At 72.5% G+C, this 55881-nt stretch carries 52 protein-coding genes and 2 tRNA genes (2 of these 54 only partly in view); 19 read left to right on the top strand and 35 right to left on the bottom strand.

The window, feature by feature from the left end; genetic code table 11:
* From ACFYSC_RS11845 to ACFYSC_RS11835, 3 genes are all read right to left on the bottom strand, one after another.
* Nucleotides 1-80, bottom strand: partial view of a hypothetical protein gene (locus ACFYSC_RS11845; RefSeq protein ID WP_389960122.1) — the 5' end (the start) only. Its footprint begins 1534 nt before the window's first position; only the first 80 of its 1614 coding nucleotides appear in the window; the start codon lies at nt 78-80; the stop codon falls past the left edge of the window.
* 109 nt (nt 81-189) lie between these two features.
* Nucleotides 190-1941 (bottom strand): protein kinase, encoded by a 1752-nt coding sequence (locus tag ACFYSC_RS11840; protein ID WP_389960120.1) that lies wholly within the window; start codon nt 1939-1941, stop codon nt 190-192.
* Nucleotides 1942-2263: 322 nt separating this feature from the next.
* A complete protein-coding gene (locus tag ACFYSC_RS11835; RefSeq protein ID WP_389960118.1) occupies nt 2264-3454 on the bottom strand; it encodes an ROK family protein in 1191 nt (396 codons plus the stop codon).
* A 71-nt stretch (nt 3455-3525) separates the two neighbouring features.
* Between ACFYSC_RS11835 and ACFYSC_RS11830 the strand changes: the two genes are divergently transcribed.
* Entirely contained in the window at nt 3526-4692 is a 1167-nt protein-coding gene (locus tag ACFYSC_RS11830; protein ID WP_389960116.1) for an MFS transporter, read from the top strand.
* Nucleotides 4693-4832: 140 nt separating this feature from the next.
* On the top strand, nt 4833-5924 hold the full coding sequence (locus ACFYSC_RS11825) for a YncE family protein (protein ID WP_389960114.1): 1092 nt from the start codon (nt 4833-4835) through the stop codon (nt 5922-5924).
* Nucleotides 5925-6068: 144 nt separating this feature from the next.
* Here ACFYSC_RS11825 and ACFYSC_RS11820 read toward each other — a convergent pair whose 3' ends face one another.
* A complete protein-coding gene (locus ACFYSC_RS11820; RefSeq protein WP_389960112.1) occupies nt 6069-6776 on the bottom strand; it encodes a class I SAM-dependent methyltransferase in 708 nt (235 codons plus the stop codon).
* A gap of 381 nt (nt 6777-7157) precedes the next feature.
* Here ACFYSC_RS11820 and ACFYSC_RS11815 point away from each other — a divergent pair, with 381 nt between their 5' ends.
* On the top strand, nt 7158-7853 hold the full coding sequence (locus ACFYSC_RS11815; RefSeq protein WP_389960110.1) for a B3/4 domain-containing protein: 696 nt from the start codon (nt 7158-7160) through the stop codon (nt 7851-7853).
* On the opposite strand, the gene ACFYSC_RS11810 is transcribed toward ACFYSC_RS11815, so the two are convergent.
* From ACFYSC_RS11810 to ACFYSC_RS11785, 6 genes are all read right to left on the bottom strand, one after another.
* Complete coding sequence (locus ACFYSC_RS11810) at nt 7850-9862, bottom strand: hypothetical protein (RefSeq protein ID WP_389960108.1); 2013 nt, start codon at nt 9860-9862, stop codon at nt 7850-7852. The two genes, ACFYSC_RS11815 and ACFYSC_RS11810, sit on opposite strands and share 4 nt — an antisense overlap.
* Nucleotides 9859-11028, bottom strand: a complete 1170-nt coding sequence (locus ACFYSC_RS11805; protein ID WP_389960106.1) for a Gfo/Idh/MocA family protein — start codon at nt 11026-11028, stop codon at nt 9859-9861. The genes ACFYSC_RS11810 and ACFYSC_RS11805 overlap by 4 nt, the downstream gene beginning before the upstream one ends.
* 107 nt (nt 11029-11135) lie before the next feature.
* Nucleotides 11136-12761, bottom strand: coding sequence for a hypothetical protein (locus ACFYSC_RS11800; RefSeq protein ID WP_389960104.1), 1626 nt, complete (start codon nt 12759-12761; stop codon nt 11136-11138).
* Nucleotides 12762-12784: 23 nt separating this feature from the next.
* A complete protein-coding gene (locus tag ACFYSC_RS11795) occupies nt 12785-13651 on the bottom strand; it encodes a carbohydrate ABC transporter permease (RefSeq protein ID WP_389960102.1) in 867 nt (288 codons plus the stop codon).
* 65 nt (nt 13652-13716) lie between these two features.
* Complete coding sequence (locus tag ACFYSC_RS11790; protein WP_389960100.1) at nt 13717-14679, bottom strand: ABC transporter permease; 963 nt, start codon at nt 14677-14679, stop codon at nt 13717-13719.
* 228 nt (nt 14680-14907) lie between these two features.
* A complete protein-coding gene (locus ACFYSC_RS11785) occupies nt 14908-16053 on the bottom strand; it encodes an ROK family protein (protein WP_389960097.1) in 1146 nt (381 codons plus the stop codon).
* Between the two features lie 390 nt (nt 16054-16443).
* On the opposite strand from ACFYSC_RS11785, the gene ACFYSC_RS11780 reads away from it, so the two are divergent.
* The 3 genes from ACFYSC_RS11780 to ACFYSC_RS11770 all read left to right on the top strand — a co-directional run bounded on the left by ACFYSC_RS11780 (nt 16444) and on the right by ACFYSC_RS11770 (nt 18996).
* Nucleotides 16444-16872 carry an ATP-binding protein gene (locus ACFYSC_RS11780; RefSeq protein ID WP_389960095.1) on the top strand — a complete coding sequence of 143 codons (429 nt, stop codon included), beginning with the start codon at nt 16444-16446 and terminating at the stop codon, nt 16870-16872.
* A gap of 58 nt (nt 16873-16930) precedes the next feature.
* Nucleotides 16931-17905 carry a D-isomer specific 2-hydroxyacid dehydrogenase family protein gene (locus ACFYSC_RS11775; RefSeq protein ID WP_389960092.1) on the top strand — a complete coding sequence of 325 codons (975 nt, stop codon included), beginning with the start codon at nt 16931-16933 and terminating at the stop codon, nt 17903-17905.
* Between the two features lie 188 nt (nt 17906-18093).
* Nucleotides 18094-18996: a phosphotransferase family protein gene (locus ACFYSC_RS11770; RefSeq protein WP_389960089.1), complete on the top strand. Its 903-nt coding sequence runs from the start codon at nt 18094-18096 to the stop codon at nt 18994-18996.
* A 30-nt stretch (nt 18997-19026) separates the two neighbouring features.
* Here ACFYSC_RS11770 and ACFYSC_RS11765 read toward each other — a convergent pair whose 3' ends face one another.
* Nucleotides 19027-19881 carry a PHP domain-containing protein gene (locus ACFYSC_RS11765; protein ID WP_389960086.1) on the bottom strand — a complete coding sequence of 285 codons (855 nt, stop codon included), beginning with the start codon at nt 19879-19881 and terminating at the stop codon, nt 19027-19029.
* A 92-nt stretch (nt 19882-19973) separates the two neighbouring features.
* Between ACFYSC_RS11765 and ACFYSC_RS11760 the strand changes: the two genes are divergently transcribed.
* A complete protein-coding gene (locus ACFYSC_RS11760) occupies nt 19974-22487 on the top strand; it encodes a protein kinase (RefSeq protein ID WP_389960083.1) in 2514 nt (837 codons plus the stop codon).
* Nucleotides 22488-22654: 167 nt separating this feature from the next.
* Here ACFYSC_RS11760 and ACFYSC_RS11755 read toward each other — a convergent pair whose 3' ends face one another.
* The 3 genes from ACFYSC_RS11755 to ACFYSC_RS11745 form a co-directional block, all read right to left on the bottom strand.
* A complete protein-coding gene (locus ACFYSC_RS11755; RefSeq protein ID WP_389960080.1) occupies nt 22655-23836 on the bottom strand; it encodes a M20 family metallopeptidase in 1182 nt (393 codons plus the stop codon).
* A 176-nt stretch (nt 23837-24012) separates the two neighbouring features.
* Nucleotides 24013-25314, bottom strand: coding sequence for an amidohydrolase family protein (locus ACFYSC_RS11750; protein WP_389960077.1), 1302 nt, complete (start codon nt 25312-25314; stop codon nt 24013-24015).
* Between the two features lie 19 nt (nt 25315-25333).
* Nucleotides 25334-26524: an FAD-dependent oxidoreductase gene (locus ACFYSC_RS11745; RefSeq protein WP_389960075.1), complete on the bottom strand. Its 1191-nt coding sequence runs from the start codon at nt 26522-26524 to the stop codon at nt 25334-25336.
* A 62-nt stretch (nt 26525-26586) separates the two neighbouring features.
* Between ACFYSC_RS11745 and ACFYSC_RS11740 the strand changes: the two genes are divergently transcribed.
* Entirely contained in the window at nt 26587-27159 is a 573-nt protein-coding gene (locus ACFYSC_RS11740) for a PadR family transcriptional regulator (protein WP_389960072.1), read from the top strand.
* 194 nt (nt 27160-27353) lie between these two features.
* On the opposite strand, the gene ACFYSC_RS11735 is transcribed toward ACFYSC_RS11740, so the two are convergent.
* From ACFYSC_RS11735 to ACFYSC_RS11725, 3 genes are all read right to left on the bottom strand, one after another.
* Nucleotides 27354-27812 (bottom strand): DNA-binding protein, encoded by a 459-nt coding sequence (locus ACFYSC_RS11735; protein WP_389960070.1) that lies wholly within the window; start codon nt 27810-27812, stop codon nt 27354-27356.
* A gap of 231 nt (nt 27813-28043) precedes the next feature.
* On the bottom strand, nt 28044-28625 hold the full coding sequence (locus tag ACFYSC_RS11730; RefSeq protein ID WP_389960067.1) for an ATP-binding protein: 582 nt from the start codon (nt 28623-28625) through the stop codon (nt 28044-28046).
* A 278-nt stretch (nt 28626-28903) separates the two neighbouring features.
* Nucleotides 28904-29860, bottom strand: a complete 957-nt coding sequence (locus ACFYSC_RS11725) for a TIGR03885 family FMN-dependent LLM class oxidoreductase (RefSeq protein WP_389960064.1) — start codon at nt 29858-29860, stop codon at nt 28904-28906.
* Between the two features lie 109 nt (nt 29861-29969).
* Here ACFYSC_RS11725 and ACFYSC_RS11720 point away from each other — a divergent pair, with 109 nt between their 5' ends.
* Complete coding sequence (locus ACFYSC_RS11720; RefSeq protein WP_389960061.1) at nt 29970-30959, top strand: hypothetical protein; 990 nt, start codon at nt 29970-29972, stop codon at nt 30957-30959.
* A gap of 101 nt (nt 30960-31060) precedes the next feature.
* Here the strand turns inward: ACFYSC_RS11720 and ACFYSC_RS11715 are convergent, their stop codons facing one another.
* From ACFYSC_RS11715 to ACFYSC_RS11705, 3 genes are all read right to left on the bottom strand, one after another.
* Complete coding sequence (locus tag ACFYSC_RS11715; RefSeq protein ID WP_389960058.1) at nt 31061-31429, bottom strand: STAS domain-containing protein; 369 nt, start codon at nt 31427-31429, stop codon at nt 31061-31063.
* 153 nt (nt 31430-31582) lie between these two features.
* The gene (locus ACFYSC_RS11710) at nt 31583-33502 is read right to left on the bottom strand and encodes an amino acid transporter (RefSeq protein WP_389960056.1); all 1920 of its coding nucleotides are present in this window, start codon (nt 33500-33502) and stop codon (nt 31583-31585) included.
* 244 nt (nt 33503-33746) lie between these two features.
* Nucleotides 33747-36728, bottom strand: a complete 2982-nt coding sequence (locus ACFYSC_RS11705; protein WP_389960053.1) for a glycosyl hydrolase — start codon at nt 36726-36728, stop codon at nt 33747-33749.
* Nucleotides 36729-37142: 414 nt separating this feature from the next.
* On the opposite strand from ACFYSC_RS11705, the gene ACFYSC_RS11700 reads away from it, so the two are divergent.
* Complete coding sequence (locus ACFYSC_RS11700) at nt 37143-37508, top strand: hypothetical protein (RefSeq protein ID WP_362932417.1); 366 nt, start codon at nt 37143-37145, stop codon at nt 37506-37508.
* Nucleotides 37509-37604: 96 nt separating this feature from the next.
* Here ACFYSC_RS11700 and ACFYSC_RS11695 read toward each other — a convergent pair whose 3' ends face one another.
* Nucleotides 37605-38618 (bottom strand): cytochrome d ubiquinol oxidase subunit II, encoded by a 1014-nt coding sequence (locus ACFYSC_RS11695; RefSeq protein ID WP_389960049.1) that lies wholly within the window; start codon nt 38616-38618, stop codon nt 37605-37607.
* A gap of 4 nt (nt 38619-38622) precedes the next feature.
* A complete protein-coding gene (locus ACFYSC_RS11690; protein WP_389960047.1) occupies nt 38623-40077 on the bottom strand; it encodes a cytochrome ubiquinol oxidase subunit I in 1455 nt (484 codons plus the stop codon).
* Nucleotides 40078-40361: 284 nt separating this feature from the next.
* Between ACFYSC_RS11690 and ACFYSC_RS11685 the strand changes: the two genes are divergently transcribed.
* A complete protein-coding gene (locus ACFYSC_RS11685; protein WP_389960045.1) occupies nt 40362-40919 on the top strand; it encodes a dihydrofolate reductase family protein in 558 nt (185 codons plus the stop codon).
* Nucleotides 40920-41023: 104 nt separating this feature from the next.
* Nucleotides 41024-41872: an NAD(P)H-binding protein gene (locus ACFYSC_RS11680; protein WP_389960042.1), complete on the top strand. Its 849-nt coding sequence runs from the start codon at nt 41024-41026 to the stop codon at nt 41870-41872.
* A gap of 119 nt (nt 41873-41991) precedes the next feature.
* Here the strand turns inward: ACFYSC_RS11680 and ACFYSC_RS11675 are convergent.
* A tRNA-Lys gene (locus tag ACFYSC_RS11675) sits at nt 41992-42065 on the bottom strand.
* A gap of 328 nt (nt 42066-42393) precedes the next feature.
* Between ACFYSC_RS11675 and ACFYSC_RS11670 the strand changes: the two genes are divergently transcribed.
* Complete coding sequence (locus ACFYSC_RS11670) at nt 42394-42762, top strand: PRC-barrel domain containing protein (RefSeq protein ID WP_389960039.1); 369 nt, start codon at nt 42394-42396, stop codon at nt 42760-42762.
* A gap of 85 nt (nt 42763-42847) precedes the next feature.
* Here ACFYSC_RS11670 and ACFYSC_RS11665 read toward each other — a convergent pair whose 3' ends face one another.
* Complete coding sequence (locus ACFYSC_RS11665) at nt 42848-43399, bottom strand: nucleotidyltransferase family protein (RefSeq protein ID WP_389960037.1); 552 nt, start codon at nt 43397-43399, stop codon at nt 42848-42850.
* Between the two features lie 111 nt (nt 43400-43510).
* Between ACFYSC_RS11665 and ACFYSC_RS11660 the strand changes: the two genes are divergently transcribed.
* Together ACFYSC_RS11660 and ACFYSC_RS11655 are read left to right on the top strand one after the other, a co-directional pair.
* On the top strand, nt 43511-44026 hold the full coding sequence (locus tag ACFYSC_RS11660) for a DUF6328 family protein (protein ID WP_389960034.1): 516 nt from the start codon (nt 43511-43513) through the stop codon (nt 44024-44026).
* Nucleotides 44027-44048: 22 nt separating this feature from the next.
* Nucleotides 44049-44198: a GPGG-motif small membrane protein gene (locus tag ACFYSC_RS11655; RefSeq protein ID WP_175593845.1), complete on the top strand. Its 150-nt coding sequence runs from the start codon at nt 44049-44051 to the stop codon at nt 44196-44198.
* A gap of 283 nt (nt 44199-44481) precedes the next feature.
* Here ACFYSC_RS11655 and ACFYSC_RS11650 read toward each other — a convergent pair whose 3' ends face one another.
* Both ACFYSC_RS11650 and ACFYSC_RS11645 read right to left on the bottom strand, forming a co-directional pair.
* A complete protein-coding gene (locus ACFYSC_RS11650; RefSeq protein ID WP_389960031.1) occupies nt 44482-45195 on the bottom strand; it encodes a metallophosphoesterase in 714 nt (237 codons plus the stop codon).
* On the bottom strand, nt 45192-45437 hold the full coding sequence (locus tag ACFYSC_RS11645; protein WP_389960029.1) for a BON domain-containing protein: 246 nt from the start codon (nt 45435-45437) through the stop codon (nt 45192-45194). The genes ACFYSC_RS11650 and ACFYSC_RS11645 overlap by 4 nt, the downstream gene beginning before the upstream one ends.
* Nucleotides 45438-45589: 152 nt before the next feature.
* Between ACFYSC_RS11645 and ACFYSC_RS11640 the strand changes: the two genes are divergently transcribed.
* The gene (locus tag ACFYSC_RS11640) at nt 45590-46819 is read left to right on the top strand and encodes a glycosyltransferase (protein WP_389960026.1); all 1230 of its coding nucleotides are present in this window, start codon (nt 45590-45592) and stop codon (nt 46817-46819) included.
* Between the two features lie 201 nt (nt 46820-47020).
* Here the strand turns inward: ACFYSC_RS11640 and ACFYSC_RS11635 are convergent, their stop codons facing one another.
* Together ACFYSC_RS11635 and ACFYSC_RS11630 are read right to left on the bottom strand one after the other, a co-directional pair.
* Entirely contained in the window at nt 47021-47272 is a 252-nt protein-coding gene (locus ACFYSC_RS11635; RefSeq protein WP_362932439.1) for a DUF4235 domain-containing protein, read from the bottom strand.
* A 121-nt stretch (nt 47273-47393) separates the two neighbouring features.
* Entirely contained in the window at nt 47394-47657 is a 264-nt protein-coding gene (locus ACFYSC_RS11630; RefSeq protein WP_389960023.1) for a DUF6458 family protein, read from the bottom strand.
* 76 nt (nt 47658-47733) lie between these two features.
* Between ACFYSC_RS11630 and ACFYSC_RS11625 the strand changes: the two genes are divergently transcribed.
* Nucleotides 47734-48252, top strand: coding sequence for a shikimate kinase (locus ACFYSC_RS11625; RefSeq protein WP_389960021.1), 519 nt, complete (start codon nt 47734-47736; stop codon nt 48250-48252).
* 133 nt (nt 48253-48385) lie between these two features.
* On the opposite strand, the gene ACFYSC_RS11620 is transcribed toward ACFYSC_RS11625, so the two are convergent.
* Both ACFYSC_RS11620 and ACFYSC_RS11615 read right to left on the bottom strand, forming a co-directional pair.
* On the bottom strand, nt 48386-49045 hold the full coding sequence (locus ACFYSC_RS11620) for a DUF305 domain-containing protein (RefSeq protein WP_389960018.1): 660 nt from the start codon (nt 49043-49045) through the stop codon (nt 48386-48388).
* A gap of 65 nt (nt 49046-49110) precedes the next feature.
* Nucleotides 49111-49992, bottom strand: a complete 882-nt coding sequence (locus ACFYSC_RS11615) for a lytic polysaccharide monooxygenase (protein WP_389960015.1) — start codon at nt 49990-49992, stop codon at nt 49111-49113.
* A 233-nt stretch (nt 49993-50225) separates the two neighbouring features.
* Between ACFYSC_RS11615 and ACFYSC_RS11610 the strand changes: the two genes are divergently transcribed.
* Nucleotides 50226-51647, top strand: a complete 1422-nt coding sequence (locus ACFYSC_RS11610; protein WP_389960012.1) for an ATP-binding protein — start codon at nt 50226-50228, stop codon at nt 51645-51647.
* A gap of 423 nt (nt 51648-52070) precedes the next feature.
* On the opposite strand, the gene ACFYSC_RS11605 is transcribed toward ACFYSC_RS11610, so the two are convergent.
* The 4 genes from ACFYSC_RS11605 to ACFYSC_RS11590 form a co-directional block, all read right to left on the bottom strand.
* Nucleotides 52071-52144: transfer RNA gene (locus ACFYSC_RS11605), tRNA-Lys, on the bottom strand.
* A gap of 707 nt (nt 52145-52851) precedes the next feature.
* Nucleotides 52852-53250, bottom strand: a complete 399-nt coding sequence (locus ACFYSC_RS11600) for an OsmC family protein (protein WP_389960009.1) — start codon at nt 53248-53250, stop codon at nt 52852-52854.
* Nucleotides 53251-53402: 152 nt separating this feature from the next.
* Nucleotides 53403-53687, bottom strand: a complete 285-nt coding sequence (locus ACFYSC_RS11595) for a hypothetical protein (RefSeq protein WP_362941347.1) — start codon at nt 53685-53687, stop codon at nt 53403-53405.
* 36 nt (nt 53688-53723) lie between these two features.
* Nucleotides 53724-54782 (bottom strand): NADP-dependent oxidoreductase, encoded by a 1059-nt coding sequence (locus tag ACFYSC_RS11590; RefSeq protein ID WP_389960006.1) that lies wholly within the window; start codon nt 54780-54782, stop codon nt 53724-53726.
* A gap of 262 nt (nt 54783-55044) precedes the next feature.
* Here ACFYSC_RS11590 and ACFYSC_RS11585 point away from each other — a divergent pair, with 262 nt between their 5' ends.
* Nucleotides 55045-55413 carry a phage holin family protein gene (locus ACFYSC_RS11585; RefSeq protein WP_362941353.1) on the top strand — a complete coding sequence of 123 codons (369 nt, stop codon included), beginning with the start codon at nt 55045-55047 and terminating at the stop codon, nt 55411-55413.
* 21 nt (nt 55414-55434) lie between these two features.
* Here the strand turns inward: ACFYSC_RS11585 and ACFYSC_RS11580 are convergent, their stop codons facing one another.
* A protein-coding gene (locus tag ACFYSC_RS11580; protein WP_389960003.1) for a LacI family DNA-binding transcriptional regulator crosses the window boundary here: on the bottom strand, nt 55435-55881 show its final stretch. It continues 507 nt past the right edge of the window; only the last 447 of its 954 coding nucleotides appear in the window; the start codon falls outside the window, past its right edge — the gene reads right to left on this strand; its stop codon occupies nt 55435-55437.

Genomic DNA, 55881 nt, shown 5'->3' with positions numbered 1-55881 from the left:
CCCGCGTCGTGGGAGGGGCCGGCGCCTTCGGAGGAGGTGCCGCTGGAACGGTCGCGGTGACCGGGACGGAAGCGGTGCACGAGTACTTCTCTGGGGGGTGAGGGGACGGAAAAGGAGGACGGATGGGATGGGCGGGACGCCGGGTTGCGGCGAGCCGCTCCGGGAACGCCGATCTTCATCGGCTCCGTGTCAGCGGTCGCCGAGGTTCGCGAGGATGGCGCGAACCTTCCTGGCGTTGGCGTGGTGCGGGCCGTACCTGCGTTCCAGGTCGGGCAGCAGGCGGCCGAGCGTGTGCCCGGCCCGCGCCGTACGGCCCGCGCCGAGTTCCACCAGGCCGATCTGGCAGCGGAGTTCGAGGATGCGGTCCTCCTCGGCGCCGAGCCGCCTCTCGTCGTCGAGGAGCCGGCGGAGATCGGACAACGCGAGGTCGGTCTCGCCCACGGCCGCGTGGCAGTTCGCCTCCATCAGCCGGCAGCGCAGGGCGAGGTTGCTGCCCGGCCCCTCCACGGCGGTGGCGTCGGCGGCCAGCCTGCGGAACTCCGGCGCCGCCCTGCGGTAGTCCCCGCCGAGGAAGAGGAGCTCGGCGAGCTCGATCCGCAGGCCGATGACCTCGGAGCTGGTCGGGCCGAACGACCCGGCCGCGGGGCCCACCATCTCCGCCAGCGCGTCGGCCGCCTGGCCGAAACGGGACGACGCCTTGAGCGCCTCGGCCTCCCGGCGGGCCCGCTCGATGTCCTCGTGCCCGATCTGCACCGACCCGGCGGCGAACCGGAACCGCGGCCGCACCGGGTGGGCGAGGCCCCGCCGTTCGCGGTGCTGCTGCCGTTCGGCGTGCGGGGCCCGGCCGGAGTGCGGGGTCCGTTCGGGGTGCGCGGCCCGGCCGGCCTGGGGGATCCGTTCGGCCTGCGGGGTCTGTTCGGCCTGCGGGGCCCGGTCTGTGTGCGCGGCCCGGTCGGCGTGCGGGACCCGTTCGGCGTGCGGGACCCGTTCGGCGTGCGGCGGGGCGGTGATGCGGCCCACGACCGTGGCGTACATCCGTGCCGGATGGGGCGTTTCCAGGTCGACGTAGCCGGGGAAGGGCGGCAGCTCGCGGCAGAAGTCCAGCAGCCGGTCGTAGACGACGTCCGCGGCGTCCGGCCGGTCGTCCGGATCCTTGGCCAGCAGCCACAGGACGAGGCGTTCCAGCTCCTCGGGGACGTCCGGCCGCCTGGCGCGCAGCGGCCTGGGCGGGACGTCGGTGTGGTTGCGCATCGTGGCCAGCGCCGTGGGGGCCGCGAACTGGTTGTCCCCGGCGAGCATCTCGTCGAGGATCACTCCGAGGGCGTACAGGTCGCTCCGCGGGCTGACGGCCCCGGTCATGGCCTGCTCGGGCGCCATGTACGCGGGAGTGCCGAGCACCTCGCCCGTCCCGGTGAGGCGGATCCCCCCGTCGGCGTCCGCCCCGGCGGAGGCGAGGGCGGCGGCGATGCCGAAGTCGAGGACCTTGACCGTGCCGTCGGGGCAGAGCATCAGGTTCCCGGGTTTGAGGTCCCGGTGCACCAGCGCGTCGGCGTGGGCCACGGTCAGCACGGAGCACACCTGCGCGGCGATCGCCGCGGCCCAGGCCACGGGGATCGCGGTCTCGTCGAGCAGCGCCGAGACCGGGATCCCCCTGATGAGCTGCATGACCATGTAGAGGTCGTCGCCATGCGGGCCGCAGTCATAAACGGTGGGAACGCCGGGATGTTCCAGTCTGGCCGTAATTCGCGATTCGCGCACGAAACGCCGGGCCAGTTCCTTGTCTGGGCGGCCATCGGGAAACCGAGCTGTTTTGATGAATTTGACGGCGATCCGCCGGTCCAGGCGGTTGTCGTAGCCGAACCAGACCTCCCCCATTCCGCCGGAACGGCGGGACGCGGGATCCAGCTCGTAACGTCCGCCGATGACGGTTCCTCTGCCCAAAACCCCGCCTCCAGGAAAGGCGTCAACTTGTCGGATAAATCCGGAGAACCTTACGACGGAAAAATACAGGTTCGCATGCCGCGTCGCCGAGGCGTCTCAGCAATCGGCCGGTCCCGGCCTCCGTCGCCCCGTCGGCGGGGCGTTTTCCGATCGCACGGCCCCGACCCCTCTCGCCGCCTTGACGGACGTTTTCCGGTGGAACGGCCACAGTTCCCGCCGTCACCTCGATGAGCGTTTTCCGCCGGGCCCGTCAGGCTCCGCCTGCCCTGCCGGGGGCGTTTTCCCGGCGGTTTCCGGTTCCGGTTTCCGCCGGCGGCGGGGATCAGCCGAAGACCCTGTCGCGCGTGAGGTCCAGGGCGGTCAGGACCGCGCCCTGCAGGACGGCGTTGCCCGCCACCGTGCTCGCGCGGACCTCCGTCGGAGCCGGGGACAGGTCGCGCAGCCGCACGGCGACCGGCTCGGCGAGGCCGGCGCCGCCCTCGCGGCCGATGCTCCCGCCGAGGATGACCAGACCGGGGTCGAGGATGGTGACGAGGGCGGCGGCGCAGGCGGCGATCCGCCCCGCCGTCTCGTCCCTGTCGAGACCGCGCAGGACGTCGGGCCCCACGAGGTCGCAGAAGAACCCGCCGTCCGTCCGTAGCATGCCGATCTCGCCCGCGCCGCCCGACGCGCCACGCCGTATCCGGCCGTCCAGCACGAGCGCGGCGCCCACGCCCTCGTCGAGCCAGAGCAGCACGAAGTCGTCGCGCCCGGTGGCGGCTCCCGTGCGGTGCTCGGCGACGGCGGCGAGGTTGACCTCGTTCTCCAGCGTCACCGGGACGCCCAGGCCACGCCGTACCGTCTGGAGCAGGCCGGGCTCCCAGCCCGGTACGTCGTTCGGGGCCACCAGGTCGCCGCGCCGCGGGTCCACGAGGCCGGGCGCGCCGAGCACGACGGCGTCCAGGGCCCGGCCCGCGGCGGCCTCGGCGACGACGCTTTCGATGAGCGCGGACAGGCCGGACGTCCCGTCGGCGCCGGAGGACGCGGAAGCGGCGCCGGCCTCGTCCGGCCCCGCCGTACCGGAAGTGCCGGAAGTGCCGGACGAGACGGAGGGATCAGAGGAGCCCAGGGGACCGGAGGGCCCGCCCGGGACCGCGCCCCCTCCGAAGCAGGGAGTGGAACCGCGACCGGTCCAGGGAAAGTCGCGTACGGCGGAGCCGACCGTCCGGCCGGTGATGTCCGCGACCGTCACGTCGACCGCGGTGCGCCGCACGTCCACCCCGGCCACGTGGGCGCGGCCGGCCACGATCCCGAACAGCCGGGCGTTCGGTCCCCGCCGGTTCTCACCGCACTCGCCGGCCACCTCGATCAGGCCGCCGTCCCGCAGCCGCTCGATCAGGTCGGACACGGTGGGCCTGGACAGGCCGGTGAGCTCGCGGAGCTGCGGGGCGGTCAGCGGACCGCGTTCGAGCAGCAGATCGAGGACGAGCCGATCGTTGATCGCCCGGGCCGTCGCCGGGGTCGCGGTCTTCATCCCGCCATATTAGTCAGGGATCCTGCCTGTTCATCTTTTCATCAGGAAGCCTGCCTGTTAGATTCTCCGGCATGAGCCCCCACCGTGCCATCGCCGCCGTCTTCGCCCTCCACGGCGCCGTCGCGGGCAGCCTGGCCACCCGCGTCCCCTGGATCCAGGACCACCTCGGCCTCAGCCCGGCCGTCCTCGGCTTCGTTCTGTTCTGCCCCTCGATCGGGGCCTTCGTGGGGATGCCGATGGCAGCCCGGCTGGCCCACCGCCTCGGCGGGACCGTCGCCACCCGCCTCCTGATCGCGCTGTGGTGCGCGGGCCTCGCTCTGCCCGCCCTCATGCCCGCGCCCGCCTGGCTGTTCCCCACGTTCCTGCTGTACGGCGCGGCCGCCGGCATGAGCGACGTGGTGATGAACTCCCACGCCGTGGTGGTCGAGCGGCACCTCGGGCGGTCCATCATGTCGGGGCTGCACGGCATGTGGAGTGTGGGCAGCCTGGTCGCCGCCGGAGCCGGGACCCTGGCCGCCCAGGCGGAGATCGACGCCCGCCTGCACCTCGGGGTGACCGCGCTCGTACTGGTCGCCCTCGCCGCCGTCGCCGGGCGCGGCCTGCTGGCCGACACCACCTCCGCCGGCGCCCCGGCGCCGCGCCGCTTCGCCCTGCCCTCGCGGGCCATCGCGGTCGTCGGCCTGCTCGGGTTCTGCGCCACCTTCGCCGAGGGGTCGAGCACGAACTGGTCCGCTCTCTACCTGACCGAGGTGACCGATGCCGGGCCGGGCGTCGCCGCCGCCGGCTACACGGTCTTCATGTTCTTCATGGCGGGCACCCGTCTCATCGGGGACCGGTTCGTCCGGCGCTTCGGGGCGGTGGCGACCGTCAGGGCAGGCGGCGCCGTGGCCGTGATCGGCGGTGTGATCGTGGTCGCCTCCCGCGCGCCCGTCCCGGGCATCGCCGGGTTCGCCCTGCTCGGGCTCGGAATCGCGGTGATCGTGCCGCTGGTGTTCGTCACGGCGGGCAACATCGGTCCGACGCCGGGGGACGGCGTGGCGGGCGTCGCGACCATCACGTACCTGTCGGGGTTGCTCGCCCCCGCCGTCACCGGCTGGATCGCCGACGGCCTGTCCTATCCGGCGGCGTTCGGAGTGATCATCGGTGTGATCGCGCTGGTGCCGTTCCTGGCCGTGGCCCTGCGCCCGCGTGCCGCGGCCTCCGCCCCGGAACCGGCGGTCCCGGCGGGCCGCGGGTGACGGCGGTCCGTGCCGTCCCCGGTGCGGGAAGCGTGGGAAAATCCTCCTGAACCGGGATCGATCCCATCGAACTTCTCCCCGGATCCGGCGGTCCAACCGGGTGAAGTCCACACGGGGGACTCATCGACTCGGGAGGTCCGATGAGAACGAAGGTCGCAGCGGTCACGGCGGCGATCCTGACCGCCACGGCGCTCGGGGGGATCGGGACCGCGAACGCGGCACCGGCGTCGCAGACGAAGGCGGTGTCGCCGACGGGGACGGCACTCCACGCCGGCGCGGCACCGTACGGCGGGACCGCGCGTCATGCGGACGCTGGACATCACGCGGACGCGGCACCGCACTCGGAGGCGATCCGGTACGCCTCGGTGCGGGGCTGCACCGACAAGCACGAGGTGCGGTACCCCTGCGGGAGGTGGCGCCTGGTCACCCACGGCGGCGAGCGGCGGGAACTGCCGGACGCCCGCACCACGCCGGTGGACGGGAAGGGCAGGCCGCGGAAGTACTCCGTCGCGCCGATCGAGGTCAGCGGCGACGGCCTGCACGTCGCCTACTTCAGGAAGTCCGACGGCCGGCTGGTCGTCCGGGAGATCGGCGGGCAGGTCCGCGCCATGGCCGGCGTGCTGCCCGCCCGCGTCGGGATGGACGATGTCACGCTGATCCTGTCCCAGGACGGCGCCCGCCTGGCGGTCGTCCTGCCGGAGGCCCGGAAGCTGCACTCCCGGGTGTACGACACCGCGAATGGCGCGCTGCTCTGGACCGTGCCGTGGAACCGGGTGCTCCTCGGGTTCAGCGCCGACGACGACGAACTCCTGACGCACAGCGAGACGACCGACACGGTCCTGCGCGTCCTCGGGCCGTCCGGGGAACGGCTGCGCGGCCGGACCCTGGACGTCGACGAGGGCGTCTACGCCCCCTACGGCCTCGCCGCGGACGGCACGACCGTGGTGACGGCGCAGGAGAAGCACGGCCGGTGGGACGTCGTCGTCCACGACCTCGCGTCGGGCAGGGTCCTGACCCGGGTGCCGGTCGGCAAGAACCCGCCCGAGACACTGGCCTGGACGGGTCCGGAGGAGGTCACCGCCCACTTCGTCACGTACGGCGGGAACGTCAACGGCATCCGGCCGACCCGGGTGCGCGTCGTGCGGATCGACACGGCCACGGGGAAGAGCAGGGTCCGGGAGTCCTACAAGGTCCTGTCCGACACGATGTCGTTCGCCGGCTGCGGCGGCTGATCCCGCCTGCCCGTGAAACGGGCTCCGCTCCCCCACGCCCGTGGCCGTCCTCGCCGGTCCCCGCGCCGCGGGGACCGCGGCGACTTCCGGGGCCCGCACCGTGGGGACCGGTTCTCCGGGCTCGGCCCGGCGGATACCGCGGCCTCAGGCGGAGGGCTCGCGGGCGGAGGATTCATGAGCGGAGGGTTCGTGAGCGGAGGGCTTGCGGGCGGCGAACCGTTCGATGACGCCGCGCGTGAGGCGTTCGTGGCGCTCGATCCCGAACCCCATCGCCCGCACCCGCGGCAACGGCCGGCGGCGGTAGTGCTCGCCCTGCAACGGCACGGAGACGGCGTCGGCCAGCGTCTGCAGCACCCGGACCGGCCAGGAGGTCGAGACCACGTGGTCGGCCAGGAGCAGCAGGCCGCCCGGCCGCAGGACCCGGGCCATCTCGGCGAGCGCCGCCTCCTCGTCGGGGATGGCGCACAGCGAGAACGTGCAGACGACCGTGTCGAAGCGCGCGTCGGGGAACTCCAGCGCCCGCGCGTCGCCCTGGCGCAGATCGGCCGCCAGGCCGAGGTCACGGGCCCGGCGGCGGGCGATCACGAGCATGGGGTCGCTCCACTCCACCCCGGTCAGCCGGATGCCGGGCGGGTAGTGGGGAAGGTTCAGGCCGGTGCCCGCGGCCACCTCCAGCACGTCGCCGGCCGCCTGCCCGCACAGCCAGCGGCGGGTGTCACCGAAGAACCTGCGTTCCGCGAACGCCATCCGACGGTCGTAGGAGTCGGCCTGCCGGTCCCAGTACCGGCGCAGCCGCCTCTCCCGGCCGCCTTCTTCCGCCCGTCCGTGTTCCCTCGCCGCAGAGTTCGCCATCGCTTCACCCTAACCAGGCGTTTCCGGTCACGGCGCGGTCCCGCCTCCCGGAACCGGACACCGGACGCGCGGTGGACCGTATGGACCTGTCTGACGCGACGCCATTGGACCTGTCCGTTGGACCGATGTGGCGGCAGGGTGAACTCGCGAGCCTGGGATCCGCCAGGCGCGGACGCTGGAGCTGAGCGCGGTCTTCATGCTGATCACCTTCGCCGTCTTCGCCGTCTACGGGCTCTTCGCCGCCTCGGTGCGCGACCGGGCCGTCTCCCGGCCGCGGGTGACGACGTGGCCGGGGAGGGTCTTCGCCGTCTCCTTCGTGGCGCTCGGCGTCCGGCTCGCCCTCACCGACCGTCAGCCCGATCCACGACAGAGGTCCATCCCATGCATCTGCAGCACTCGCCCGAGGTCCGGGCGGAACATCCGGAGCTCGTGGCCGGCGCCGTGTTCGCCACCGGGATCACCGCGGACGTCTCCGCCGAGTCCCGGATCGCGGTGTACACCGCGATCGCCGAGTCCCGGCTCGCGGCCGGCCCGGAGACCGGGTTCCCCGAGATCCAGGCCTGGCGGCGGGCGTTCTCCAGGATGGGGCTCAAGCCGACCCAGTACCGGTGTGCCTCGGAGGCGCTGCTGCGGCGCTTCAGGAAGGAGGGGGTGCTCCCGCGGATCCACCCCCTGATCGACCTGTGCAACGCGATCTCGCTGGCGTTCGCGATCCCGGTGGCGGCGCTCGACCTCTCCCGGGTCTCCAAGGGGCTCGACGTACGGCACGCGGACGGCGACGAGGTCTACCGGACCTTCTCCGGGGAGACGGAGCACCCCGACCCGGGCGAGGTGATCTTCGCCGACGCCGCGGGACGGTCGCACGCCCGGCGCTGGACCAACCGGCAGAGCGGCCACTCGGCCGTCCGGGACACGACGGCCACCGTGCTGATCGTCACGGAGGCCGTGCACGGCACCGCGTCCGCGGACATCCCGGAACTGGTGTCCGTGGTCACCGGCGAACTGCACCGCGTGTGGGGAATCACATCGCAGAGCGCGGTCCTGACCCCCTCCGCCCCCCGCTTCGAGTTCCCCTAGCTTTCCAAAATCAGGTAGCCGCGGTGTGGCACCTCCGCGTCGACCGTCACCCGGTCGCCGTCCCGCCGCACCGGGACCTCCCGCGGCTCGGTGAGCGGTTCCAGCAGGGTGGCGCGGAGCCCCTCACCCGCGGGGAAGCCGGTGACGACGGGCACGGCGGGGTCGGCCGAGCCGTTGACGACGGCCAGCCGCCGGTGGCCGCCCACCCGCGCGTACTGCGGCATCAGGTACGGCCCGCCCGAGACCATCGGCGACCCGCCGTCCGACGCCGGCGACCATGCGCCGTCCGGTCCGCCCGGGGCCGGCGGCGACCCGCCGTCCGACGCCGATGACCGTCCGCCGTCCGCTCCGCCCGTGACCGCCGGTGACCCGCCGAGCCAGCGGACCGCCGCCTGCGCCAGGCGCAGCCCGTCGTCGCACCGGCCCAGCCGCTCCGGCGCGCACGCCGCCATGGTGAGGACGCGCCCGCCGAGGGCGTTGACGTGCGCCACCCGTCCCGCGCCCCAGTGTTCGCCGCGCGGGGTGAGCACGTCCGTCCACACCTCGGCGTCCCGCGCGGCCGTCAGCCGCGCCACCGCCGCCTGGACGTTGACGCTGAGCAGCGCGCCGCCGTCCCGGACGCGCTCCACGGCGTACGGCCGCGGCGACGTCGTCTCGCGGGCGACGACCTCGGACACCGACGCCCCGAGCAGTTCGCCGTATCCGCGTTCGGTGAGGATCGCCGCGGCGGCGCCGTCCAGCAGCACCCCGCCGCGCAGCAGCTCCGCCGGGTCCGGCACCGCCCAGGCCGTCGCGCCGAACACCGCGGTGACCGGTGCGACGCCCGCCCGGATCGGGATGCCGTACGGGAGCAGGTACTCCGCGGCCCGCAGCGGGTCCGCCACGAGGCCGCCGAGCGTTCCGTCGCCGTGGACGCGGGCGGCGGTGTCCTCCCACCACGGGACTCCGACGCCGAGGGTCTCCGGCTCACCGGTGACCGTGGCGTCCAGCGCCGGGCGGGACCGGGTGAGCATCCGCCCGACCCGGGGGTAACGGCCGGGGTCGCCGGTGACGAACGGGAACACGTCGAGCAGCAGCGCGTCCGCGCCCGACAGGTGGGCGGTCACCATCTCCGACCACGTCTGGGTGTCGGACTTGCTCCACTCGGTGTGGGTCCAGTTCTCCACCTCGGGCGCCACCTCGACGCCGGCGGGGCGTGACGGCCGTTGCAGTTCCAGCATCGCGACGGAGTAGGCGAGCCGCCGGCCGGGGGCGTCGCCGTACGGGGCGAAGTGCGGGCGGTGCGCCTCCACCAGGTCGAAGAGCGCGCCCCACGACCTGCCCTCGGCCGAGGCGACGCCGAGGCCCGAGCTCATCAGGCCGAGCCGCGCCCGGCCGGCGACGGCCCGCCGTACCAGGGTGACGACCTCGACCTGCGCCTCGCGCCAGGTCCGCTGGAGCAGCGCCCGCCACGGGTGCGGCTCACCGGGCGCGGTGATCGCGGCGACGAGCTCCTCGCGGGTGGGCTCCGCCCCGGCGAGGCGGTGGAAACGCGCCAGCATCCCGGGTTCGAACCCGCCGCCCCAGGTCAGCGGTGCGTGGTTGTGGAAGCGGAAGTCGTCCTCCAGCCACATGACGCGGAAGCCGATGCCGGCGAAGCGCCCGTAGTGCGCCGCCAGCCAGTCGCGCCAGACGGGGCAGGCGAGCGACGCGGCGGCCGTGGACGTCTCGCCCGCGGGTGAGACCAGCGGCGCGAAGCCGAGGTCCTGGATCCGCCCGCGGTCGGCGTGGCCGACGGTGACCCACGGGTTGAGGCTGACGGAGACGCCCCGGGCGGACAGGGCGTCCCGGGCCGTGCGGACCGTCTCGAACCACAGGTCCTCGCCGCCGCCGGCGGGGTGCCCGGCGTGCAGTTCCTCCGCGCCGGTCATCAGCACGACCTCCTCCACCCCGTGCGCGGCGCAGAAGTCCGCCAGCGGGCCGGGGTCGCGTCCGGGGAGGACCTGGTAGCGCAGGTGGTAACGGGTCATCGCTGGCCGCGCTCGAAGTAGGCGGCCAGTTCCGGGTCCAGCGGCGGCACGTCGTACGGCGTGCCGCCGTCGCGCAGCGACATCGTGGCCATGTACCCGGCGGCGACGCTCATCCGGGCCGACACCGGTGAGGTGTCGGTGGCCCCGCCCTCGCGCACGAACCGGTTGAACTCCGCGATGATCCCGGTGTCGGCGCCGCCGTGCGAGCCGACCGCCGCGGGCACCCGGTAGGCGATGTCGCAGTCGTCGCGGTAGCCGCTCGGCCCGGTGTTCCAGACCTTGACCGTGTCGCCGGGTCCGTCGCCGAAGTTCTCCAGCCGCCCCTCGGTGCCGATGACCGTGTAGTTGCGCACGTAGTCGGGGCTGAAGTGACACTGCTGGTAGGCGGCGATGACGCCGTTGTCCAGGCGCATGTTCATCACCGAGACGTCCTCGACGTCCACGACGTGGTTGAGGCCGCCGCGCCGGGCGGGCGGCCACTCGAACTCCTTGAGCCAGTTCTCCGGCCGGGGGGTGCCGGGCGCGCGGCGCGGCAGGTCGCCGTAGAGCATCAGGTCGCCGAAGGCGTTGACGCGCGTGGTGTAGCCGCCGGCCAGCCAGTGGACGACGTCGAGGTCGTGGGCGGCCTTCTGCAGGAGCAGGCCCGTGGTGCGGGTGCGGTCGGCGTGCCAGTCCTTGAAGTAGTAGTCGCCGCCGTAGGAGACGAAGTGGCGCACCCAGACGGTCTTCGGCTCGCCGATGACGCCCTTGCGGATGATGTCGCGCATGGTCCGCACCACGCCCATGTGCCGCATGTTGTGCCCCACGTAGAGGCGGGTGCCGGTCTCCCTGGCGGTGCGCAGGATTTCGTCGCAGCCCTCCACGGTGATGTGCAGGGGTTTTTCCAGGTAGACGGCCTTTCCGGCGCGCAGGCAGTCGATCGCGACGCGCTCGTGGGTGTCGTCGGGGGTCATGACGATGACCGCGTCGAGGTCGGGGCGGCCGAGCAGTTCGCGGTAGTCCTCGGTGAGGACGTCGGCGTCGAACCGCGCGGACTGCCGTTTGAGCACCGCAGGATCGGAGTCGCACAGCGCCGCGACCACCGACCCCCGGCCCGGCCGGTGGGCCGAGAGCGCCAGGCTGGTCCGCAGGCCGAGGCCGATGACTCCGATGCGCAGGTCTTCCACTTCTCATCCCTTCTCAGGTCGTACGGCCTCTCAGGTCGTACGGCGGAGCGTCCCTGGGCCGTACGGCTCCGCAGGCCGTACGGCGGGGCGGGTGGTACGGCGGGGCGTCAGCCCTTGGCGATGGACGCCTCGTACTCGGCCCTCATCGCGGCGCCGCCGCGGTCCATCCACTTCTTCACGAACCCCTGCCACTCGGAGAGCGGCTTGCGGCCGGTGACGACGTCGACCACCATGTCCGAGCCCATGGTGGACAGCTCGCCGCCCTTGGTGGTGAAGGTGTCGGAGAAGTGGCCGGTGGTGACGCGCTCCTGGAGCAGGGGCGCGACCTTCGTCTCGAAGTCGTGGATGAGCCGGGTCCCCTCCGGCTTGCCGGGCAGGTAGATCGCGGCGGGTGAGCCGACGACGAACGAGATCGGCTGCTGGGTGGCCGGGACCTCGGCGGCGCCCCGGTCGGTGAAGGTCAGCTCGCCGTCCTTCCGGGTGAAGTGGACGCCCTCGACGCCGTAGTTGACGAGCTGGTTCTCCTCGGTGCCGAACGGCGCGGCCATGAAGTTCAGCACGTTGAGAAGCATCTCGATCCGCTTGGGATCGACCTTCTTGCTGATGGCGGTGAAGCCGACCGAGCCGAGGCCCGCGTTGTAGACGGGCTTGGCGTCCGGGGTGGCGGCGAAGGGGACGATGGCCCCCAGCTCGTATTTCTGCGTCCGCGCGTCGTTGTAGAAGCCGGGGAAGGACTCGACGTAGGCGCCGAGCTGGCCGTTGGCCACCTTCTCCTTGGTGGTGGCGAGCGTGGCGTCGGGCCAGAAGAGGCGGGCCTTGAAGCACTTGACGGCGAACTCCAGGGCCGCCTGGTATTCGGGCGTCTCGTACTGGTGGACCAGTTTGCCCCCCGTCAGCCGCCAGGTGTTCGGCGCGCCGTACCACTGGCTGAACATGTGGACGTGGTTGACGTAGGAGGGTTCGAGCACGTACTTGTTCCGCTTGGCGTCCAGGAGCTGGACGGACTTCTGGAAGAAGTCGTCGGCGCCGGTGAAGCCGATGCCGCCGACCGGCCGCCAGAAGTCCTGGTTGACCAGGTAGACCTGGCCGAAGCGGCTGTAGGAGACGGCCACACCGAAGATCTTGCCGTTGGTGACGGCCGACTTCCAGGCGACGTCCCCCAGGTTCGCCAGGTTCGGGTACTTCTTGATCGCGTCGCCGGCGAGGTGCGGGGTGAGGTCGTGGAACTTGGCCTCCAGCAGCTCGGGCACGCGCTGCAGGCCCTGGTTCGGCGGGAACCACACCAGGTCGGGCAGGTCGTCGCTGGCGATGACGGCGTTGAACTTGTCGGGGTAGCCCTCACCGACCACGATGTTCATGTCCCACTGGGCGTTGAGGCGCTTGCCGAGTTCTTGCAGGTAGGCGCTCTTGTCGGCGCCGGGCGGCGCCACGTCCCAGGTCTGGGTGAGGGAGGTGATGCGGCTGCCGTCGCCGGGCGGCGCCGGGACCGACCTGACGAGCTTCTCGGGGTACTTCAGGTACGACGGGTCCTGGCCGGCGTCGATCGGCAGGTCGGGGGTGGGGATCTGCGCGGGGGTGTAGGTGGGAAGCCGGAGCTTCCTGGACAGGTCGGCGCCGCCCTTTGCGGCTCCGGCGGCGCCGCCGCCCTCGCCTCCGCAGGCGGCGAGCCCGGCGGCCGTGGCGCCGGCGAGCGCGAGTCCGAGGAAACCGCGGCGGGACATGCTCATGGACATGGGTCTCTCCTGGGGGGTGGTTCTCAGCCCTTGATGGCGCCGGTGAGGACGCCCTTGGTGAAGTACTTCTGCAGGAAGGGGTAGGCGAGGAGGATCGGCACCAGGGCGATGACGAGCACGGCCATCTGGACCGAGGCGGTGGGCAGGTCACGGACGATCGCCACGTCGGTGCCCTGCGCGGCCCCGCCGCGGAAGATGTACTGGCGCAGGACGAGCTGGATCGGGTGCCTGTCGTGGTCGTCGATGTAGAGGAGCGCGCTGAACCAGCTGTTCCAGTAGCCGACGGCGTAGAAGAGGCCGACCACCGCGATCACCGCCTTGGACAGCGGGATCGCGATCCGCCACATCATGCGCCACTCGCCGGCGCCGTCCATGCGGGCCGCCTCGAACAGCTCGTCGGGCAGCCCCTGGAAGAAGGCGCGGACCACGACCACGTTGAAGGCGTTCACCAGGACCGGCACGATCACCGACTGGTAGGTGTTCAGCATGCCGAGCTCTTTGACCATCAGGTAGGTCGGGATCATGCCGGGGGTGAACAGGAAGGTGGCCAGCACCATCACGAGGATCGGTCTGCCGCCGAGCATGCCCCGGCGCGACAGCGCGTAGCCGAGGAAGACCGTGCAGAGCAGGCTCAGCGCGGTGCCACTGAGGGTGATGCCGACGCTGGTCAGCACGGCGCGGGTCACCGCGCCGCCGGAAAGCACCAGCCGGTACGCCTCCAGCGTCGGGTGGGACGGGAGGAGCACGTAGCCGCCGCCGTTGGCGACGCTCTCCGCGCGCCCGGTGAGGCTGGTGCCCACGGCCAGGCCGAACGGGTACAGCACGGCCAGCACGATCACGGTCAGCGCGGCGGTCTTCAGCGTGCGGCCCGCGACGGTCGGGCGCTCCATCCACGGCGGCCTCGTGAACCTCTGTGCGCGGCCCGCGGCTGCCGGGCGTCGCGTCCGCGGCGGTCTCATCGGTAGATCCCCTGTTCTCCGAAGCGATGGGCGAGCCTGTTCGCGGCGTAGATCAGGGCGGCGCCGATGAGGCCCTTCATCAGGCCGGCGGCGGTGCTCATCCCCCAGTCGCCGTTGATGACGCCGTGGTAGTAGATGTAGGTGTCGATCACCTCGGACGCCTCGGCCCCGACGGCGTCACGCTGGAGCACCATCTGCTCGAAGCCGACCGACAGGATGTCGCCCAGCCGCAGGATCAGCAGCATGATGATCACTGGCCGGATTCCGGGCAGCGTCACGTGCCACAGCCGGCGTTTCCAGTCGGCCCCGTCGATCGCGGCGGCCTCGTACTGGCTCGTGTCGATCGCGGTGATGGCGGCGAGGAAGATGATGGTCCCCCAGCCGGTGTCCTTCCAGATCACCTGCGCGGTGGCCATGAGCTTGAACAGCCCCGGGTCGGCCATCAGGTTGCCGATGGTGACGTCGTGCGCGGCCAGGAACGTGGTGATGGTGCCGGCGCCACCGATGACCTGCTGGAACATCGCGACCACGACCACCCACGACAGGAAGTGCGGCAGGTAGACGACGGTCTGGACGAGGCGTTTGACCCGGTCGCCGACCAGCGAGTTCAGCAGCAGCGCCAGCGCGATCGGGGCGGGGAAGTAGAGGACGAGCTGGAGCGCGGTGATCTGCAGGGTGTTGCCCACCGCGGTCCAGAACTCCGGCTCCTCCAGGAGCGTCACGAAGTTCTCCAGCCCCACCCACGGGCTCCCGTCGATCCCCAGGAACGGCGCGTAGTCCTTGAACGCGATCACGTTCCCGAGCAGGGGGACGTAGAAGAAGACGACGAAGTACAGCACGCCCGGCAGGCACAGGAGCAGCAGCGTCCAGTCACGTCTCAGCCGATCGCGGAGGGTCCGGCGTCGGGGGCGGGCGGCCACCTGGACCTCCGCCGCGGGGGCCGCCGTGGATGCGACCACGTCTCACCTCCAGGGTCGGAACGAAGTCCCTGGAGGCTAGCGCTCATTTATGCAAGTAACTAGAGTAAATAGCGCAGAAATGAGCAATCGATGCGCGGCGGCGATCCGGCCGTGACCCAAGGGTTACGGCGGACCGGCCGCCTCCAGGCATGCCTGAACTGCTCTGGGGCACGCCCGATCCCAGGGCGCGATGTCACGGACGGACCGCCGCGGCCCGGGAGGGAATATTCAATCGGGGAGCGTAAAGAGCAGCCGCTCGGCGTGGTCGAGTGCCAGCCGTACGGCGCCCAGGACGATGCACTCGCCGCCGAGCCCGGAGACGACGGCCCGCGGCGGGTACAGGCAGTGCTCGTCCAGCGACTCCTGGATCGGCTCCACCAGCAGGTCGCCCGCGGAGGAGAGGCCGCCTCCGATGATCACCATCTCCGGATCGAGCGGGTTGACCACGGTGATCAGCCCGGCCGCCAGGGCGCGCCCGAACTCGCCGACCGCCAGGCGTGCCTTCTCGTCGCCCGCCCGCGCCCTGCCGACGGCGAACTCCGCGCTCTGCCGGCCGCCCCGCAGCTCGCCGGGCTCCACCGCCATCGAGTAGTCCATCACGTGGCGGAAGGCCGACCAGTTGTCGTTGGGCTGGGAGCCGATCTCGCCCGAGGCGGCGTGGGCGCCCCGGTGCACCCGGCCGCCGATGAGCAGGCCCATGCCGATCCGGTCACCGGCGAAGAGGTAGACCACGTCGTCGCAGCCCCGGGCGGCCCCGCGCCAGTGCTCGGCCATGACGGCCAGGCGCATGTCGTTCTCGACCACCACCGGCGCGGGGATCCGCGCGGACAGCTCGGCGTGCAGGTGCAGCCCGGTCCAGCCGGGCAGCACGATGCTCTTGACCACGCGGCCCTCACCGTCGACGACACCGGTGGTGCCCACGCCCACGACCGCCAGCTCGGCGACGGCGAGCCCGGCGTCGGCGGCGGCCAGCCGGACCAGCTCGGCGACGGCGGACAGCCGGTCGGCCGCCGGGGTGTCGGCGGGAAGCGGCTGCCTGCGCACCGCCCTGCCCTCCCCGCCCAGGTCGCAGACCATGACCTGGAGGCTGGAACTGTCGATGTGAACGCCGGCCACGTGCCCGGAGGAGGCCCGGAACCTGAAGCGCCGGGCCGGACGGCCGCGCTGACGGTCGGCGCGCTCGTCCTCGCCGCACTCCTCGGCCCAGCCGTCGGCCAGCAGGTCCTCGACGATCCCCTCGGCCGTGGGCCTGGAGACACCGGCGGCGGCGGCCAGCTCCGTCAGCGTGGCGAGCTCCCGTCCGCGCAGGATGCGCAGGATCGCGTCGGAGTTGAGCCTTCTCAGAACGGACGCGTCACCGCTCACCTGTCTCATACACCCGATCCTACTTTGACAAGATTCTTGAATAAACCGTAATACCCCCGCCCCGGAGGGGTGCCGCCGACCGGACCCCCCTCGGGCCACCGGTGTCCGGACCCGCTCGGGGACGCCGGTGGTCGGGACCCGCGAGGGGGCGCCGGTGTCTGGACCCGCGAGGGGGCGCCGGTGTCTGGACTGAGGAACGCAGGAGCGAAGCGACGGAGTGACGAGGGAAGACACCGGTCACCAGCCCCCGAGCCGCGACGCGCAGCGTCGCCATGAGAACAGAAGACACCGGTCACCAGCCCCCGAGCCGCGACGCGCAGCGTCGCCATGAGAACAGCGTCGCCATAAGCACAGCCGTCTGGAAGACATGACCCGGCTCATTGCGGGGACGGTGATCTCGTGAAGGGATCCGAGCTGCTGGGGCACATCTCACTACCAGGAGACGCCGCGTCCGTTCCGCAGGCCCGGCGGTACGTCCGCGACCTCCTGGAGGCCGCGGGCCATCCTCGTACGGACGACGCCCTCCTCCTCGTCACCGAGCTGGTGAGCAACGCCGTGCGGCACTCCGACTCGGGCCGTCAGCCCGGCGGGACGATCACAGTGATCATCATGAACCGGGACGGGACGATCCTCATCGACGTGGTCGACGAGGGGTCGCCGGGCACCGCCCCCGAGCTCAGGTCGGACGTCCGGACCGACTGCGGCGGTGGGCGGGGGCTGTGGCTGGTGCGGGAGCTGTCCACCTCGTGGGGCTGGCGCGACGACCCGGCCGGACGGGTGGTGTGGTTCCAGCTAGCCGAGAACGACCGCGAACCCGTCCACGCGTGACCGTCCGGGCCGCCCCCGGAGGCCGTCCGGCGGGCGGGACGCGGAAGAATGTCCCCCTATGGAAGAAGCCCGCATCGCGACGGCGCCGCCGCCCGGTCCGGAGGCGGACGGGGACGGCGACCGCGCCAACTCCCCCGCCCTCGACCTCCTGCGCGCCCGGGTCGCCGAGGCCGTGACCGCCGGAGGCGGCTCCAACGTCCCGCCCGCCGAGGCCAACGGGCTCGTGTGGCTGACGCCGGGCGACCCGGACGGGCTCGCGCGGCTGCTGGACGGCAATCCCGGGATCGGGTGGGTGCAGTTCCCCTGGGCGGGTGTCGAGAAGTTCGCCGAGGCCGGGATCTTCCGCCGGCCGCAGACCTTCACCTGCGCCAAGGGGTCGTTCGCCGGGCAGGTCGCCGAGCACGCCCTGCTGCTGACGCTGGCCTGTCTGCGCAGCGTCGTACGGCAGGCCCGCACGCCCCGCTGGTGCTCGACGGACCCGCGTTCCCTGCACGGCCGCCGGGTGACGATCCTCGGCGGCGGGGGCATCGCCGCGGAGCTGGTCCGCCTGCTCGCGCCGTTCGGCTGCCGGGTCCGGGTGCTCCGCCGCCGGCCGGACGAGGTCGAGGGCGCCGAGGAGACGCTGCCGGCCTCGGCCCTGCACGACGTGCTCGGCGACACCGAGGTCCTGGTGCTCGCCCTCGCCCTGACGCCCGAGACCCGGTACGTCGTCGACGCCGCCGAACTGGCGCTGCTGCCGCCGCACGCCGTCGTGGTCAACGTCGCCAGGGGCGAGCACATCCGGACCGGCGCGCTGGTCGAGGCCCTCCGTTCCGGGACGATCTCCGCCGCCGGGCTGGACGTGACGGACCCCGAGCCGCTGCCCGAGGGGCATCCGCTGTGGGACGACCCCCGGGTGCTCATCACCTCGCACAGCGCCGACTCCGCCGACTACACCACCCGGGTGCTCGGCGAACGGGTCGAACGCAACGTGCGCAACCTGCTGGCGGGCCGGCCCCTGGAGGGCGTGATCGACCCCGACGCGGGGTACTGACCGCGTCGCCGGGCGCGCGGCGGGATCTCCCGGAGCGCGTCTTCAGCCGCGGAGGACGGCCCCGGCGCCCGATGGCGGCACCCGCTCGGCTCGCGGTAGTCTCCCAGCCTCCGCCCGGTCTCGGGCGCCATGAGGCCGAGCGCGTCGCTCCGCTCATGGAAGACCCCTGCGAAAGGCACGGTGTCACGATGGGCGGACGGAACGACCACCACGTCGACGATGTCCGCGCCGTGGTCGCCGCGCACCTGCCCGGCCATCGCGCCGGCACGGTCGTGCGGAGCGGCGCGGGCCAGGACAACGTCGCCTACGAGGTGGACGGCGAGCTGATCGTCCGCTTCGGCCTCCAGGACGACCCGGCCGAACGGGCCGCGCGGGTGGAGCACGAGTCCCGCCTGCTCGCCGCCGTCGCGGAGATGTCACCGCTGCCCGTCCCCGAGCCGATGTTCACCGATCCCGGCCGAGGCTGCCTGGCCTATGCCAAGCTGCCGGGTCTGCCCCTGCTGCGCCTGCCCGGCCCGGCGCGGGAGGCGTACGGCCCGTCGGTCGCGGCGGCGCTCGGCGGGCTGCTCACCGCGTTGCACACCGTACCGGCCGAGCGGCTGGCGGGTCTGGTGGAGCGGGACGACTTCCCGCCGGAGGAGTGGCTGCGGGAGGCCGCGGAGACATACGAGACGGTATCCAGGCGGGTTCCGGCGGCGCACCGGCCCGCCGTGGAGGAGTTCCTCGCCGCGCCACCGCCGGCGGGCGGGTGGGAGCCGGTGTTCTCTCACAACGACCTGGGCGTCGAGCACGTCCTCGTCGATCCCGCCACCGGGCGGGTGACCGGGGTCATCGACTGGGGCGACGCGGCGATCACCGATCCGGCCTACGACTTCGGCCTGCTGTACCGCGACCTCGGTCCCTCCGCCCTCGACGCGGCCGTCGGCGGTTACCGCGGCGGCGCGGAGCCCGCGTCCCTGCGCGAACGGGCCGTCTTCTACGCCAGGTGCGGAGCCCTGGAGGATCTGGCCTACGGCCTGGAGCCCGGGCAGGAGGCGTACGCCGACAAGAGCGTCGTCGCGATGACGTGGCTCTTCCCGGTTCAGCCGTAGACGCCGGCGCGGCTCACGCCCCGGCGCGACTCATGCCCCGATGACGGGGGCGGCGCCGGTCGCGGCGTCGGCCATCTCCCGGTAGACGGACGGGTCGGTGGTGAACGCGCCGAGCCGTACGGTCTTGTTGGTGCCGTGGTAGTCGCTGGAGCCGGTGACCCGCAGGCCCAGGTCCCCGGCGAGGGCGCGGACGCGGGCCCGGTCGGCCTCGGTGTGGTCGGTGTGGTCGGCTTCGACGCCCCACAGGCCCGCTCCGGCGAGGTCCGCGATGAGCGCGTCGGGCAGGGCGTGGCCCCGGACCTCCGCCTTCGGATGCGCCAGCACGGACACCCCGCCGGCCTCGCGCACCAGCCGGATCGCGGTGAACACGTCGATGTCGTCCTTGGGCAGGCGGTAGCGGCGGCCCAGCCACTCCGGCCGGAACGCCTCGTTCACGTTCCCGACCAGGCGGCGCCGGACGAGGGCCCGCGCCAGGTGGGGGCGGCCGATCGTGCCGCCCGCCGCGTACCCGCGCACCTCGGGGACGGTCACGTCGATGCCGTCGGCGTTCAGCAGTTCGACGGTCCTCTCGGCCCGCCGTTCCCGGGAGCGCCGCACCCTGGCCAGTTCCGCGGTCAGCGGCTCGTACGCGGGATCGAACAGGTAGGCCAGCAGGTGCAGTCCCATCGTCGGCTCCGTGCCGTACCACCGTCCCGACAGCTCGGCGCCGCGCACCAGCGTCAGTCCGGCGGGCAGCGCGGCCACGGCGGCCTCCCATCCGGCCGTGGTGTCGTGGTCGGTGATCGCCACCACGTCCAGCCCGGCCGCGGCGGCCGCGGCCGTCAGCTCCGCCGGGGAGTCGGTGCCGTCGCTGGCGGTGGAGTGGGTGTGCAGGTCGATGCGCATACCGTCAGCTTCCCAGTGATCCGTCCGCCGGTGCGCCGGGGATATGCGCCACGGATGAGGGAGAAGAGGCTTAGATCGGGCAGGGGACCGGAATGCGGATCGGACACGGCGAAACGAGCGGCCCCTCTCACGCGCCGGACGGCTCCCATGTGCCGGGCGGCCCCGGCGCGCCGACCGGCTCCCACGAGCCGGACGCCACCGGCGCGCTGGGCGGTCCCGGCGCGCTGAGTGGTCCCGGCCTGCCGGGCGGTCCGGGGATGCCGGACGCCACCGGCGCGCTGGGCGGTCCCGGCGCGCTGGGCGGTCCCGGCGCGCTGGGCGGTCCCGGCGTGCTGGGCGGTCCCGGCGTGCCGGAGGGCGGTTCGCGCCTGCTGGCCGGCCGCTACCGGCTGCTGTCCCCGCTCGGCGCGGGCGGAATGGGCGTCGTCTGGCGGGCCAGGGACGAGCTGCTGCACCAGAGCGTGGCGGTCAAGGAGGTCTCGCTGCCCGCCCACCTGTCCGAGCAGGACCGCGAGGAGCGGCTGCGGCGCACCCTCCGGGAGGCTCGTACGGCCGCCGCGCTGCGCGACCATCCCGGCATCGTGACCGTCTACGACGTCGTCGAGGAGGACGACCGTCCGTGGATCATCATGGCCCTGGTCGAGGGGTCGACCCTGTCCGGCGCGATCCGGGCCCGGCGGCGGCTGCCCGAGGCCGAGGTCGCCGTGGTCGGACGGCAGGTGATCGCCGCGCTGATCGCGGCCGAGGCGGCGGGGATCGTGCACCGTGACGTCAAGCCCGCCAACATCCTCCTGGGGGACGGTCAGGCCGTGCTGACCGACTTCGGGATCTCGGCGGCCGCCGACGACGACCACACCGACCTGACCGGCACCGGCCGGCTCGTCGGCACGATCCCCTATCTCGCGCCCGAGCGCTTCGCGGGCCTTCCCGCCTCCGCCGCCACCGACCTGTGGGCGGTGGGCGTGACGCTGTACGAGGCGGTGGAGGGCCGCAAGCCGTTCGCCCGGGGAAGCACGGCCGCCACGATCGCGTCGATCATCAACGGGCTCCCGGACCCGGCCGAGCACGCGGACCGGCTTCGTCCGGTCATCGAGGGGCTGCTCCGCAAGGACCCGGCCGAACGGCTGACCGCGGCCGAGGCGCTCGCGCTCCTCGCGCCGGTCGCCGCGACCGGCGCGACCGGCGCGGCCGCCCCGTCCCCGGCGACCGGCCCCGGCCGCGCAGAAGGCCGGGACCGTACGGCGGGCCCCGGCCGGAGCCCGGCGGCGGCCGACATCCCGGCCACGCAGGCGGGCGAACAGGACTCGTGGGCGGGCACGCCGAGCCCGCGGCCGGGCGAGCGGGCGGCGGCCCGGCGGTACGCGGCGGACGGGCCGGGATCGGCCGCCCGGCGGGCCGACGCGGAGTCGCGGATCCCCGGCGCCGCCGGGTCCCGGTACCCGGGCACCGCCGAGCCCCACGATTCGAACACCGTGAAGCCGCAGGACCCGGGCGCCGCCGACTCATGGATCCCGGGTGCCACGGACCCACGGGACCGGAGCGAGGCGGGGCCGCGGGACCTGAGCGACACGGAGCCTCGGGGGCGGACCACCACCCCGAGGTGGAGCTCCTGGGCGGCCGGGGCGGGATCGCGGGCGCGGAAGACCGCGGCGGCGGGCACGGGATACGTCCGGGCGCTGACGGCGACCGCGCCGGAACGGCTGCGCGCGCCGCTGCCGGGGGCGCGGGCGGTGGCGGCGTGGTCGCACGCCCTGCTCACCGGGGACACGGCGCGGCGGCGCTCCCTGATGTCGGCGGCGGCCGGGACCGCCGGGCTGCGCGCCCGGGCGGCCGTGGCGACGGGTGCCGCCCTGCTGGCGGCCATGGTGACGATCGCGGTGGTCGTGGCGGCCCAGGCCGTCGCCCCCGGCGAGAGCACCGGCCGGACGTCCACCGTCGCCGAGGGGTCGGCGATGTCCACCGTTCCGACGTCCGGTCCGGCCGTCGGCCGGACTCCGGCGACCGTGGCGAACCGCACGCCCGGACCGGGTCCGGGCGGGACCGCCGCTCCCGCCGCGAGTCCCGGCCCGAACGGGACGACCGGTCCGTCGGGGAGCCCGAGTCCAGGGTCCACCGGGGAGCCCGCCGCACCGGCCACACCGCCGCCGGGTTTCCGCCTCTACCGGGACGGCAGGCGCCACTTCTCCCTAGCCGTCCCCGAGGGCTGGCGCCGGGAGGTACGGAATGGCCAGGTGGGCTGGACGTCCGGTAAGAGCAAGAGCCCCTCCGTCCGGCTCCTGGGTGTCTTGGCCGATCCCGGGAAGAAGGAGAAACGCTCTCCGGAGCGCATCCTCGCCGAGCTGCGCGACGGGCTGAAGCCGCTGCTGATGAAGCGCGGCTCCTACCGGGAGTTACACAAGGGCCCGGTCGCCTTCCCCGGAGGGAAGGGCGCCGAGCTGGAGTTCCGTTTCACCCGCAAGGGGTCGCCGAAGCAGGTCCGTTTCTACGCCCGGTGCCTGGTCCGCGACGGCGGCGGCGCCGGGATGTTCTGGTTCTCCACCCCGGCGGAGCGGTCCGGCGCCACCTCGTACATCAACACGTTCGCGAGCACGTTCAGGCTGGGCTGACGGCCTCGGCCGTCGCGGCGCGGGGCCCACGGCCGTCGCGGCCTGGCGGGCCCACGGCGGCCACGTCCGGGCGGTCCCGCGGCCGTCGTGTCCGCGCGGGCCCACGGCGGCCACGTCCGGGCGGCCCCGCGACCGCCGCGGTCGTCCGCCGGCCTTCGGCGGCGCGGTCACTTCCGTGCGGACCGTTTCCCGCCGCCGGCGACGACGCGGGCCGCGGCGAGGTAGGCGGCCAGCAGGCTCTCGGCCACCGCCCTGACCGTCTCGTCCCCCGGTAGGAACGTCGGGGTGTGCAGCCCCGACTCCGTGTCGGTGCCCACGAAGAGCATCAGCGACGGTACGGCCGACGCGAAGTGGGCGAAGTCGTCGGCCCCGCAGGAGCGCAGGGTGGCGGGCGTGTGCCAGGCGGCTTCGGCGAGCAGCCGGGCCGTCTCGCCGGCCAGGAGTTCGTCGTTGACCAGCGGCGGCTCACCCAGCGCGATCCACACCTCCGCCTCGCAGCCGTGGGCGCGGGCGATCCCCTCGGCGATCTCGCGGAACCGGTCCTGCAGCCGCCAGCGCCAGGTCTCCGACATCGCGCGGAGCGTCCCCCTCGCGACGGCCCGGCCGGGGATGGCGTTGGGGGCGGTGCCTGCGCTCACCGTCCCGAAGGTGATGACGGTCGGCACCATGGGGTCGGCGTCCCGGCTGACGAGCTGCTGCGCGGCCACGACGATCTGCGACAGCGCCAGGACCGGGTCCCGGCCGAGCTGGGGGTAGGCGGCGTGGGCCCCGCGGCCCCGCACGGTGAGGGTGAACTCGTCGGCGGAGGCGTTGACCGCACCGGACGTGCAGGCCGTCTGACCGGCGTCGAGCACCGGCTGGACGTGCGCGGCGATCATCGCGCCGATCCGGTGCCGGGCGAGCGCGCCGGACTTGACGATGTCGAGCGCTCCCGAGGGATGGGTCTCCTCGCGGGGCTGCAGGACCGCGACCATCGGGGTGTCCGGCCGGACGCGGTCGACGGCCCTGGTCAGAGCGGCCAGCGCGGCGAGGTGGACGTCGTGGCCGCAGGCGTGCATGGCGCCGTTGCGCGAGGCCCAGGGGACGCCCGTCTCCTCGGTGATCGGCAGGGCGTCCAGTTCGCCGCGCACCCCGACGGCGGAGCCGCCGTCGCCGATGCGGAGCATCGCGCCGGTTCCGGCCACCCGCTCCAGGACGCCGTCCTCGGGCAGCGCGTCGAGCATCCGCTTGAGCGTCGGCTCCTCGGTGCCCGCGACGTACGGCTCGGCGTGCAGTTCCCTTCGCAGCTCGTAGGCGGCGGGGAGCTCTTCGTGGAGCGCGGCGTAGAGTCGCTCGTGAACGTCCTTCACCTGGCCTCCCCGGCCCCGTGACGATGGGCGCCGGTCACCCCGCTTCCTTCCGGGCTTCCCGTGGGCCGGTGGGCGTGGGTGCCGTACATGCTTCCTCCCCGAGATAGACATGCGGTAAGTCCGTTACGTCCACTTAATACGTGTTCCGCTTCCCCAGAGGACGCGGATGATGCGGCTCAGGCTGTTGCCCGGGTCACATCGTCCGCACCGCCGTCCCCCAGCCGGTAGACCCGGCGGGCGTTCGCCGAGCCGATCATCGTGGCCACCCGCACCGCCTGCTCAGCGCTCCACTCCCCCTCGGTCACGAAACCGCCGAGGACCCTCGTCATCGCCCGTCGCCACAGCAGGGCGCCCAGGTGGTGCAGTTCCGCCGGCCCGCAGGCGTCGGAGGAGAAGAGGATCTTGGCGAACGGCGCGAGCTCCAGGCTCTCGGCCACGACGGCCGCCGCCCGCGCCCCGGTGTGGTGCACCCCCAGCCCGACGTCGAAGAAGACATGCGGATACGCCTGAGCCAGGAAGCCCGCGCCGCGGTGGAACGGGTAGCAGTGCAGCAGGAGCAGCGGGACCCCGCGCGGCTCGGCCAGCTCGGCGAAGCCGCGCAGCAGCAACGGGTCGGCGCGGCGGAGGTCGAGGTCGGGGTCACCGTACCCGGTGTGGAACTGCAGCGGCAGCCCGCGCCCGACGCCCGTCCAGACGAGGTGGCGCACCAGCACCGGGTCGTCCAGACGGACCGTGCCGCTCTGCCCGGCCTGCTCGATCCGCCCGGCCCGCCCGGCCCGCCCGGCTTGCCCGGCTTGCCCGGCCCGCTCGATCCGCCGCAGCCAGCGGCCGGCCGCCGCCGTCACCTCGCCCGGGGAGGGCGGGGCGGGGTCGAAGTCGAGGCCGCAGCGGTAGGCGGCGACGGTCTTCAGCCCGCGCGCCGTACGGCTGCGCTCCCACAGGGCCGCCTCGAAGGCGGCGGCGAAGGCCGCGGCGCCGGCGCCCTCGGCGGCGACCCGCTCGGCGACCGCCTCCAGCCGGACGATCTCGTCGGCGGGACGACCGGACAGGGCGGACATCCCGGACGGTCCCAGCAGCTCACCCGGCCGGTGGCCGGTCTCCACCAGGAAGTGGTCCACCCCGGCGGCGGCGAGCAGCCTCCGGGTGGCCTCCTCGGCGCCCAGCTCGGCGCGGCGGGCGAGATAGGCGTCAGGCTCGGGACGCGGGACGGGGTAGGCGTCCGGCTCGGGACACGGGACGGGGTAGGCGTCCGGCTCGGGACACGGGACGAGGCCGAGTACGGGCGCGCAGTGTCGCAGGACGGCGAAGCCGAGCTGGGAGTCGAACTGGCTCATCCAGTCGGGCACCGGCCGGTCCGACTCGGTGAGCGCCTCCTCGAACTCCCGCCGCGTCAGGTCGCGGACCAGCGCCCCGTGGACGTGGTGGTCCACCAGCGGGATCTCCCCGATCGCCCGCCGCAGGGCCTCCAGGCCGGCCATCGGACCACCTCCGCCCGCCTCACGGCCGCTCTCCCACCATTGTGGACACCGGGTCGTCCCAGGAGAGGCGGTAGTCGTGCATCCAGGCCAGCATGTCCCTCTTCTCCACCTGCCGCATGATCGTCGGCAGCGTGAGGTCGCGGAGGAACGCGCCGACGGGCCCCGGGGCCTTTCCGCTGCCGTTGCGCCTCCCCTGGGCCACGATCTTCTCGACCCGCCCGCGCCGCAGCCGTTCGAAGGCGGCGAACGCGTCGCGCGTGCCGGGCACGTCGCGCAGGCACCTGGCCAGCACCACCGCGTCCTCGACGGCCATCGACGCGCCCTGACCGGAGGAGGGCGAGGTCGCGTGCGCGGCGTCGCCCAGGAGCACCATGCGGTCGTTGAACCACGTCGGCACGGTCGGGAAGTCGTAGGTGTTCCAGGGGCCCAGGATGTCGCGGGTCGCGCCGATGACGTCGGCCATCGGCCCGGTGTCGCCCTCGAACAGCTCCAGCAGCCTGGCCCGCCACCGTTCCGGGGTGATCGCGGCGAGCTCCTCGGGGGTCGGCTCCCCGGGGCTCGCCGGGTTGGCGAACCACCACACCTCTCCGTCCGGGTGGATCAGGTAGCCGAAGAAGCACCTCCTGCCGAAGATGAAGTGACTCGTCCCCGGGACGCCCGGCACCGTGACGCCGCGGGCGAAGCCGCCGGTGTTCAGCAGGCCGACGTGCCGGGCCCGCGGCGCTCCGGGATCGATGATCGTCCGGGTGCGTGAGCGCAGGCCGTCGGCGCCGACCAGCAGGTCGCCCTCGGCGGTGCTCCCGTCGGCGAACACCGCCCTGACGCCGTCCGGGGTGACCGAGGCGTCGGTGAGACGCCTGCCGTAGTGGATCGGCACGCCGCGCCGTACGGCCTCGTCGCGCAGCACCCGGTAGAGGTCGGCGCGCCTGATCGTCCGGGAGGGCTGGCGCTGGACGGCGAGCAGCCTGCCGCGCCGGTTGAGGATCTCCATCCGCGGCGTGTCCATGCCCAGGTCGCGGACGAGGTCGTGCAGGTCGAGCAGGCGCAGCGCCTCCATCCCGTTGACCGCGAGCGTGAGGAAGGCGCCCACGCCCTCGGAGCCGCGGTCGTACGCCTCGAACACCTCGCCGTCGATGCCTGCGCGCCGCAGGGCCATGGCCGTCACCGGACCGGCGATGCCCCCGCCGATGATCAGAGCTTTCTTGGTCATAAGATGAATATACATAAAATGACTATCGGGGACCAGGGACGGCCGCCGTTACGATGTCAGGCATGTCGACGAGGCGATCGCCCCTGGCCGTGGCGCTGCTCTCCCTGGTCTGCGAGTCGCCGATGCACGCCTACCGGATGCAGCAGATGATCAAGGAGCGGCACAAGGACGACGTGGTCAACGTCGCGCAGCGCAACAGCGTCTACCAGACCATCGACCGGCTGCTGCGCGCCGGGCTCATCGCGGTCCGGGAGACCTCGCGCGAGGAGAACCGCCCGGAGCGGACCGTCTACGAGCCGACCGGCGAGGGCCGCGAGACGCTGCGGCGGTGGATGCGGGAGATGCTCTCCACCCCCGCCAGGGAGTTCCCCGAGTTCCCCGCGGCCCTGGCCTTCCTGCCGGTGCTGGAGCCCGGCGAGGTGCACGCGGCGCTGGAGGAGCGGGTCGCGTCCCTGGAGGCCCGGCTGGCCTCGCTGGAACAGGAGATGGCCGAGGGGGCGGCCTTCCTGCCGCGCGTCTTCCTCGTGGAGAGCGAGCACCAGCGGGCCGTGCTCGCCGCGGAACTCGGCTACGTCCGCGGCCTCACCGAGGACCTCCGCACGGGCCGCCTCGACTGGGACTACAGGCTCCCCTAGCCGGCCGCACGGCCCGGCCGCTACGGCCCCGACCGGCACGACTCAACCGCTATGGCCCGGTCGGCACGGCCCGGCGGCACGGCCCGGTCGTGCGGCTCGCCGCGGGCCTCCTCGCGGTCGCCCCCGGCCGACCGCTACGGCCCGGCCGGGGCGGTGCGGCCGTGGCGGTGCGGCCGTGGCGGTGCGGCCGGAGGTCAGCCGGCGCCGCCCGTCTCGGCGGCGATCCGGCCCGCCAGGCGCTCGTAGCGCTGCCGGGCGGCCTGGGAGGTGCCCAGCCCCAGCCCGAAGGCGATCTCCTGCCAGGTGAGACCGCGGCCCCTGGCCATCTGCAGGAGCCCCGCCTCGAGCTGGTCCATCTCCGCGCGGGCCAGCGGGATGAGGGTCAGGGCGGCGGTGATGTCGGCTTCGTCCACCTCCGGCTCACCCTCCTCCGGCAGGGCGGAGCCCGCGGCGAGGAAAGAGACGAGCCTGACGGCCTCGTGCGGGCCGAGCACCGACGGGTGGACCTGCCGGGAGCGCTGCTCCTCGGTGGCGGCGTGCCGGTCGGCGATGCGCGACAGCGCGGCGTAGACGCGGTGCGCCCGCGCCTGCCCCGGGTCCGGGGGTGTGAAGGGGTCGAGCGACTGCGGTGGCTGATCGGTATCGGAAGACATGCGACCAGCATGGCCGCGTCAACACTTCATTGTCAACGTATTGATTTAAACAATATGTTCAAAAGAGGGTGACGGTTCGATCCCCTCCGCCTCCGTCGCACCACCCAGACCGTCGCCCGGCCGGGTCCGTCCCGTGAGGCTCCCATCCGGCACACCGCTCGTCGCACCGTACGGCCATGCTCGTCACGGCGCGTCCACCACACCGTACGGCCACGCCCACCGGCCGGCCCGTCACGCCGTGCGGTCCCGTCCGATCCCGGTCACCGGGATGCCCGGGGTCCGCGGATGCGGGACGGGCGCGCCGAAGACGAACCAGACGATCTTCCCGCCGGTGGCCGGCCAGGTGACGCCCCAGCCGTCGGTCAGGACGCCGACGATCTGCAGGCCGCGCCCCCCGGTGGCCTCGTCGTCGGCCTCGCACACCCGGGGCGCCCCGGCCCCGGGGTCGAACAGCTCGCCGTACACGTGGCCGGTGCCGCAGCGCAGCCTGAGCGCGCATGCCGCGCCGCCGTGCCGCACCGCGTTGGTGACCAGCTCGCTGACGACGAGCACGCAGTCGTCCACCAGGTCTCCGGCTCCGGACAGGACCAGTTCGTCACGTACCAGGGAGCGCGCATCGCGCACGCTCGTGGGAGTCGCGGGCAGCAGGCGCTCGGCCGTGCGGGTGAACACCGTACGGGCGGACACCGCCCGGTGGGTCATGGCATGGGTGGCGGGTCCGTGAGCGGCGGGCTCATGAGCGGCGTGGGTGGCGGATCCGTGAGCGGACGCCGGGCCGAGCGGCTCGACGCACGAGCTGGGCTGGAGGGTCACCTGCTTCTCCTCTGTGTGGGAGCGCTCCCACAATCCAATGTAGAGGAGATGACCGGCTTATGTGAACTGATTGCGACACAACTGTTTCGTCCAGTTCTCATTTCCTCGCCGGGCATGCCGGACCCGCCGGTCGCGGGCGGGCCCACCGGACCCACCGGACCCGCCGGATCCGCCCGCGACCGGCGGGCGGGCCCGGAGCGGGCGGGCGGGCCCGGAGCAGGCGGGGTCAGGAGAGCGCCGGCGCAGGAGAGCCGGCGGGTTCAGGAGAGCCGGCGGGTTCAGGGAAGCTGCGGCAGGACCTTCGCCCCGAAGGCGTCGATGAACGCCTCCTGTTCCTGGCCCACATGGTGCAGATAGACCTGGTCGAAGCCCAGCTCCACGTACTCGCCGATCCGGGCCGCGTGCCATCCCAGGTCCGCCGAGACGTTGACCGACTCGGTCACCTTCGACGGCGGTACCTCCTCGGTGACCATGTCGAACAGCTCGGCGGTGTCGATGTCCCAGCTCGCCGGCGGGCCGAAGACGTTGCTCCGCCACTGGTCGTGGGCGATCGCCAGCGCCTCGTCGTCGGTCTCGGCCCAGCTCAGGTGGACCTGCAGGACCGCCTTGCCCTTCCCCCCGGCGTCCCGGTAGGCGCCGAGGACCTCGCGCAGCGTCTCCAGGGGGGCGTTCACGGTGATCAGCCCGTCGGCCCAGTCCGCGCACCACCGGGCGGTCTTCGCGCTCACCGCCGCCCCGAACAGCTCCGGCGGGACCTCCGGCCTGGTCCACAGCCGGGCCCGGTCCACGGTGACCAGGCCGTCGTGGCTGACCTCCTCGCCCGCCAGCAGCGCCCGGATGACGTCGACGCACTCCCGCAGCCGCGCCGTACGGACGTCCTTGCGCGGCCAGCGGTCGCCGGTGATGTGCTCGTTGCTCGCCTCCCCGGTGCCCAGCGCCGCCCAGAACCGCCCGGGGAACATCGCCCCCAGCGTGCCGATCGCCTGGGCGATGATCGCCGGGTGGTAGCGCTGGCCGGGGGCGTTGACCACGCCGAATGGAAGGCTCGTGGCCTGCAGGGCGGCGCCCAGCCAGGACCAGGCGAACCCGGACTGGCCCTGCCGCGTGCTCCAGGGCGAGAAATGGTCCGAGGACATCGCCGCCGCGAACCCCGCCTGCTCGGCCTGCGTCACCGCCTTCAGCAGCTCGGCCGGGTGGATCTGCTCGTGTGATGAATGGAAGCCATAGGTCGCCATGTCGCCCGGCTACCCGAACCCGGACGATTCACTCAGGACGGCACGTGACGGTCTCGTGCCCGTCACGCATGCTGGGGACGGAGGATCTTCAACGAGGAGGGAGTCCGGAGTGGACCCGAACGTGCCCCGGCTGATGTGGCAGTTGCTGGAGCCCCTGCACGCCGTCACCTACTTCGCGCCGGAGGCGCGGGCGGCGGCCGACGCGGCCGGCCTGCGCGGTTTCTGGATGGGTTACTTCGCGACCCGGGCGGCCCCGCTCGGCGCGGTGGGCCCGGAGGTGGTCACCGCCGCCTTCCACGGGTTCCCGCCCGCCCGGGTGGCCAGGGCGCTGCCGGACGCCTGGGGGTTCGCGTCCCCGGACGCCGTGCTCCGGGCCCGTATGGACGGGGCGGGGGCCGCGCTGCGACGGCTGCTCACGGACGCGACGGCGCCGGGGGCCCCGGAACCGCCGGACGCCGTGGAGGGACCGGGTGGCGGGGAGGAGCCGGGCGCCCCGCGGGCGGGTTCGCCGCCGGACGGCCTGGAGGAGGCCGGTTCGCTCGCCTGGGAGGCGGCCCGCCGGGCCGACACCGCCGGGCGGGTGCTCGCCGCGGCGAACCAGGCCGTTCCCGAGCCGGAGGATCCGTACCTGCGGCTGTGGCAGGCGGCGACCACGCTACGCGAGCACCGCGGCGACGGGCATGTCGCCGTCCTCGTCGCCGGTGGCGTGTCCCCGGTCGAGGCCCACCTCCTCAAGATCGCCGCGACCGAGGCCGACGCGGACGGGCTCCGCCTGGCCAGGAAGTGGGACGAGGCGGAGTGGGACGCGGCGCTCGGCTCCCTGCGGGCGCGGGGGTGGCTGGACGGCGGGGGCCGCCTGACCGGGGAGGGCGCGCGGGAACGCGACCGGATCGAACGGCTGACCGACGAGGCCGCGGCCGGTCCCTGGCGGGCGCTGGGCGGGGAGTCCACCTCCGCGCTCGCCCGGCTGCTGTGGCCGCTGGCGTCCGCGGTGATGGGGTCGGGCACGTTCCCGGTGCCGAACCCGGTCGGCATGCCGTGGCCGCCCGAACCGGTGGACGGCCTGACCGGCGGCCCGGCGGACGACCGGGCTCCGTGACACCCCGGCTCATGACTTCGGCCCCATGGCCCTCGGAACCGCGCCTCCCGGACCCGCGGCGCCGGGCTCGGCCGCCCCTTCTCGGAGGGCGGGCGGGGCCGTCAGCCGCGGGTCCGCGCGCTCGCCAGGGAACGGGCGACGTCCGTGTCGATGGCGAAGAAGGTGTAGAGGTCCGTGATCTGCAGCAGCCGCTCCAGGTGGCCGCTCACCCCGGCCAGTCGCAGCCAGCCGCCCGCCTCGTAGGTCGTGTTCACCCCGCTCAGGAAGGTCCGCAGGCCGGTGGAGTCGCAGAAGGTGACGCCCTCGACGTCGAGGATGATGTGCGCCTGCCCGCCGGAGACCAGGCGGTCCACGGCGCCTCTGAGCAGCGGGCTGGAGGTCCGGTCGATGTCGCCGGTGACGGTGACCACGGCGCAGCCCGCGTCATGATGGTGGGAGACGTCGACGAACAGCTCTCTACTCATCGTCATCCACTCATTCCACGCGGCTGAGGTGCCACCCGCGCCGGTAGCCGGCCAGTGATCAAGGTATACCCCCGGCGCCGAGTCGCCCGGGCGACGCTCAGGAGACATGTGCGTAACGGCCACTCCTGCGCCGCTCGTCCTGGACCGCGGGTGGACGGGTCAGCCCACGTGGACGATGGGACGGCGTTCCACGTCGGGCTCGGCCTGGCGCAGGACCTCCCGGGTGAGCGGCGCCACGTCGCCCCCGCCGAACACCAGGTAGCGCAGCAACGCGCCGACCGGGTTGCCCTCCGCCCAGTGGAAGTAGACGTGCGGCAGCTTGCCGGTCCTGTCGCGCAGGTGGAGCAGAACGGCGGCGATCGCGTTGGCCACGGAGGCGCTCTCCACCCGCAGGACGCGGAAGCCGTGCCGTTCCTCGCCCTTCACGCACACCTCGGAGGCGAACTCCGACGCGTCCGGCACCGTGATCTCCAGGAAGACGGCCTTCTCGGCGCTGCGCAGCCGGTGGCGCTGCCACGCCTCGCGGGCCTTGTCGACGTACTCCTTCTTGTCGCGGGCGTGCGGCTCGTTGGCGATGAGGTGGATGTCCCCGCACTCGTTGATGAAGCGCAGGGCCGTCTCGTCCAGGTCGACGCGGGTGACGCGCAGCTCGGTCGAGCGGGTCGCCCGGGAGACCAGCGAGGTGACGACGATCGCCAGGACGAAGAACAGCGCGATCACCAGGCCGTCGGGACGTTCGATCATGTTCGCCGCCGTCGCGTAGAGGAGGACCAGCGTGATGAACCCGAACGGCGCCGCGGCCCTCCTCCGTCCCTTCTTCCAGAGCGACAGCGTGACGGCGACCGCCGCCGACAGGATCAGCGCCAGCACGCCGGTGGCGTAGGCGCCGCCCTGAGACTCGACGTCGGCGCCGAAGAACAGGGTGATCACGAAGGAGACGGCGGTGAAGACCAGCACCATCGGGCGGGCCGCGCGCGACCAGTCGGGGGCCATGCCGTACCGGGGGAGGTAGCGCGGCACGATGTTGAGCAGGCCCGCCATCGCCGAGGCTCCGGCGAACCACAGGATCGCGATCGTGCTGACGTCGTAGGCGGTGCCGAACCACTCGCCGAGGTAGGCGTGGGCCAGGTAGGCCAGGGCGCGGCCGTTGGCCCCGCCGCCGGGGGCGAACTCCTTCGCCGGGATCAGCACGGTGGTGGCGAAGCTGGAGGCGATGAGGAAGACGCTCATCACGAGCGCGGCCGTGGTCAGCAGCTTCCTCGCGCCGTGGATCCGCTTCTTCAGGTCGCCCTCGACCAGGGGCATCACCGCGACGCCCGTCTCGAACCCGGACAGTCCAAGGGCCAGTTTGGGCATCACGTAGAGCGACACGGCGACCATCGCGATCGGGCTGGAGTGGTCGGCGGTGAGCGCCGACCACCAGTTCACGACCAGGCCGGGCGTACCGGCCACGTGCGTCAGGGCGACGGCCAGCACGACCACGTTGAAGGCGAGGTAGACGCCGACCAGCACGACCGCGATGGAGATCGCCTCGCTGAACCCCATGAGGAACACCAGGCCGAGCAGGGCGATCAGCACCAGTGTGACCGGCACCTGCCAGCCCTGGAACACCGCCGGGACGAACGGGTTGTGCAGGACGTGGGCGGTGGCGTCGGCCGCCGACAGGGTGATCGTCACGATGAACGCGGTGGCGACGAACCCCAGCAGGAACAGCACGAGCAGCTTGCCGGGCCAGCCGGGCAGGAGGCGTTCCAGCATGGACAGCGAGCCCAGGCCGTGCGGGCTCTCCTTGGCGACCGCCCGGTAGGTCGGCAGCGCGCCGAACAGCGTCAGCGCGACCAGCAGCAGCGTCGCGACCGGGCTGAGCGTTCCGGCGGCGAGCGCGGCGATGCCCGGCTGGTAGCCGAGGGTGGAGAAGTAGTCGACGCCGGTCAGGCACATGACCTGCCACCAGCGGTGCTGCCGGTGCGGCGTCTCCTCGTGATGCGGGCCCGGCGTCTTCAGGTCGGCGCGGTGCAGGCCCTGCAGCAGCCACCTGCGGACCCCCGACCCGGTGTCCGGCGAGGCGGACGTGGTCACCCTGTCTCCTTGCGCTTGGTGAGCGTTGCGTCTCCGATGGCGGAGAGGGCCGGCCTCCGGCACGCCCACGAGTCCTGAACGGTTCCGTCCCGCCTCCCTATGCCCCGGTACGGGGTGAGAACGCCCATCCGTGCCACACGAGACGGCCGGGGCCATCGTGGCCCCGGCCGTCTCATCTTCCACCTGGCCGCGCCGCGCCGTCACCCCGCCCAGGGGTACGGCCGGCCGCCGGTGTCGCGGCGGATCAGCCGAACGGCAGCCGCACCGGCGACGTGTCGCCCGCGCCGAGGGTGGTGGCGCCGTTGCCGATGGCGTTCCAGACCTCGACCTTCACCGTGCCGCCGGCGAGGTCGCCGTACGCCCCGGACGACGACAGCAGCCCTGCCGCCTGGGTGTAGTGCTCCCACCCGGCCAGCGGGTCGGTGGCGAAGTAGCGGTAGGTCTCCACCCTGTCCCAGGTCCCGTTCCCGGTGAGGTCGTAGGAGATCCTGAGCTGGGTGCCGTTGCCGACCGTGGTCCCGGCGTCCACGGAAAGGTCGAAGGCGGTCGTGCCGCCGTTGTAGGCGGCGGTCAGGCCGGTCGCGGTGAAGACCCGCGCGTTCGCCGGGGCGCCGTCGTGGTTGACGCCGCCGGCCGAGGCGATCGTGACGGCGCCCGCCGCACCCTTGGCGCCCGGGAGCGTCCCGTCCGCCTGCGGGTACCGGGTCGCGGTGAAGGGGGCGACGGTCACCGTCGGGGTCGGGGTGGGGGTGATGGTCGGCGTGATGGTCGCCGTGGGGGTGATCGTCGGGGTCACGGTCGCCGTCGGGGTGGCGGTCGGGGTGACGCCGCCGTCCGCGTCGCCGCCGCTCCAGTTCCGGGCGCCCGAGGCGACCGTCCTGCCCGCCGGCACGGTGAGCCGGGTGCCGTTGGAGAAGGTCACCGTCATGTCGGTGCCGGTGATGTTGGACGCCACGTAGGTGCGGGCGCCGTTCTTGCTGAACACCTTGGCCAGCGGGTGGTCGGCGACGACGGTGGCGTCCACCGTGCCGAGCGCCGCGAGGTTGCGGATCCAGTGGAAGGTGTGCGCCCTGCTCTCGCCCTCCTCGGGGGTGTAGCCGGGCGCCGCGCGGAGCTTGGCCAGCGCGGTGTCGCCGTCGCCGAGCGCGAGGTACTCCCACAGGATGTCCTGCCACACCGTGGGCTCTCCCCCGTTGTTCCTGACCACCTCGTCGTAGTTGCGGCGCACGTAGCCGGGGTCGTCGCCGAGGTAGAAGTGGCCGCCGGTGATCGGGAGCATGTTGATGCCCTGGATCATCTCCGGCTCGGCGCTGAACCAGGTGGCGTAGGCGCCGCCGTCGCCCCAGACCATGCCGACGGCGCCGTGCCCGAACTCCTTGGGGAAGTTCTGGTCGCGGGTGTCGAACCAGTACTCCTTGATCGCCTCCGCCTGGGTCGTGTAGATGTAGACGCCCGCGTCGCGGACGGCGGTGTCGCCGGTGGCCTGGCCCCACTGGATGAGGGCGTTGGCGAAGTTCATGCCCTCGGACGAGGACTCCTGGTTGTTGCCCGCGACGAACGCCCCGTGGCCCGACGCCCAGTCGTGGCCGGCGTAGATGTCGAAGTCACGCAGGTAGGGGAAGCGCTCGTCACCGCGGTCGTAGTTGTTGGCGTCTCGGATCAGCAGGTCCACCATGCCGCCGTACCGGCTCTTCTTCGCCCAGGCCGGCTGGAACTTGGCGAGGGTCGCCGCGGCGGCGATGTAGTAGCCGTAGTGGAAGTGGTGGTCGTTGAGTTCGGTGTCGGAGCCGTAGGAGGCGGGGTAGCCGATCAGCGTGCCCCAGTTGCGGTCGTAGTAGAAGACGCGGGAGGTCTTGCCCGCGGTGGCGGTGAACCAGTCCTCCATGCGGGCGCGGATGGCGGTCAGCGCCGTGTCGCGGACCGAGGTGAGGCCGAGCTGGTCGGCGATCTCCGCGATCCGGGCGGCGCGGCCCAGGCCCTTGCCGGTCCAGTAGGTGTCGTCGCCCCGGATCGCCATCGGGTCGCCGAGCTCGGCGTTGAGGTATCCGGTGATCGCGGTGAGGTCGGCGCCCGAACCGTCGGCGACCGCGGGCACCTCGGGCAGCACACCGGTGTAGGTCATCGTCGTCCTGAACCCCGTCCCGGTGATGATCTTCATCGGTCCGCGCGCCGAGGCGTAAGTGGGAGTGAGCGGGGTCGAGCCGGTCAGGTGGTTCCACTGGTGCGGGTACAGGGCGATGACGGTGCCCTTCTCCGTGCCCTGCCTGGCCGTGGTGGTGAAGCCGTACGTCGTGCTGACCGTGCCGTTCGACGGGTCGTACGCGTAGGAGACGCGGGTTCCGGTGACGTGCGCGTGCGCGTACCGGGCGTAGGTGGCGGCGAGCGCCGCCTTGTCCTGGACGTCGGGCAGCACCGCCACCGAGAAGAAGCCCTTGCCGGCGAGGGAGGAGGTGATCGCCGCGCCGTTGACGGTCCAGGTCGCTCCTTGCGGGGCGTAGGCGACGTAGTCGCTGCCGCCCACGGTGAATCCGATCATGGAGCCGTCGTTCGACCAGACCGCGGGGGCGCCGGCGGTGCCGTTGATCCGCGCGTCACCGCCGGTGACCTGGAAGTAGGTGAACGGCAGGCCGTGGCCGATGGTCGCCTTCATCGTCCGGGTCCCGTCGCTCCAGTACGGCGTGACGGTCCAGTCGCTCCAGCCGTCCACCTTGACGTCGGGGGAGCTCATCCCGGTGACGCCGACCCGGATGTCCTCGCTGTAGGCGTACTTGTACTCCCCGACGCCGGTCGCCGTGCCGGTGATCGCCGTCGGCTTGGAGCCGTAGGAGAAGCCGAGGCCGTCGGCGAAGGTGTCGTAGGAGGCCGGGTGGGCGTGCAGGGGGGTGCCGTAGGAGCAGTCGTCCCGCTTGAAGAGGATCGAGGACCACCAGTCGTTGGTGGGGACGGCCCCCTTGGGGGCGTTGGCGGTCACCCAGCGGCGCGGGTTGGTGGAGAGGTCGGCGCAGCCGGTCGGCAGGGGACGGCCGGCGGGCAGCGTGTCGGCGTAGCCGCCGGCGCCCACGGTGGCCGCCTCGGCGGGACGCGCCGCGCCGAGCCCGGCGCCGAGGCCGAACACGCCGGCCAGCAGCGTGACGGCCGTGAGCGTGGCCAGGGCCCGTCGGCGGGCGGGGCCTCTTCGAGGGGGACGGGACGTGTCCGGCTTCACGGCATGGGTCGGTTGATCCATGGGGGTGCCTCCAGGGGAGGGGTCGGATCTGGAGTGGTGCGGCTGAGAGAGCGCTCTCACAGCGGAAGTTAGTCAGCCGCCCGGCCCTCGTCAATGTTTCGCCGCGATTACCCCGGAATGAATTTTCTTCGCCCCTACAACCGAGCTAATCGCTGACGGGAACTCCTTCATCCGCACACCGGGAAACTGACAGGTCGCCTGACCGGTGGCACGAACAGCCGTCCGATATCTTGAGAGCGCTCTCCCGATAACGCCAGGCAGGCCGGGCCGCACCCTCATCCCGCGTCGGCGCGGAGAGCGCGGATCCGCGCGCCGCAACTGGCGGAGGGGCCACAGAATCATGACTGGACACGGAGAGTGATTGCTCGTTTACTTTGTGTGTTCACTCCGGCACCCCCTGCTTCAGGAGGAATCATGCGGCACGGAAAACTCATGGCCATCGCCCTCGCGACCGTCACCGGCTGCGCGGGCCTGGCAGCGGCGGCGGCCTCCCCGGCCACCGCCACCGTCGACACCGCCGCCAGCTCGGCGGCCGACTTCACCGGCTACCAGATCGTCAAGCTCCCCAACGCCAACGTCCCCAACTTCACCCGCCGCGTGGTCCGGTGCCCCGACGGCAAGCGGGCGGTCGGCGGCGGCGCCGAGGCGCAGGGCGCGGACGCGATCCTCGTCGGTTCCTTCCCGACCGACGACGGCACCGGCTGGATCGGCCTCGGCCGACAGAACCGCTACGGCGACGTCGGCATCAGCGTCTACGCGATCTGCGCCAACGTCAGCTGACCCGCCTCCCCCACTCTGGCCAGACCTCCCCCGGGTCTGGCCAGAGCCCTGTCCGGGTCCGGGCGGCACCGGCCACCGGCACCGCTTCGGGGCGGGTCAGCCGTGGGATCCGGCGTCGTACGGCGAGCGCCGCTGCAACAGCAGCAGCCACGCCATGGACGGCAGGACCAGCAACGCGCCCACGGCGAGCACGAGAAGCGTGGCGCCGAGCACCGACCGGGTGGCGGCGGCCTGGTAGACGGTCAGGCCGGGCGGCAGCATCGCGGGATACTGCGCGACCGGCCACCCCCACAGCACCGCCGTGACGGCCAGCGCGGCGGTGACCCGGACGAGCAGGAAACGCCTGCGCCACAGCAGGACCAGGGAGACCAGGCCGAGCACGGCGCTGCCCACCACCAGCGGCAGCGCCCGATGGATGAGCCCGCCGAACAGCCGGGGCGCGTCCCAGCGCAGCACGGCGACGCCGGCCAGCGCGACGGCGCCCACGACGAGGCCCGTCACCAGCGCCCGGCGCCGGAACCCCTCGGCCAGATCCGGCAGCCCGGCCCGCCGCGCGTCGTCGCACAGGTATACGGCGGCGAGGTAGACGCAGACGCCGACCGCGAGGACGCCGCCCAGCATCGAGGTGGGATTCACCCAGCTCGTCACGATGTTCCCGGCCCCCAGTCCCGGCGGGACGCGCCCGGAGGCGATCCCCCCGGCGACCGCGCCGAGGAAGAAGGGCGTCAGGAGCGAGGAGATCGCGAAGGCCGCGCCGAACAGGCGCTGCTGCCACGGCTCGGTGCTGGCCTTACGGAAGGCGAACGCGGCGCCCCTGGCGATGATGCCGAGCGCCACGAGCGTCAGCGGGATGTACAGGGTGGACATCACCGCGGCGAACGTGGCGGGGAAGGCGGTCCAGAGCACGACGAGCACGAAGATCAACCAGACGTGGTTGGCCTCCCACACCGGCCCGATCGTGTGCTCGATGAGTCTGCGCTGCGGCATGCCCGTCGTGGCGCGTCCGGCCAGCAGGTCGAGGACTCCGCCGCCGAAGTCGGCCCCGGCGAGCAGCGCGTACAGCGTCACACCGACCCACAGCACCACCAGCGTCGCCTGCACCAGGTCCACCGGGTCACCCCCGGTCCCCGGCCACGGGCGTCGCGCCCTGGGCGGGCTCCTCCGGCTCCTGGGGGGCATGCGCCCCCTTTCCCGCGGTCTCCGGCGTCCCGGAGTCGCGCGCCATGCGCCGCAGCACGTAGACGGTGGCGACGGTGAGGATCGCGTAGACCAGCAGGACGGCCGCGAATCCCGCCCACAGCCCCGGCACCGGATTGACGGCGTCGGCGGTGCGGAGCCTGCCGTACACCACCCAGGGCTGGCGGCCGACCTCGGTCACGATCCAGCCGGCCTCCACCGCGACCACGGCGGCCACCCCGGAGAGCGCGGCCAGGCGCAGGAACCACGGGGAACGCGGCAGGTCGCGCCGGCGCCACCAGGCCACGGCGAACCACACCGACAGCAGGAGCAGGAAGAACCCGATCCCCACCATCGCGTCGAAGGCCAGGTGGACCGGGTTGACCGGGGGCCGGTCGGCCGCCGGGACCATGTCGAGGCCGCGGACCACCGTGCCCGGGCTGTCACCGACCAGCAGGGACAGGCCGCTGGGGATCTCGACCGCGTAGTGCAACGCGCCGCCGGACTCGATGCCGCCGAGACTCAGTGGGGCATGCGAGCGGGTCTGGAAGAGTCCCTCCATCGCGGCGAGCTTGACGGGCTGGTACTCGGCCAGGAACCGGGCCGCGTAGTCGCCCACCACGATCTGGATCGGGGCGAAGACGGCGCCGAGCGCGAAGGGGATGGCGAAGCCGAGGCGGTGGTAGCGGTCGCGCCGCCCGCGCAGCAGCGCCACGGCGTAGACGGAGGCGACCGCGAAACCGGTCACCATGAACGCCGCCACGATCATGTGCAACGTCTGCGGCGGCGTGGCCGGGTTCATCATCGCGCGCCAGGGGTCGACGTCGCGGATCCGGCCGCCCTCCAGGGTGAAGCCGACCGGCTGGTTCATCCAGGCGTTGGCGGTCACCACGAAGAACGCCGAGGCCACCCCGGCGACCAGCACGGGCACCCCGCTCAGCAGGTGGAGCCGGGGCGACAGCCGGCCCCAACCGTAGAGGTAGACGCCGATGAAGATGGCCTCCAGGAAGAAGGCGTTGCCCTCCAGCGCGAAGGGAAGGCCGATCACCTCCCCGTAGACGCCCATCAGGCCCGGCCACAGCAGCCCCATCTCGAAGCTGAGAATCGTCCCGGAGACCGCTCCGACGGCGAACAGCACGCCCACCGCCTTGGCCCAGCGGCGGACCAGCCGCAGGTGGTCGTCGTCACCGGTGCGCAGGGCCCGCCACTCGGTGAACAGCAGCAGCGCGGGCATCCCCACCCCGAGACAGGCGAGCACGATGTGCCAGCCCAGCGAGAAGGCCATCTGTGTGCGCGCCGCGACCAGGTCGGCCGGGCTCGCGGGGCCGGCCGCCGCGGTCAGCGCCGGTACGGCGAGGCCGACGAGGCCGGTCACCCCGGGCGTCCCGGACACCGCGCCCCCTCCCCCCGCACGGCGGCCCCGCCGCTCCTCGCGCGCCCCCTGGCCGCCATGACGTTCTCCCAGGTCATGTGGGCCTCCATGTCCCCATGGGCCCCTCACCCACACCTGCCTCCCCCGGCTCGCCCAGCGGCAAACGATACGAAGCCGCGTTGGAGCCACCATGCGACGATCACTTTCCGTAGTGTTTGCATGGCAGAAAGTCATGAACCGCCGGGTGCCGCGGACCTGTACGGCACACCGCCTCCGGCGGAGGCCCCTACGGAGGAGAGAGCAGGATGAGAAAGGTCATCGCGTCGGTCTACACGACGCTGGACGGCTTCATCGACGACCCGCACCTCTGGTCGCTCAAGTACTGGACGGACGAGGCCGCCGCGTACTCCCATGACCAGCTCTTCGCGAGCGACGCGCTGCTGATGGGCCGCGTGACCTACGAGGGGTTCGCACTGGCCTGGCCCGGCAGGACCGGGGAGTTCGCCGACCGGATGAACGACATGCCCAAGTACGTGGTGTCCTCGACGCTGGACAAGGCCGACGAGTGGCACAACACCTCGGTCATCCCGGGCGGCGAGGTCACCGAGACGGTGGCCGAGCTGAAGCGGCGTCCCGGACGGCAGATGCTGATCTACGGCTGCGGCCGGCTCACCGACACGCTGATGGAGCACGGCCTCCTCGACGAGTACCGGATCTGGGTCCACCCGCGGATCCTGGGCAGAGGAAGGCGCCTGTTCCGGGAGGGCACCGACGCCCGGCTGAGGCTCCTCGACACGCTGAGGTTCGACTCGGGCGTCGTCGTCCTCTCCTACGCCCCGCAGGACCCCTCCCCCACGACCTGACCGCCGCACGACGGACCCGCCGCCCCGGCTCCGCCGGATTGACCTCGACTTTGGTCGAGGTTGCAGGCTGATCTCGGCACTTCCACCGAGAAAAGAGTTCTTCCATGATTCTGGTAACCGGGGCGACCGGCAACGTCGGCGGGCACGTCGTGTCCCAGCTTCTGGGCAGGGGCGTCGCCGTACGCGCGCTGACCCGCGATCCCGCCGGGGCGGCCCTGCCGGACGGCGCCGAGGCGGTGCGGGGCGATCTGGCCGACCCCGCCTCCCTGGACGCCGCGCTGGACGGGGTGGAGGCGGTGTTCCTGCTCTGGCCCACGCTGGCGGCCGACCACGCCGCCGAGGCGGCCGTGGAGAAGATCGCCGGGCGGGCGCGCCGCGTGGTCTACGTCTCGGCGCGGGGCGTGTCCGACGACCTGGAGCGCGCGCCGGGCTCGATCCTGGGCTCCCACGCCTACCTGGAGCGCCTGATCAGGGGGACCGGCGTGGAGTGGACGTTCCTGCGTCCCGGCGGGTTCGCGGTGAACACCCTGCTGTGGGCTCCGGAGATCCGCGCCACGGGCGTGGTCCGCAGGTCCCACGGGGCGGCGGGACGGGCGCTGATCCATGAGCGGGACATCGCGACCGTCGGGGTGCTCGCGCTGACCGGGGACGGCCACACCGGGGCGGCCTACGAGCTGACCGGGCCGGAGACCCTGACCCAGGCCGAGCAGGTCGCGGCCATCGGGGAGGCGATCGGCCGCCCGGTGCGCTGGGAGGAGGTCCCCCCGGAGAACACGCTCCGGGACCTCGTCGCGGGCGGCATGCCGGCCGCCATGGCCGAGGGCATCGTCGCCGCCCACGGCGCCATGGTGACGTCACCGGAGACGACCACCGCCACGTTCGAGAAGGTCACCGGGGTTCCGGCGACGCCGTTCCCGCGGTGGGCGATCGACCACGCCGACGACTTCCGCTGACGCCGTTCCCCGCGGCACCGGCGACACGGGGCCGGGAACGGCGAGGAGCCGCTGACCTCGAGAGTCGGAAATGACGAAGAAAGCCCAGGTCGGCGATGCCGACCTGGGCTTTCCTTCCGTGCGCCGCCAGGGACTCGAACCCCGGACCCGCTGATTAAGAGTCAGCTGCTCTAACCAACTGAGCTAGCGGCGCCCGACTCGACAAGACTACCGGACCCACGGCAGTGGTCCGTACCCGAAATGACCCATCCCGTCCGTCGCCGCCGGTTCGGAGGAGCCGCACGCCCCGGACCCGCGCCGGTAAGCGCCCCCTCACTCCGAGGAGATATTTCGCCGCCCGGCATCGATCGGCATGCCCGCGTCGCCGTACGCCCATCCCCTGGTCGACGCCGATGATCCTTTCTCCCGGCCGGGGCAAGCCGTTCCCCCGGTTCCCCCGGACGCCGCCGGGTCTCGTTTAGGTCTCGTTTCCGGGGTAGCAGGGTGGAGTCCGGAGAACCGAACCGAAGGAGACAGACACCATGCAGCCTGATCTCTGGAACTACCGATCCGACGTCTACGGTGACGACAAGACCCTGGATCTCGCGGGTTACCACGTCGAGGCGACCGATGGGAAGATCGGCTCCGTAGACGAGGCGACCTACGAGGTCGGCGAGAGCTACATCGTCGTCGACACCGGCCCGTGGATCTTCGGCAAGAAGGTCATGCTTCCGGCGAGCACGGTGACCAGGATCGACCCGCAGGAGCGCAGGGTCTACCTGGCCCGCACCAAGGAAGAGATCAAGAACGCTCCGGAGTTCGACGAGGGGGCCTTCAAGGAGCCGGCCTACCGCCAGACGGTGGGCGACTACTACGGCCGCTTCCCCTACGACGGACCGGGCACCTTCTGACCGGCCACGGCGATACGCACGAGCAGGGGCCCCGCCTGACAGGCGGGGCCCCTGCTCGTGCGTACGGAGGTTCGCGTCGGGGGGTTCAGGGCCACGAAGGATCACCCGCGGCCTCGACGGGGCCGGGGATCACCCCCAGCCGCTCCAGCAGGGTCAGAAAGGTGGAGGCGTACGGCGAGACCTGGGCGACCGACGCCACGCGGTTCCAGTCGACCTGCTCACGCAAAGCTCTGACCTGCGGCAGGAGCGAACCATAGTCACAACTGTGCTCCGACAGCGGCAGGAGCCAGGAGATCACCAGATCGGTCGCCTCCAGGACCGGCACGATGACGGCCGAGGCCTTCATCTGCTCGGACCGCTCAAGCAGCTCCGGGGTGACCGGGTTGCCGCAGATGTTAAAGATCAGATCTACCAGCCTGCCCTCGTCGTACGCCTTGACCAGCCAGTCCTCCGGGGGTCTGGCCGTCTCGAAGCCCAGCTCGCGCAGCGCTTCCAGGGCCGTCGGCACGTCCTCCTGCGGCAGGACGAAGTCGACGTCGTGCAGCGAGGGCGCGGCCCCGCGGGCGTAGGCGGCACACCCGCCGGCGAGCGCGAACCTGACCTTCGCGTCCTTCAGCGCCGTGCTCGCCCGCTTCAACGTCTCCAGGATCGAATCCGTTACCTCATGGCTGTGACTTCCCATGGGACTCGCTTACCCCGTGTCTCCGCAGGTAGGCATGGCAATCCTTTACCAGGGCATTGGAATGTCATGATTCAGCCGGAATTTGCCGAAAAAGAGCCGATCGAGGATGACGCCAGGCCGGGAGAGAGCCACAAGGAACGGGTCGACCGCGAACTCGGGGAACTGTTGCAGGGACTCCGGGTCGCCGTCACGGGCGTCCAAGTTCTGTTCGCCTTTCTGCTGACCCTGCCGTTCGCCAGCGGCTTCCACAAGGTGGACTCGGTGGGCCGCTGGCTGTTCTTCATCGCGCTGCTGAGCGCCGCCCTCGCCTCCGTCTGCTTCATCACCCCCGCCGCCCAGCACCGCCTGCTGTTCCGGACCGGGCTGAAGGAGAGGATGCTGCACCGGGCCAACGAACTCGGCATCGCCGGGGCCGTCGGGCTCGCGATCGCGATGACCGCCTCGGTGGCGCTGGTCGCGGAGACCGTCATCAACGCCTGGCCGGCCGCGCTGTTCGGCGGTGCGATCGCCCTGTCCAGCGCGTGGCTGTGGATCCTCCAGCCCATTGTCGACCTTCGTCGCGGCAAGGATGTTAAGCCTTGAGACATGGGGGCAGTGCATTGTCATGGCTACCTTGCTCTGGATCATCGCAGTCGTTCTCGTCATCGCCGGGATCTACGTCATCCTGGCCCGTCGCGATCTCCTCTGGGGGATCGTCCTCATCGTCCTCGGCTTCCTGGTCGGCCCCGGGGGCGTGAGCATCTTCAATGTCTGATGCGGGCGAATGAGCCCGCGTACCGAACAACCGAACACGAAGTCGCCCCGAATTCGTAACAGAAGCCTCAGCGGGCCGGGTTCACACCCGGCCCGCTTCTTCTTTTCCCGGCTTCTCTCCCCGCCTTCTTTCCCCGCGGCCTTCTTCCCCGGCGGCGCCTTCTTTCCCCGGCGGCGGCCCTCCTCCCGGAGGCCGTACGGCCCGCGGTTTTCCGGAGAGGATCCTTTCCCGCGGGCCGTACGACTCGCCTCAGCGGCCGTACGGCCCGCCGCCGTCCACCGCCTCAAAGGCAGTACAGCCCGTAGGCGCGTTTCAGCACCGGCAGCGCCACGTTGCGAACCCGGACGCCGCCGGGCGTCTCCCCCTTCTCCGTGCCCGCGTGCGCGTGGCCGTGGATGATCAGGTCGGCGCCCTCCCCGTCCACCGCCTCGGCGAGCAGGTAGCTGCCGAGGAAGGGGTAGATCTCCAGGGGTTCGCCCTCAAGGGTGTCCTTGACCGGGGAGTAGTGCGACAGCACCACCTTGCGGTCGGCCTGGAGCTCCTTGAGCGCCACCCGCCAGCGCTCCGCGATCCGTTTGGTGTGCCCGACGAACGCCTTGATCTCGGGCTCGCCGAAGTCGCTGGCGCACTTGCCCGCGTACCCCCCGCCGAAGCCCTTGCCGCCGACCACGCCGAGCCGTACCCCGTCGATGTCGAGCACGACCGAGTCGTCGTGCAGGACGGTGATCCCGACGCTCTTCAGCAGAGCCGCGATCTCCGCGGGGACGTCGGAGTGGTGGTCGTGGTTGCCGAGTACGGCGACCACCGGGACCGGTAGATCGCGGAACTCGTCGGCGACCACCTGCGCCTCCTCGATCGTGCCGTGCCGGGTGAGGTCACCGGCCAGGAGCAGCACGTCGGCGTGGTCGGCGAGGTCGCCCAGCCTCTCGCGGTAGCGCCCCCGCATGCTCTCGTCCAGGTGCACGTCCCCGACAGCCGCGATCCGCAGCTCTCTCACAGCTCCTCCCTCTCCCCCGGTTCCCTGACGTCCATGACGGCGATCTCGTTGCGAACCGTCAGCCCGGGAGCCGCCTCGCCGGCCACGTCGGCGATCAGCCCGCGGCGCTCGTCACAGGAGACCTGACCGTGCAGGAAGAGCTGATCACCCCGGACGACCACGCGGATGCCCAGCTCGTGGGTCCTCTCGTCCTCCGCCAGCGCGCTCTGCACGCGCGCGGCGACGTACTGCGGAGCCTCCATCGCCTGAACTCCTTTCGTCCAAAACGCTCGCTTTCCCGAGAACGCCGAGGTCAAACGCGTTTAAAGATCCCATGACCAGGGAATTACCTCCGATTGGATGCCTAGGACGCAGGCACGTTCCTGTCGCGTTTCACCGCCGCGGAGCCGTGCCCATGAAGATCGCAATGGTGTCCGAACACTCCAGCCCTCTGGCGACCGTCGGCGGCGCCGACGCCGGAGGCCAGAACGTCCACGTCGCCGCCCTCTCCCGCGCGCTCGCCGAGCGGGGGCACGACGTCACCGTCTACACCCGCCGGGAGTGCCCATTCCAGCCCGCCGAGGTGGCCTTCGCCCCCGGCGTCACCGTGGTCCACGTACCGGCCGGTCCGGCCGTGACCCTGCCCAAGGACGACCTGCTGGCCTGGATGCCCGACTTCGGCCGATGGCTGGCCCTGCGCTGGCACGCGGCCCCTCCGGACATCGCGCACAGCCACTTCTGGATGAGCGGGCTGGCCTCGCTGGCCGCCGCGCGGGACACCGCGGTGCCGATCGTGCACACCTTCCACGCCCTCGGCACGGTCAAGCGACGCCACCAGGGGAAGGGCGACACCAGCCCGCGCGAGCGGGTGGGCGCCGAGACGCTCGTCGCCCGTCAGGCGGACGCCGTGATCGCCACCTGCGCCGACGAGGTCGCCGAGCTGGCCCGGATGCGGACGCCCGAGCGGGCGGTGCGGGTGGTCCCCTGCGGCGTCGACCTGACCGCGTTCACCCCGGACGGTCCCGGAGCGGACCTCGGCCCCCACGCCTCCAGGCCGGTTCTGCTGGCCATCGGACGGCCCGTGCCGCGTAAGGGGGTGGAGACCACGATCCGGGCGCTGCGGCAGGTCCCGGACGCCACCCTCGTCGTCGCCGGCGGCTCCTCCGGGGAGCCGGAGCCGGCCCGCCTGGCGCGGATCGCCCGCATGTACGGCGTGGCGGACCGCGTCCGGTTCATCGGCCGGGTGACCCGCGAGGACGTCCCGGCGTTGATGCGCGCGGCGGACGCGGTGGTCAGCGTCCCCTGGTACGAGCCCTTCGGGATGGTGCCGCTGGAGGCCATGGCCTGCGGGACGCCGGTGGTCGCCTCGGCGGTGGGCGGGCATCTCGACACGGTCGTCCCCGGTGTCACCGGCCTGCTGGTCCCGCCGCGTGACCCGGTCGCGCTCGGCCGTGCCCTGCGCGAGCTGCTCGCCCACCCGGCCCGGCTCGACGCGTACGGCGCCGCCGCGGCCGAGCGGGCGAGGTCCGGTTACGGCTGGGACGAGGTGGCGGGCCGTACCCTCGCGGTCTACGCCGAGGTGCTCACCTCGCGGGGCCGCAGCCGGAGGACCGCGGGCACGTTCCGGGGCACCGGAGCCGCCTGACGGCCGCGGGGACCGCGGGAGCGCGGAAGCCGCCCGACGGCCGCGGGCGGTTTCCGGGGCGCTGGCGGTTTCCGGGGCGCCGGCGCCGTCCGGCGGCCGGGAAGAACCCGGGAGCGCGGAAACCGCCCGACGTTCACGGGGAACACGGAAGCGCCCCGGCCGCACCAGTGGTCCGGTGCGGCCGGGGCGCTCCCGCGAGGATCAGCGGCCGGTGGCTCGATGGATCTTTCCGGTGGTGGTCCGGTCGAGGACGGCCTTGACCACGCCGAAGATCGCACCCTGGATGGCCGCCGCGACCAGGATCTCCTTCCAGGCATACTGGTCGGAGGTCGGGTCCGGAGCCTCGTCCTTGCCCGAGGCGAACTTCCAGACCTGCTTGAAGATGGCTCCGGCGACGACGCCGCCGACCATGCCGGTCACCGCTCCGGTGCCCTTGGATACGATCTTGCTCAACTTCGCGTCCTCCGTTCAGGTCCTATGGAGCCGCGTCTACCCGGCGGGAGCCGCCGTTAACGGCGCGCACCGGGGGAACGGACGGCGGAAGGACGTCTTCCCCGCCCGGAACCACCCGGGGTCACACCACCGGCGGGTCGTCGTAGCGACGCTCCTCGTAGACGCGGCGCTGGGTCACCGGGTCCTCGATCACCGTGGTGGTGGGCGCCTGCACGGCCCGGCGCGCGGTACGAAGCCGGTAGAGCGCGAACAGCAGCCACACGAGACCGCCGAGCATCAGGATCACGCCGACGACGTTGATGTCGAACCCGGCGATGTCGAACTCGACCGCCCAGGTGAGAATCGCCCCGAGCATTATGAGGATGATGCCGCCTGCGATGGTCATGGGATTACCTCCTTCGAGCCAACGTCCCATCTCCTATCCCACCCACGGATCTCAAACATCCCCCACGGGAGTACGCGTGAAATTCAACCTTCCGATCGTCGTCACGGGCCTGATGGGCGCGGGCAAGTCGTCCGTCGCCCGGATCCTGGCCCGCGAGCTGGACCGGCCGCTGCGCGACAGCGATCCCGACCTGGCCGCCCGGTACGGCGGAGCGACGGCGGCCGAGACCGCCGCCCGGGAGGGCGCGGACGTGCTCCACGAGCGGGAGGCCCTGCACCTTCGCGAGGCCCTCGCCGAACGGCCTCCGGTGGTGGTCGCCGCCGCGGCCAGCGTGGTGGAGAACCCCGCCTGCCGCCGGGTGCTGGCCCCGGCGCTGGTGGTCTGGCTGGACGCCCCGCCCGCCGTACTCGCCGAGCGGATGCTGTCGAGCGGGCACCGCCCGCACTTCGAGCCGGATCTCCCGGCCATGCTCACCAGGCAGCGCGCGGTCCGGGGGCCGCTGTTCGCCGAGGTCGCGGACCTGACGTTCGACGTCTCGGCGCTCACCGCCGAGGAGATCGCCGCCCGGGTGCTCGGCTCGCTCGGAAACCGCTGACCCGGCCCGGGTGCCCGGCTCGCCCGGAAACCGCTGGTCCGGGCCGGAGCCGGCGGCTCCACCGGTCCCGGCCGGTCCGGGCCGCACGGCCGTCGGCGTCGGGCCGTCCGGTCACGGGTGCGACGGCAGGCGGTCACCGGCCGAGCAGCGCCAGCATCCGCCGGATCTGCGCCGTGCGGGACGCCTCGATCCGCCCCGCCAGCGCCCGCACCTCGGGGTTCACCCCGGTCGCCGCCTCCAGCCTGGCCAGCTGGACCGCGTCGTCCTGCTGGGCGATCACCATGTTGAGGAACCTGCGCTCGAACTCGGCGGGCGGCGCGTCCGCGACGGAACCGATCTCCGTCTCGGTCAGTCCCGGCATGCCGCCGTGGGCGGCGTGCTCACCGGGGTCGGCGGTCAGGGGCCGCCCCCAGCCTCTCAGCCAGCCGGTCATCGTCGCGGCCTCCGCCTCCTGGGTGGTGGCGATGGCCGCCGCCAGGGTCCTGACCTCCGGACGGGCCGGCCGGTCGCGGGCGAGCCGTGCCAGCCGTACGCCCTGGCCGTTGTGCGGGCCCATCATCTGCAGGAACATCACGTCGGCGGCGTTGACGTCCCCGGGCGGGGCGGTCGCCGGGGCGTCCGGCTGAGCGGCCGGGGCGGACACGGCGGCGGGGGCGGACGCGGCGGCGCTCCCTCCGCCGTGCGCCCCGTGACCCGGGCCGGTGCCGTAGAACTCATGGGCGTCGGTGCCGCACCCGGTGAGCAGGACGGCACACAGGACGGGGCCCGGCACGGCCCTGGCGATGCGCTTCACGGAAGACCTCCTCGGCGAAGGCTACGGCGGTCCGGGACGACATGACGCCCCGGACCGCCGGCGGATCAGGCTCGCGCCCAGAGCGAGGGGACGTTCGGCGGCTCCCAGCCCGGCAGGGAGGTGTGCGCCTGCAGGCACCGGTAGGTCAGGCCGCCGTAGGTGACGCGCGCACCCGCCGCGTAGGCGGTGTTCGCCTTCCACACGTCACCCGGCTGTGGTGTGGCGGTCGCCGTCGGGGTGGCGGTGGGCGTCGCCGTCGGGGTCGCGGTGGGGGTCACAGTCGGGGTCGGGGTGGGCGTCGGGGTGGGGGTGGTGCCCCCGCCGAAGTCCACGTCGGAGCAGGTGTAGAACGCCTCCGTACTGCCGACCACCCGCTGCCAGATCGAGTAGACGAGCTGACGGCCGGTCCGCTGCGGGAGGTTGATGGTCCAGTTGGTGAACGTGGTCGGGTTCTGGTTGGTGAAGGTCTTGATGGGCTCCAGGTCCGACCAGCGCAGCGGCTGCGTCGGGTTCCAGCTCTGCTTGGTGATGTAGAACTCGAAGTTGCTGTTCGCGTGCGGCGCGGTCGCGTGGTAGGTGATCGTCAGCGGGCCCGGGGAGACGCGCGTGGCGGGCCAGTCGGCCCGGGCCAGGTCCAGGCCCCGGTACTTGTCGCGCCCGGCGCTGCACAGCTTTCCGTCCGGGATGATCGCGCGGTGGTTGCCCCCGGCCTCCAGCCGCGAGACCTCGTGCCAGTCGTAGAACGCCTGGGTGCCGCCGGCGGCGACGGCGGCCTTGCAGGCGTCCGACTTCGGCGTCTCCGGGCCCTCCAGATGGCAGACGTAGGCACGGCTGGGCGGGTTCGACATGGAGCCGTGGGCGGCCGCGGGGGCGGAGGGCAGCAGGACGACCAGTGACGTCATGGTGAGCGCGGCGGCGCCGGCCGCCGCCTTGTGTCGCAGGAGCACGTGGACTCCTCCTTCGGGGAATGGAGGCGGACATGTCCAACGACCGACGGATAGCACGTTATTAAAAGTAAACCTTACTAACAATTAGTGCCCCTCCGCCATCCCCTTCTCTGACGGGGGATCCCGGGTGCCACCCCTCGGCCGTTCTCGCCCAAGCCCGGCGGAGAAATCGGTGACAAATTCAGTCAACTACAGTTGAGTCAAATATACTTCGGTCAACTACACTTCGACTCATGCGCAAACCCGGGCACGTCTTCGACCGTGAGCGGGAATGGGCGAGCCTTGTCTCCTTCACCTCCGAAGAGGGCGTGGGAGCCCGGCTCGGCGTGGTGAGCGGCCGCCGCCGGCAGGGGAAGAGTTATATCCTGCAGGCCCTGGCCGCGAGCATGGGCGGCATCTACTTTCCCGCGCTGGAAGTGACCGAGGCCGTGGCACTTCGCCTGTTCACGGACGAGCTGATCAGGTTCACCGGTGCCCCGGTGCCCGCCTTCCGCGACTGGATCGACGCCGTCCCCCACCTCTTCGGCGTCGTCCGCGACCGGGCGGTTCCCGTCGTGTTCGATGAGTTCCCCTACCTGGTCAAGGCGTCCCCCGAGTTGCCCTCGATCATCCAGCGGGAACTGGGCCCCGGCGGTTCCGGGGGTTCCAGCAGCGCCCGGATGCTGCTCTGCGGGTCAGCCATGTCGGTGATGGGCGGGTTACTGGCCGGTACGGCCCCGCTCCGCGGACGCGCCGGGCTGGAGATGGTCGTCAGACCCTTCGAGTACCGCCAGGCCGCCGCGTTCTGGGGTATCGGCGATGCCCGGCTGGCGGCGCTGGTCCACGCGGTGGTGGGCGGGACTCCGGCCTACCGGAGGGAGTTCGTCCGCGGCGACACCCCGTCCGGTCTCGGCGACTTCGACGACTGGGTGATCAGAACCGTCCTGAACGCCGAGGGACCGCTGCTCAGGGAGGCCCGCTACCTGCTGGCGGAGGAGACGGAGATCCGTGACCCGTCGCTCTATCACTCCGTCCTGGCCGCCGTCGCCGATGGGAACACGACGTCGGGGGGAATCGCCGGCTACGTGGGCCGCAAGTCCAACGAGATCGCCCATCCCCTCCGCGTGCTGGGAGACAGCCATCTCCTGGTCAAGGAGCACGACCTCTTCAGGCCGAACCGCAGCTACTACCGGGTGGCCGAGCCGCTCGTCACCTTCTATCAGGCGATCATGGCCAGGGAGTGGTCCCGCCTGGAACGCGGAGACGCGGCGACGGTCTGGCGGGGCAGCCGGGCGCGTTTCCTGTCGCAGGTGGTCGGCCCCCACATCGAGATGCTCTGCCGGGAGTACGCCCTGTCCAGCGACGCCGAAGCCGGTGAGGTGGGCAGCGGCGTGGTCCCCGATCCGGCCGGCCGCACGCAGATCCAGATCGACGTCGCCGTACTTGCGCCCGCCGACCACGGACGTCCGCGCCGGGTTCTCTCCCTGGGAGAGGTCAAGTGGGACCGGGTCATGGGGGCCGAGCACGTGGCACGGCTCCGGCGCGCGCGCGACCTGCTCACCGCCAAGGGGTTCGACACCCGGGACACCGTTCTGACGTGCTATTCCGGGGCCGGGTTCAGCACCGAAGCATCAGGAGACGTCCGCCTGGTCACCCTCGACGACCTCTACGCATGATCATCGCTCAACCAGCGAGGGGCGCCGCTGACTGGACCCGCTCGGGGGCGCCGGTGTCTGGACTGAGGAACGCCGCGAGGGGGCGCCGGTGTCTGGACTGAGGAACGCCGCGAGGGGGCGCCGGTGTCTGGACTGAGGAACGCAGGAGCGGAGCGACGGAGTGACGAGGGAAGACACCGGGTAAGAGCCCCCGAGCCGCGACACGCAGTGTCGCCATCAACAGGGAGCGGAGCGACGGAGAGACGAGGGAAGACACCGGTCACCAGCCCCCGAGCCGCGACACGCAGTGTCGCCATCAACAGGGAGCGAAGCGACGGAGAGACGAGGGAAGACACCGGGTAAGAGCCCCCGAGCCGCGACGCGCAGCGTCGCAATGAGAAACGAAAGCCCAGGTCGGAGAACCGACCTGGGCTTCGCTGTCTGTGCGCCGCCAGGGACTCGAACCCCGGACCCGCTGATTAAGAGTCAGCTGCTCTAACCAACTGAGCTAGCGGCGCTTGCGACGGACGTAACTGTAGCAGCAGCCACGGGGCCAACGCACATCAACCGGGAGGGGGCGGACGGTACGGCCCGCCGTACGGATGACCAGGCCGGAGGGCGTCATCCGGTCCGGACCGGGGCTTTCGGTGAGGGGGGAGGCCGGGCGGTCCCCCGGCCGCCCGGTCTCCCGTCGAAGAAGCCGGGGTCCGGCGGTCGTCCGACCGCCGGACCCCGGCAGAGCGAAGGCCGGACAGCCCCCCAACTGTCCGGCCTTCTGTCGGCCGGGCGGGCAGTCCCCCAACTGCGCGAGCCCAGCCTCCTCGCGGGCCTCTCCTTCGTCTCCCCCAAGACTCCGGCGGCTCCGCTCGGGGACGCGATCCCCCTCGCGTCCTTATCCGGTGAAAAGTCTCTGCAACGCTCCCCCCGGGCTTCGCAGAACCCCTTGACCTGCTACAACAGTACAGAATCGAACGTAAGAAGCACGTCATACGCGGGTCGTTTTTGGGCCTACATCCATACTTGACCCGGTATAGCCGAACGGGTGCGCCCGCCCTCCGGCGGAGCGCTCGGCCACCCGCCGGAGAGCCCCCGCGACGCGGGGATCCCCGGCGTGGAGACGGCACGGGGACGGACCGTCAGGCGGGCGGTTCGAGGACGAGGGCCCGTCAGGCGAGCGGGTCGGGCAGAGAGCCCATCAGGCAGGCGGTTCGAGCACGGGGGCCCGTCAGGCGGGCAGTTCGAGGATGACCTCGCTCTTCTCCCGCAGTGCCCGGCTCACCGTGCAGTACCTGTCCTCGACGCGCCGGGCCACCGCACGGAAGACCTCGTCGGCCTTCTCGTCACCCTCGGGCAGCTCCACGTCGTAGGTGATGGTGATCGGCCCGAGCAGCGTGGGCTCGACCTTCTCCGCCTGGACGGTCATGGCCAGCCGGACCAGGCGGTGGCCGCGCTGGGCGGTGAGCGGCTCCACGGTGACGATGTTGCAGCCGCCGAGTGCGGCGAGCAGCAGCTCGACCGGGGTGAAGACCCCCTGCTCGTCGGCGCCGCCCATGGCGACCTCCGCCCCGCGATCGTTGCGGGCCACGAACCCGTCGTCGGTCCGCTCCACACTGACCTGCGCCATGGCGCACCTCCCCGGTTACGCCGCTCACCCTACCGAAACGGGCCGGGGGTGCGGGCCCCGGATCCGGAACCCGGACTCCGAACCCAGCCTCCGTTCCGTGGTTCGTCCCGCCTGCCTCGGTCGAGCGGGCGGGACGAACCACGGAACAGAACCTAGGCTTCGGGGTGCCTGGTCAGGTACTCGATGTAGAACGGGCGCAGCGCCTCCCCCAGCTCGCCCTCGCCGGCGGCCACCGCGTCGCTGAGCAGGGCCGAGACCCGGCTGAGCTCGTTGGCCGTCTCCTCCTCGTTGCCCGTGGACGCCTCCGCCGCCGGAATCACCTTGAGCAGCTCCCACAGGAACGCGAGATCCCCGTGGTGAACCGCGTAGCGGACCGCGCGGTCGTGCAGTTCCCGGGCCGGCAACGCCTCCAACTCGTCCGTTTCCAACCGTCCCACCTCCTCACCGCGCCTTCTGCCCTCCGATCACACTGATCATGCGTGGTCGGCCGCCAGGCGGACGATCATCTTGCCGACGTTGGCGCCGCCCAGCATGTCGATGAAGGCCCGGGGGGCGTTCTCCAAGCCGTCGACGACCGTCTCCCGGAAGGTGAGCCGGCCCTCCGCCAGCCACGGTCCCATCTCGGCGAGCATGTCGCCCATGCGGCCGGAGTGGTCGCCGACGATGAACCCGCGCAGGGTGAGCCGCTTGCCGACGGCGAGGAAGAGGTTCCGCGGCCCCGGAGGCGGTTCGGGGGCGTTGTAGGCGGAGATCGCCCCGCACATCGCGACCCTGCCGTGCGTGTGGAGCGCGCCGATGGCGGCCTCCAGGTGGTCGCCGCCGACGTTGTCGAAGTAGACGTCGACGCCGTCGGGGGCCGCCCGCGCGAGCAGGTCGTGGACCCGGCCCTTCTTGTAGTTGAAGGCGTCGTCGAACCCGAGCTCCTCGATCAGGTAGGCGACCTTCTCGTCCGAGCCCGCGCTGCCCACCACCCGGGAGGCCCCCTTGAGACGGGCGATCTGCCCGACCAGGCTGCCCACGGCCCCCGCCGCGCCGGAGACGAACACCGCGTCGCCCTCCTTGAAGGAGGCGATGTCGAGCAGGCCGACATAGGCGGTGAGGCCGGGCATGCCGAGCACGCCGAGGTAGGCCGACAGCGGGATCCTCGGCGCCGGATCGAGCCGGCGGGCCTGCCCGGCGTCGAGGACGGCGTGCTCGCGCCAGCCGTACCCGTGCAGGACGAGGTCGCCGCGCGTCAGACCGGCGGTCCGCGACTCCACGACCTCGCCGACCGCGCCGCCCTCCAGGGCCTTGCCGAGCTCGAACGGCGGGACGTAGGACTCGCCCTCGTTCATCCGGCCCCGCATGTACGGATCGACGCTCATGAAGAGGTTGCGGACGAGGATCTGACCGTCGCGCACGTCGGGCGGCCCGGCGTCGGCCATCTCGAAGTCGTCCTCGGTCGGCCACCCCGAGGGCCGCGAGGCGAGCCGGATCTCACGGAATGTCGTGCCGCCCGCGAACCGCGGGCCGCCGGACGTCTGGTCTGCCATGGTGAAGCCCCCTCGGCCTTCGTGTCCGTTCACCGGAGACGTTCCGCATCCGGCGAACGGGACCATCCCCACATCCGGGCGGATCTCTCACCCTGTGACCGAACACACCGCCCCGGGCTGCGGCGACGCCCGTTCCCCGTGGGTGACACCCCCGTGGCGGCGCCGCCGTGACCACCGCCGCGGGCGCGAAGTGGCTAGGGTCCGGGTAGGCCCGCGCGGCGGGCCTACCGTCCGTCCGACTCTCCTGCGAGGATGCCCAGGCGTGAGAATCATCATCAAGATCGTGGCCGTGGCGGCCGCCCTGTGGGTGGCCACCCAACTCGTGCACGGCATCAAGGTGTCCGCCTCCACCACAGCCGCGGAGATCGGCACGCTGCTCGCGGTCGCCCTGGTCTTCGGCGTCGTCAACGCGGTCCTCAAGCCGATCATCAAGACCGTCGGCTGTGCCTTCTACGTGCTCACCCTCGGGTTGTTCGCCCTGGTGGTCAACGCCGGCCTGCTGCTGCTCACGAGCTGGCTCGCCAAGCAGTTCCACCTGGCCTTCCACGTGAGCGGATTCTGGGCGGCGTTCTGGGGCGCGATCATCATCGGCCTGGTGAGCTGGCTGCTGGACCTGGTGCTCGGCGACTGAGCCGCTCGCGGCGGGCGGGGCTCAGCCGACCGAGCCCCGCCCGCGGAGCTGGGGTGACTGGACGATGCGCCGGTGGCGGCTCTCGCCGTCCGCCGCGTCCACGACCGTGCCGACGGCGGCCCGGACGATGCGGTCGATGTCCCAGTCGACGGTGGTCAGCGGCGGGGTGAGCAGCCCCGACATCGGGTGGTCGTCGTAGCCCATCACCGAGACGTCGAGCGGGATGCGCAGGCCGTCCGCGACGGAGGCGGCGTAGACGCCGTAGGCGATCGAGTCGGAGAAGCAGAAGAACGCCCGGTGCCCGGCGGCGAGCGCGCTCCGGGCGACTCCGGTGGCGGCGGCCGGGGACTGCGGTGCGGTGATCACTTCGATGTCCAGCGCCAGCCGTTCGGCCTCGGCCAGGACGTGCACGTCGGCGGGGCGGTCGGGGGTGCTGGCCCGGGTTGGGGTGAGGACCGCCAGCCGCCG

It is taken from the genome of Streptosporangium sp. NPDC004379, from assembly GCF_042873875.1.
Taxonomy (GTDB): Bacteria; Actinomycetota; Actinomycetes; order Streptosporangiales; family Streptosporangiaceae; genus Streptosporangium.
This window is presented reverse-complemented; position numbering and strand designations above follow the sequence as displayed.

Excerpts from the sequence above, each read along its gene's own strand:
- ACFYSC_RS11795 (WP_389960102.1), bottom strand. The coding sequence starts at position 13,651 with ATGGAGCGCCCGACCGTCGCGGGCCGCACGCTGAAGACCGCCGCGCTG.
- ACFYSC_RS11815 (WP_389960110.1), top strand. The coding sequence starts at position 7,158 with ATGCATCTGCAGCACTCGCCCGAGGTCCGGGCGGAACATCCGGAGCTC.
- ACFYSC_RS11670 (WP_389960039.1), top strand. The coding sequence starts at position 42,394 with ATGCAGCCTGATCTCTGGAACTACCGATCCGACGTCTACGGTGACGAC.
- ACFYSC_RS11725 (WP_389960064.1), bottom strand. The coding sequence starts at position 29,860 with ATGGCGACCTATGGCTTCCATTCATCACACGAGCAGATCCACCCGGCC.
- ACFYSC_RS11835 (WP_389960118.1), bottom strand. The coding sequence starts at position 3,454 with ATGAAGACCGCGACCCCGGCGACGGCCCGGGCGATCAACGATCGGCTC.
- ACFYSC_RS11590 (WP_389960006.1), bottom strand. The coding sequence starts at position 54,782 with ATGGCAGACCAGACGTCCGGCGGCCCGCGGTTCGCGGGCGGCACGACA.
- ACFYSC_RS11600 (WP_389960009.1), bottom strand. The coding sequence starts at position 53,250 with ATGGCGCAGGTCAGTGTGGAGCGGACCGACGACGGGTTCGTGGCCCGC.
- ACFYSC_RS11760 (WP_389960083.1), top strand. The coding sequence starts at position 19,974 with ATGCGGATCGGACACGGCGAAACGAGCGGCCCCTCTCACGCGCCGGAC.
- ACFYSC_RS11825 (WP_389960114.1), top strand. The coding sequence starts at position 4,833 with ATGAGAACGAAGGTCGCAGCGGTCACGGCGGCGATCCTGACCGCCACG.
- ACFYSC_RS11770 (WP_389960089.1), top strand. The coding sequence starts at position 18,094 with ATGGGCGGACGGAACGACCACCACGTCGACGATGTCCGCGCCGTGGTC.
- ACFYSC_RS11705 (WP_389960053.1), bottom strand. The coding sequence starts at position 36,728 with ATGGATCAACCGACCCATGCCGTGAAGCCGGACACGTCCCGTCCCCCT.
- ACFYSC_RS11660 (WP_389960034.1), top strand. The coding sequence starts at position 43,511 with ATGATTCAGCCGGAATTTGCCGAAAAAGAGCCGATCGAGGATGACGCC.
- ACFYSC_RS11655 (WP_175593845.1), top strand. The coding sequence starts at position 44,049 with ATGGCTACCTTGCTCTGGATCATCGCAGTCGTTCTCGTCATCGCCGGG.
- ACFYSC_RS11750 (WP_389960077.1), bottom strand. The coding sequence starts at position 25,314 with ATGGCCGGCCTGGAGGCCCTGCGGCGGGCGATCGGGGAGATCCCGCTG.
- ACFYSC_RS11740 (WP_389960072.1), top strand. The coding sequence starts at position 26,587 with ATGTCGACGAGGCGATCGCCCCTGGCCGTGGCGCTGCTCTCCCTGGTC.
- ACFYSC_RS11775 (WP_389960092.1), top strand. The coding sequence starts at position 16,931 with ATGGAAGAAGCCCGCATCGCGACGGCGCCGCCGCCCGGTCCGGAGGCG.
- ACFYSC_RS11700 (WP_362932417.1), top strand. The coding sequence starts at position 37,143 with ATGCGGCACGGAAAACTCATGGCCATCGCCCTCGCGACCGTCACCGGC.
- ACFYSC_RS11785 (WP_389960097.1), bottom strand. The coding sequence starts at position 16,053 with ATGAGACAGGTGAGCGGTGACGCGTCCGTTCTGAGAAGGCTCAACTCC.
- ACFYSC_RS11810 (WP_389960108.1), bottom strand. The coding sequence starts at position 9,862 with ATGACCCGTTACCACCTGCGCTACCAGGTCCTCCCCGGACGCGACCCC.
- ACFYSC_RS11685 (WP_389960045.1), top strand. The coding sequence starts at position 40,362 with ATGAGAAAGGTCATCGCGTCGGTCTACACGACGCTGGACGGCTTCATC.
- ACFYSC_RS11610 (WP_389960012.1), top strand. The coding sequence starts at position 50,226 with ATGCGCAAACCCGGGCACGTCTTCGACCGTGAGCGGGAATGGGCGAGC.
- ACFYSC_RS11765 (WP_389960086.1), bottom strand. The coding sequence starts at position 19,881 with ATGCGCATCGACCTGCACACCCACTCCACCGCCAGCGACGGCACCGAC.
- ACFYSC_RS11745 (WP_389960075.1), bottom strand. The coding sequence starts at position 26,524 with ATGACCAAGAAAGCTCTGATCATCGGCGGGGGCATCGCCGGTCCGGTG.
- ACFYSC_RS11680 (WP_389960042.1), top strand. The coding sequence starts at position 41,024 with ATGATTCTGGTAACCGGGGCGACCGGCAACGTCGGCGGGCACGTCGTG.
- ACFYSC_RS11830 (WP_389960116.1), top strand. The coding sequence starts at position 3,526 with ATGAGCCCCCACCGTGCCATCGCCGCCGTCTTCGCCCTCCACGGCGCC.
- ACFYSC_RS11820 (WP_389960112.1), bottom strand. The coding sequence starts at position 6,776 with ATGGCGAACTCTGCGGCGAGGGAACACGGACGGGCGGAAGAAGGCGGC.
- ACFYSC_RS11735 (WP_389960070.1), bottom strand. The coding sequence starts at position 27,812 with ATGTCTTCCGATACCGATCAGCCACCGCAGTCGCTCGACCCCTTCACA.
- ACFYSC_RS11640 (WP_389960026.1), top strand. The coding sequence starts at position 45,590 with ATGAAGATCGCAATGGTGTCCGAACACTCCAGCCCTCTGGCGACCGTC.
- ACFYSC_RS11630 (WP_389960023.1), bottom strand. The coding sequence starts at position 47,657 with ATGACCATCGCAGGCGGCATCATCCTCATAATGCTCGGGGCGATTCTC.
- ACFYSC_RS11800 (WP_389960104.1), bottom strand. The coding sequence starts at position 12,761 with ATGTCCATGAGCATGTCCCGCCGCGGTTTCCTCGGACTCGCGCTCGCC.
- ACFYSC_RS11645 (WP_389960029.1), bottom strand. The coding sequence starts at position 45,437 with ATGGAGGCTCCGCAGTACGTCGCCGCGCGCGTGCAGAGCGCGCTGGCG.
- ACFYSC_RS11715 (WP_389960058.1), bottom strand. The coding sequence starts at position 31,429 with ATGACGATGAGTAGAGAGCTGTTCGTCGACGTCTCCCACCATCATGAC.